The organism is Streptomyces sp. NBC_00569 (genome assembly GCF_036345255.1).
Taxonomy (GTDB): Bacteria; Actinomycetota; Actinomycetes; order Streptomycetales; family Streptomycetaceae; genus Streptomyces.
In genome coordinates this window covers 6,754,591-6,810,324 of the sequence record NZ_CP107783.1, presented here as the reverse complement: position 1 = coordinate 6,810,324, position 55,734 = coordinate 6,754,591, and the positions used below count along the sequence as shown (strand labels likewise).

54 protein-coding genes and 1 tRNA gene (2 of these 55 cut by a window edge) are annotated in these 55,734 nt (G+C 70.4%); 33 read left to right on the top strand and 22 right to left on the bottom strand.

The window, feature by feature from the left end:
• Positions 1–270 carry the 5' portion of a DinB family protein gene (locus OHO83_RS30595; RefSeq protein WP_405601336.1) on the bottom strand. It extends 315 nt beyond the left edge of the window, so only the first 270 of its 585 coding nucleotides appear in the window; the start codon lies at positions 268–270; the stop codon falls past the left edge of the window.
• An 86-nt stretch (positions 271–356) separates the two neighbouring features.
• On the opposite strand from OHO83_RS30595, the gene OHO83_RS30590 reads away from it, so the two are divergent.
• The gene (locus OHO83_RS30590; RefSeq protein WP_329435428.1) at positions 357–863 is read left to right on the top strand and encodes a GNAT family N-acetyltransferase; all 507 of its coding nucleotides are present in this window, start codon (positions 357–359) and stop codon (positions 861–863) included.
• Positions 864–869: 6 nt separating this feature from the next.
• On the opposite strand, the gene OHO83_RS30585 is transcribed toward OHO83_RS30590, so the two are convergent.
• From OHO83_RS30585 to OHO83_RS30575, 3 genes are all read right to left on the bottom strand, one after another.
• Complete coding sequence (locus tag OHO83_RS30585) at positions 870–2,840, bottom strand: MDR family MFS transporter (protein ID WP_266676313.1); 1,971 nt, start codon at positions 2,838–2,840, stop codon at positions 870–872.
• 852 nt (positions 2,841–3,692) lie between these two features.
• Positions 3,693–4,364, bottom strand: a complete 672-nt coding sequence (locus tag OHO83_RS30580) for an HAD-IA family hydrolase (protein WP_266676315.1) — start codon at positions 4,362–4,364, stop codon at positions 3,693–3,695.
• Positions 4,365–4,498: 134 nt separating this feature from the next.
• Positions 4,499–5,077, bottom strand: coding sequence for a TMEM165/GDT1 family protein (locus OHO83_RS30575; protein WP_266670086.1), 579 nt, complete (start codon positions 5,075–5,077; stop codon positions 4,499–4,501).
• A gap of 473 nt (positions 5,078–5,550) precedes the next feature.
• On the opposite strand from OHO83_RS30575, the gene OHO83_RS30570 reads away from it, so the two are divergent.
• The 5 genes from OHO83_RS30570 to OHO83_RS30550 all read left to right on the top strand — a co-directional run bounded on the left by OHO83_RS30570 (position 5,551) and on the right by OHO83_RS30550 (position 12,227).
• Positions 5,551–6,198 carry an HNH endonuclease family protein gene (locus tag OHO83_RS30570; RefSeq protein ID WP_266670088.1) on the top strand — a complete coding sequence of 216 codons (648 nt, stop codon included), beginning with the start codon at positions 5,551–5,553 and terminating at the stop codon, positions 6,196–6,198.
• A 96-nt stretch (positions 6,199–6,294) separates the two neighbouring features.
• Entirely contained in the window at positions 6,295–7,971 is a 1,677-nt protein-coding gene (locus tag OHO83_RS30565) for an alkaline phosphatase D family protein (protein WP_266670090.1), read from the top strand.
• A 122-nt stretch (positions 7,972–8,093) separates the two neighbouring features.
• Positions 8,094–10,055, top strand: a complete 1,962-nt coding sequence (locus OHO83_RS30560; protein ID WP_405638370.1) for an FAD/NAD(P)-binding protein — start codon at positions 8,094–8,096, stop codon at positions 10,053–10,055.
• A gap of 58 nt (positions 10,056–10,113) precedes the next feature.
• Entirely contained in the window at positions 10,114–10,578 is a 465-nt protein-coding gene (locus OHO83_RS30555) for a DoxX family protein (protein WP_266670094.1), read from the top strand.
• 1,022 nt (positions 10,579–11,600) lie between these two features.
• Positions 11,601–12,227 carry a DedA family protein gene (locus tag OHO83_RS30550; protein WP_266670096.1) on the top strand — a complete coding sequence of 209 codons (627 nt, stop codon included), beginning with the start codon at positions 11,601–11,603 and terminating at the stop codon, positions 12,225–12,227.
• Positions 12,228–12,262: 35 nt separating this feature from the next.
• On the opposite strand, the gene OHO83_RS30545 is transcribed toward OHO83_RS30550, so the two are convergent.
• On the bottom strand, positions 12,263–12,505 hold the full coding sequence (locus OHO83_RS30545) for a DUF2277 domain-containing protein (protein ID WP_330280027.1): 243 nt from the start codon (positions 12,503–12,505) through the stop codon (positions 12,263–12,265).
• A gap of 130 nt (positions 12,506–12,635) precedes the next feature.
• On the opposite strand from OHO83_RS30545, the gene OHO83_RS30540 reads away from it, so the two are divergent.
• Positions 12,636–12,980, top strand: a complete 345-nt coding sequence (locus tag OHO83_RS30540; protein WP_266670100.1) for a hypothetical protein — start codon at positions 12,636–12,638, stop codon at positions 12,978–12,980.
• Between the two features lie 51 nt (positions 12,981–13,031).
• Here the strand turns inward: OHO83_RS30540 and OHO83_RS30535 are convergent, their stop codons facing one another.
• Positions 13,032–13,196, bottom strand: a complete 165-nt coding sequence (locus OHO83_RS30535; RefSeq protein ID WP_266670102.1) for a hypothetical protein — start codon at positions 13,194–13,196, stop codon at positions 13,032–13,034.
• 217 nt (positions 13,197–13,413) lie between these two features.
• On the opposite strand from OHO83_RS30535, the gene OHO83_RS30530 reads away from it, so the two are divergent.
• From OHO83_RS30530 to OHO83_RS30520, 3 genes are all read left to right on the top strand, one after another.
• Entirely contained in the window at positions 13,414–14,052 is a 639-nt protein-coding gene (locus OHO83_RS30530) for a hypothetical protein (protein WP_330280026.1), read from the top strand.
• Positions 14,053–14,680: 628 nt separating this feature from the next.
• A complete protein-coding gene (locus OHO83_RS30525) occupies positions 14,681–14,995 on the top strand; it encodes a hypothetical protein (protein WP_330280025.1) in 315 nt (104 codons plus the stop codon).
• Positions 14,996–15,601: 606 nt separating this feature from the next.
• Positions 15,602–15,763: a hypothetical protein gene (locus OHO83_RS30520; RefSeq protein ID WP_266670108.1), complete on the top strand. Its 162-nt coding sequence runs from the start codon at positions 15,602–15,604 to the stop codon at positions 15,761–15,763.
• Positions 15,764–16,185: 422 nt separating this feature from the next.
• Here OHO83_RS30520 and OHO83_RS30515 read toward each other — a convergent pair whose 3' ends face one another.
• A complete protein-coding gene (locus tag OHO83_RS30515; protein WP_330280024.1) occupies positions 16,186–16,983 on the bottom strand; it encodes a maleylpyruvate isomerase family mycothiol-dependent enzyme in 798 nt (265 codons plus the stop codon).
• A 97-nt stretch (positions 16,984–17,080) separates the two neighbouring features.
• Here OHO83_RS30515 and OHO83_RS30510 point away from each other — a divergent pair, with 97 nt between their 5' ends.
• Positions 17,081–17,479 carry a tyrosine-type recombinase/integrase gene (locus tag OHO83_RS30510; RefSeq protein WP_330280023.1) on the top strand — a complete coding sequence of 133 codons (399 nt, stop codon included), beginning with the start codon at positions 17,081–17,083 and terminating at the stop codon, positions 17,477–17,479.
• 92 nt (positions 17,480–17,571) lie between these two features.
• On the opposite strand, the gene OHO83_RS30505 is transcribed toward OHO83_RS30510, so the two are convergent.
• A tRNA-Val gene (locus OHO83_RS30505) sits at positions 17,572–17,646 on the bottom strand.
• A gap of 215 nt (positions 17,647–17,861) precedes the next feature.
• Between OHO83_RS30505 and OHO83_RS30500 the strand changes: the two genes are divergently transcribed.
• The 7 genes from OHO83_RS30500 to OHO83_RS30470 all read left to right on the top strand — a co-directional run bounded on the left by OHO83_RS30500 (position 17,862) and on the right by OHO83_RS30470 (position 24,006).
• A complete protein-coding gene (locus OHO83_RS30500; protein ID WP_266670150.1) occupies positions 17,862–19,202 on the top strand; it encodes a hypothetical protein in 1,341 nt (446 codons plus the stop codon).
• A gap of 180 nt (positions 19,203–19,382) precedes the next feature.
• Complete coding sequence (locus OHO83_RS30495) at positions 19,383–20,033, top strand: DUF4383 domain-containing protein (protein WP_266670152.1); 651 nt, start codon at positions 19,383–19,385, stop codon at positions 20,031–20,033.
• A gap of 36 nt (positions 20,034–20,069) precedes the next feature.
• The gene (locus OHO83_RS30490; protein ID WP_329435415.1) at positions 20,070–20,846 is read left to right on the top strand and encodes a FadR/GntR family transcriptional regulator; all 777 of its coding nucleotides are present in this window, start codon (positions 20,070–20,072) and stop codon (positions 20,844–20,846) included.
• 47 nt (positions 20,847–20,893) lie between these two features.
• Positions 20,894–22,039 (top strand): galactonate dehydratase, encoded by a 1,146-nt coding sequence (gene dgoD / locus OHO83_RS30485; protein WP_266670155.1) that lies wholly within the window; start codon positions 20,894–20,896, stop codon positions 22,037–22,039.
• A 79-nt stretch (positions 22,040–22,118) separates the two neighbouring features.
• Complete coding sequence (locus tag OHO83_RS30480; protein ID WP_266670157.1) at positions 22,119–22,739, top strand: bifunctional 4-hydroxy-2-oxoglutarate aldolase/2-dehydro-3-deoxy-phosphogluconate aldolase; 621 nt, start codon at positions 22,119–22,121, stop codon at positions 22,737–22,739.
• Positions 22,736–23,752, top strand: coding sequence for a sugar kinase (locus tag OHO83_RS30475; protein WP_266670159.1), 1,017 nt, complete (start codon positions 22,736–22,738; stop codon positions 23,750–23,752). Before OHO83_RS30480 ends, OHO83_RS30475 begins: the two co-directional genes overlap by 4 nt.
• Before the next feature lie 32 nt (positions 23,753–23,784).
• Entirely contained in the window at positions 23,785–24,006 is a 222-nt protein-coding gene (locus OHO83_RS30470) for an FmdB family zinc ribbon protein (RefSeq protein WP_266670161.1), read from the top strand.
• Positions 24,007–24,121: 115 nt separating this feature from the next.
• On the opposite strand, the gene OHO83_RS30465 is transcribed toward OHO83_RS30470, so the two are convergent.
• The 3 genes from OHO83_RS30465 to OHO83_RS30455 form a co-directional block, all read right to left on the bottom strand.
• Complete coding sequence (locus tag OHO83_RS30465) at positions 24,122–24,874, bottom strand: HAD family hydrolase (protein ID WP_389567543.1); 753 nt, start codon at positions 24,872–24,874, stop codon at positions 24,122–24,124.
• A gap of 77 nt (positions 24,875–24,951) precedes the next feature.
• Complete coding sequence (locus tag OHO83_RS30460; RefSeq protein WP_266670165.1) at positions 24,952–27,477, bottom strand: phosphoribosyltransferase; 2,526 nt, start codon at positions 27,475–27,477, stop codon at positions 24,952–24,954.
• Between the two features lie 26 nt (positions 27,478–27,503).
• The gene (locus OHO83_RS30455; protein ID WP_266670167.1) at positions 27,504–28,670 is read right to left on the bottom strand and encodes an HpcH/HpaI aldolase/citrate lyase family protein; all 1,167 of its coding nucleotides are present in this window, start codon (positions 28,668–28,670) and stop codon (positions 27,504–27,506) included.
• 187 nt (positions 28,671–28,857) lie between these two features.
• Between OHO83_RS30455 and OHO83_RS30450 the strand changes: the two genes are divergently transcribed.
• Positions 28,858–29,790 (top strand): TerD family protein, encoded by a 933-nt coding sequence (locus OHO83_RS30450; RefSeq protein ID WP_330280022.1) that lies wholly within the window; start codon positions 28,858–28,860, stop codon positions 29,788–29,790.
• Between the two features lie 99 nt (positions 29,791–29,889).
• Here the strand turns inward: OHO83_RS30450 and OHO83_RS30445 are convergent, their stop codons facing one another.
• The 6 genes from OHO83_RS30445 to OHO83_RS30420 all read right to left on the bottom strand — a co-directional run bounded on the left by OHO83_RS30445 (position 29,890) and on the right by OHO83_RS30420 (position 34,448).
• Positions 29,890–30,630, bottom strand: coding sequence for a TerD family protein (locus OHO83_RS30445; protein ID WP_100591942.1), 741 nt, complete (start codon positions 30,628–30,630; stop codon positions 29,890–29,892).
• A gap of 99 nt (positions 30,631–30,729) precedes the next feature.
• Positions 30,730–31,878 carry a DUF475 domain-containing protein gene (locus OHO83_RS30440; protein ID WP_330280021.1) on the bottom strand — a complete coding sequence of 383 codons (1,149 nt, stop codon included), beginning with the start codon at positions 31,876–31,878 and terminating at the stop codon, positions 30,730–30,732.
• Positions 31,879–31,951: 73 nt separating this feature from the next.
• Positions 31,952–32,527 carry a TerD family protein gene (locus OHO83_RS30435; RefSeq protein WP_100591940.1) on the bottom strand — a complete coding sequence of 192 codons (576 nt, stop codon included), beginning with the start codon at positions 32,525–32,527 and terminating at the stop codon, positions 31,952–31,954.
• 98 nt (positions 32,528–32,625) lie between these two features.
• On the bottom strand, positions 32,626–33,201 hold the full coding sequence (locus tag OHO83_RS30430; RefSeq protein WP_116502287.1) for a TerD family protein: 576 nt from the start codon (positions 33,199–33,201) through the stop codon (positions 32,626–32,628).
• Between the two features lie 180 nt (positions 33,202–33,381).
• Positions 33,382–33,840 (bottom strand): peroxiredoxin, encoded by a 459-nt coding sequence (locus OHO83_RS30425; protein ID WP_100591938.1) that lies wholly within the window; start codon positions 33,838–33,840, stop codon positions 33,382–33,384.
• A gap of 170 nt (positions 33,841–34,010) precedes the next feature.
• Entirely contained in the window at positions 34,011–34,448 is a 438-nt protein-coding gene (locus tag OHO83_RS30420; RefSeq protein ID WP_100591937.1) for a DUF3052 domain-containing protein, read from the bottom strand.
• A 437-nt stretch (positions 34,449–34,885) separates the two neighbouring features.
• Between OHO83_RS30420 and aceE the strand changes: the two genes are divergently transcribed.
• Positions 34,886–37,633, top strand: a complete 2,748-nt coding sequence (aceE, locus tag OHO83_RS30415) for a pyruvate dehydrogenase (acetyl-transferring), homodimeric type (RefSeq protein ID WP_266670175.1) — start codon at positions 34,886–34,888, stop codon at positions 37,631–37,633.
• A 79-nt stretch (positions 37,634–37,712) separates the two neighbouring features.
• On the opposite strand, the gene OHO83_RS30410 is transcribed toward aceE, so the two are convergent.
• Together OHO83_RS30410 and OHO83_RS30405 are read right to left on the bottom strand one after the other, a co-directional pair.
• A complete protein-coding gene (locus OHO83_RS30410; RefSeq protein ID WP_266670177.1) occupies positions 37,713–38,084 on the bottom strand; it encodes a peptidase inhibitor family I36 protein in 372 nt (123 codons plus the stop codon).
• Between the two features lie 272 nt (positions 38,085–38,356).
• On the bottom strand, positions 38,357–39,967 hold the full coding sequence (locus OHO83_RS30405; protein ID WP_266670180.1) for an MFS transporter: 1,611 nt from the start codon (positions 39,965–39,967) through the stop codon (positions 38,357–38,359).
• 115 nt (positions 39,968–40,082) lie between these two features.
• On the opposite strand from OHO83_RS30405, the gene OHO83_RS30400 reads away from it, so the two are divergent.
• The 7 genes from OHO83_RS30400 (at position 40,083) to OHO83_RS30370 (ending at position 47,797) form a co-directional block, all read left to right on the top strand.
• A complete protein-coding gene (locus OHO83_RS30400) occupies positions 40,083–40,727 on the top strand; it encodes a TetR/AcrR family transcriptional regulator (protein WP_266670182.1) in 645 nt (214 codons plus the stop codon).
• A gap of 160 nt (positions 40,728–40,887) precedes the next feature.
• Complete coding sequence (locus OHO83_RS30395) at positions 40,888–42,096, top strand: alpha/beta hydrolase (protein WP_329435399.1); 1,209 nt, start codon at positions 40,888–40,890, stop codon at positions 42,094–42,096.
• Positions 42,097–42,172: 76 nt separating this feature from the next.
• The gene (locus OHO83_RS30390; RefSeq protein ID WP_330280020.1) at positions 42,173–43,030 is read left to right on the top strand and encodes a DUF4429 domain-containing protein; all 858 of its coding nucleotides are present in this window, start codon (positions 42,173–42,175) and stop codon (positions 43,028–43,030) included.
• A 177-nt stretch (positions 43,031–43,207) separates the two neighbouring features.
• Positions 43,208–44,572: a sensor histidine kinase gene (locus OHO83_RS30385; protein WP_329435395.1), complete on the top strand. Its 1,365-nt coding sequence runs from the start codon at positions 43,208–43,210 to the stop codon at positions 44,570–44,572.
• 16 nt (positions 44,573–44,588) lie between these two features.
• Positions 44,589–45,266: a response regulator gene (locus OHO83_RS30380; protein ID WP_266670190.1), complete on the top strand. Its 678-nt coding sequence runs from the start codon at positions 44,589–44,591 to the stop codon at positions 45,264–45,266.
• A 186-nt stretch (positions 45,267–45,452) separates the two neighbouring features.
• The gene (locus OHO83_RS30375; RefSeq protein WP_266670192.1) at positions 45,453–46,583 is read left to right on the top strand and encodes an alpha/beta hydrolase; all 1,131 of its coding nucleotides are present in this window, start codon (positions 45,453–45,455) and stop codon (positions 46,581–46,583) included.
• Complete coding sequence (locus tag OHO83_RS30370; RefSeq protein WP_266670194.1) at positions 46,580–47,797, top strand: acyltransferase family protein; 1,218 nt, start codon at positions 46,580–46,582, stop codon at positions 47,795–47,797. Before OHO83_RS30375 ends, OHO83_RS30370 begins: the two co-directional genes overlap by 4 nt.
• 69 nt (positions 47,798–47,866) lie before the next feature.
• Here the strand turns inward: OHO83_RS30370 and OHO83_RS30365 are convergent, their stop codons facing one another.
• Positions 47,867–48,913, bottom strand: coding sequence for an aldo/keto reductase (locus OHO83_RS30365; protein WP_330280019.1), 1,047 nt, complete (start codon positions 48,911–48,913; stop codon positions 47,867–47,869).
• Positions 48,914–48,918: 5 nt separating this feature from the next.
• The gene (locus tag OHO83_RS30360; RefSeq protein ID WP_266670198.1) at positions 48,919–49,380 is read right to left on the bottom strand and encodes a MerR family transcriptional regulator; all 462 of its coding nucleotides are present in this window, start codon (positions 49,378–49,380) and stop codon (positions 48,919–48,921) included.
• 154 nt (positions 49,381–49,534) lie between these two features.
• On the opposite strand from OHO83_RS30360, the gene OHO83_RS30355 reads away from it, so the two are divergent.
• On the top strand, positions 49,535–50,344 hold the full coding sequence (locus OHO83_RS30355; RefSeq protein ID WP_330280018.1) for a serine hydrolase domain-containing protein: 810 nt from the start codon (positions 49,535–49,537) through the stop codon (positions 50,342–50,344).
• Positions 50,345–50,395: 51 nt separating this feature from the next.
• On the opposite strand, the gene OHO83_RS30350 is transcribed toward OHO83_RS30355, so the two are convergent.
• Positions 50,396–51,052, bottom strand: coding sequence for a pirin family protein (locus OHO83_RS30350; RefSeq protein WP_329437905.1), 657 nt, complete (start codon positions 51,050–51,052; stop codon positions 50,396–50,398).
• 97 nt (positions 51,053–51,149) lie between these two features.
• Here OHO83_RS30350 and OHO83_RS30345 point away from each other — a divergent pair, with 97 nt between their 5' ends.
• From OHO83_RS30345 to OHO83_RS30325, 5 genes are all read left to right on the top strand, one after another.
• Entirely contained in the window at positions 51,150–52,364 is a 1,215-nt protein-coding gene (locus OHO83_RS30345) for a PucR family transcriptional regulator (RefSeq protein ID WP_266670200.1), read from the top strand.
• Between the two features lie 89 nt (positions 52,365–52,453).
• Complete coding sequence (locus OHO83_RS30340; protein ID WP_227300322.1) at positions 52,454–53,392, top strand: ACP S-malonyltransferase; 939 nt, start codon at positions 52,454–52,456, stop codon at positions 53,390–53,392.
• A 17-nt stretch (positions 53,393–53,409) separates the two neighbouring features.
• The gene (locus OHO83_RS30335; RefSeq protein ID WP_266670203.1) at positions 53,410–54,441 is read left to right on the top strand and encodes a ketoacyl-ACP synthase III; all 1,032 of its coding nucleotides are present in this window, start codon (positions 53,410–53,412) and stop codon (positions 54,439–54,441) included.
• A 70-nt stretch (positions 54,442–54,511) separates the two neighbouring features.
• Complete coding sequence (locus OHO83_RS30330; protein WP_100591921.1) at positions 54,512–54,760, top strand: acyl carrier protein; 249 nt, start codon at positions 54,512–54,514, stop codon at positions 54,758–54,760.
• An 83-nt stretch (positions 54,761–54,843) separates the two neighbouring features.
• Positions 54,844–55,734, top strand: partial view of a beta-ketoacyl-[acyl-carrier-protein] synthase family protein gene (locus OHO83_RS30325; RefSeq protein ID WP_116502272.1) — the 5' portion only. 381 nt of this gene lie beyond the right edge of the window; only the first 891 of its 1,272 coding nucleotides appear in the window; its start codon is at positions 54,844–54,846; its stop codon lies beyond the right edge, outside the window.

The window sequence follows — 55,734 nt, the reverse complement described above, 5'->3', positions numbered from 1 at the left end:
GACGGTCTGATCACCCGTCAGAACGGCCTGGAACCAGAAGCGTTCGACGTCCAGCGCCAGGTGCTGGACCAGCCCCAGACACGTCCAGCCGGACGGCAGCACGGGCCGCCGCAGCACGTCGGGGCCGAGCCCTTCGATGATGCCCAGGATGTGGCGGCGCTGGCCGCGCAGGGCGTCGAGCAGCGCCTTGATCTCGCCGGTCTCGGGGCTGGTTCCGGCACCGGCCCCGTCGGGTGTCACGGGTACGTCGGTCACAGGTACGTCAGTCACAGCCAGAGAGCATGTCCGAACCCCGGGTGCCTGTACAGGGTGAAATCACTTGCGCCCGGCGCCGCCCCTTCGCCGACAATGCCCCCATGACTTCGCCGTGGACCGTCACCCCTGAGCCGTTCGACTCCGCCGTCGCCGCGGAGCTGTGGCGCGCGTACTACACGGAGGTCAGCGACCGCTGGTACCTGCTGCACGAGGGGCGCACCACCGACCCCGACGAGCTGGAGCGCGAGGTCGCCGCCGACACGGGTGCCTATCTCGCGGCGCCGGGCGGGGTGCTGCTGGTCGCGCGGTACCGGGGCGAGCCCGCCGGGACCGCGGGCGTGCGGATGATCGACGCCTCGACCGGCGAGCTGAAGCGCGTCTTCGTACGGCCCGAAATGCGCGGGAAGGGCGGCGGCTCCGTACTGCTCGCACAGGTGGAGGGCGCCGCGCGGGATCTCGGCGCCGAGCGGGTCGTCCTCGACACCCGGGGCGACCTGGTGGAGGCCCGCATGCTGTACGCGCGGCACGGCTACGAGGAGACAGCGCCGCACAACGACGAGGAGTACGCCGAGCACTGGTTCACCAAGAAGCTCGCGCGGGACGCGTGAGCAGCGTCAGGCGCCGGCCGCCAGTCCGTCGTGCGGGCGCTCCGCGTCGGACCCGCACAGCTCCGCGTTGAGCTCCTCCACGAGTTTCGCCAGGTCCGTCGGCCGGTCCGGGCCCCACCAGTCGCCCAGCAGTTCGGCGAGCGACTCCTCGCGGGACGCGGACAGCCGGGCGGCGACCTCGCGGCCCTCGTCGGTGAGGACGAGGTCGACCCCCACGCGCGTGGCGAGGCGCCGCCCCTCCACCTGCCGGCCCGCCGCGATGATCACGGGCAGCGGTACGGCACTGTGTTCGGCGAGCGCCGACGGCTCCGCCCACCCGTAGCGCTTGATGCGCAGCAGGAGCCAGCTCGAGGCGGGCAGCAGGTCGTACCCGGCCCGTTCGGTGATCTTCTCGTAGATCTCGCGGCGCCCCTCCCGGGTGCCGAGCACCGACAGGGCCCGCGCCACCTCGTCGCGCGACGAGCGCTGTACGGGGTTACTGGCCAGGGTCTCCGTCCCGTCCGGCGCGGTGACCGAGCCGCGCAGCTTGTCCTCGCGCAGGAACCAGGCCATCACGAACGCGACGAGGGCGACCGGCGCTGCGTAGAGGAAGACGTCCGTGATGGACGACGCGAAGGCGTGCAGGACCGGTCCGCGTACAGCGGGCGGCAGTCCGCCGATGCCTCTCGGGTCCGACTGGAGCGCGTTCACATCGACGCCCGGGGGCAGACTGCGGCCGGCGAGGGCGTCCGTGAGTTTGTCGCCGAGGCGGCTCGCGAAGATCGTGCCGAAGATCGCGACGCCGAAGGAGGCGCCGATGGAGCGGAAGAACGTCGCACCGGAGGTGGCGACGCCCAGGTCCTCGTACGAGACGGCGTTCTGCACGATCAGGACGAGGACCTGCATGACGAGTCCGAGGCCCAGGCCGAAGACGAAGAAGTAGGCGCTCATCTCGCCGGTCGAGCTGTTCTCGTCGAGCTGGTGCAGGAGGAGCAGGCCGATGGCGGTGACGCCGGTGCCGACGATGGGGAAGATCTTCCAGCGGCCTGTGCGGCTGACGATCTGGCCGGACGCCGTCGAGGAGAGCAGCAGTCCGATGACCATCGGCAGCATGTGCACGCCCGACATCGTCGGCGAGATGCCCTGGACGACCTGGAGGAACGTCGGCAGATACGTCATCGCGCCGAACATGGCGAAGCCGACGACGAAGCTGATCACCGCGGAGAGCGTGAACGTACGGATGCGGAACAGCTTCAGCGGCAGGACCGGCTCGGCGGCCCGCCGCTCCACCTGGATGAACACGACCGCGAGGACGACGCCGAGTACCGCGAGGCCGATGATCTGCGCCGAGCCCCAGTCCCAGGTCGTCCCGCCGAGCGAGGCGACGAGGACCAGGCAGGTCGCCACGGAGGCGATCAGGAACGTGCCGAGGTAGTCGATCGTGTGCCTGGCGGAGCGTACGGGGATGTGGAGCGTGGTCGCGATGACGGCGAGCGCGACGACGCCGATCGGCAGGTTGACGTAGAAGACCCAGCGCCAGCTGAGGTGTTCGGTGAACAGCCCGCCGAGCAGCGGGCCCAGCACGCTCGTCGCGCCGAAGACCGCGCCGAACAGACCCTGGTACCTGCCCCGGTCACGCGGCGGCACGATGTCGCCGACGATGGCCATGGACAGGACCATCAGGCCGCCGCCGCCCACTCCCTGGAGTGCGCGGAAGCCGATCAGCTGCGGCATGTTCTGCGCCATTCCGCACAGTGCCGAGCTGACCAGGAAGATCACGATGGCGATCTGGAAGAGCTTCTTGCGGCCGTACTGGTCGCCGAGCTTGCCCCACAGGGGCGTGGCGGCCGTCGACGCCAGCAGGTACGCGGTCACGACCCAGGACAGGTGTTCAAGGCCGCCGAGGTCGCTCACGATGGTCGGCAGCGCCGTCGAGACGATCGTCTGGTCGAGCGCCGCGAGGAGCATGCCGAGCAGCAGCGCACCGATCGAGACCATCACACTGCGGGGCGCGTGGCCGCCGCCGATCGTGGATCCGGTCCGGTCAACGCCTGGGCCTGCCGTCAGGTCCGTACGGGGAAGGCCCCCGCTAGCGTCCTGGGTCATGGACACCTCCTGAGACGCCACGCCGGACACGGCCGGCGAGGGCTCTGCCGTCTACCAGAATGGTAGGTACGTCCCGGTTTGGCCTGTTGAGGCCGGGAACTCAGGAGGGATACGACGGCACGGACCCAGGGGAGGGTGCGGCGCGAGCCCGGTGAACGGTGCGGCGCAGGCTCGGTGAACCATGCGGCGCAGGCTCGGCGAACCATGCGGCGCAGGCCCGGCGGACGGTGTGGCGCGAGCCCGGCGAACGATGCGGCGCAGGCTCGGCGAACCATGCGGCGCAGGCCCGGCGGACGGTGTGGCGCGAGCCCGGCGAACGATGCGGCGCAGGCTCGGCGAACCATGCGGCGCAGGCCCAGCGGACGGTGTGGCGCGAGCCCGGCGAACGATGCGGCGCGAGCCCGGCGAACGATGCGGCGCGAGCCCGGCGAACGATGCGGCGTGAGCCCGGCGAACGATGCGGCGTGAGCCCGGCGAACGATGTGGCGCAGGCCCGGCGAACAAAGCGGCGCAGGCCCGGCGAACAGCGTGGCGCGAGCCCGGCGAACAAAGCGGCGCAGGCCCGGCGAACAGCGTGGCGCGAGCCCGGCGAACAAAGCGGCGCGAGCCCGGCGAACGATGTGGCGCAGGCCCGGCGAACAAAGCGGCGCAGGCCCGGCGAACGGCGTGGCGCGAGCCCGGCGATACAGGCCCGCGGGACCCGCCGATTCAGGGGTGCGGGACTCGCCTGTAGAGGGGTGCGGGTCAGCCGATGTGCAGCAGGATCTCGCCGGCGGCGCCCGCCTCGACCCGTACCTGCGTCAGGTCGTCCACGACCACCGTGGGGCCGTGCGCGCCCGCGCGGGGGCCGACGCCGACGACGCGCATCCCGGCGGCGCGGCCGGCCGCGATCCCGGCCCCCGAGTCCTCGAAGACGACGCAGTCCGCGGGGTCGATGCCGAGCTCGGCGGCACCCTTGAGGAACCCCTCGGGGTCGGGCTTGCTGGCGCCGACGCTCTCGGCGGTGATGCGCAGGTCCGGCTGGGTGAGGCCGGCGGCGGCCATGCGGCGGGTGGACAGGGCCACGTCGGCCGAGGTCACCAGGGCGTGCGCGAGGCCGCCGTCACGCAGGGAGGCCATGAACGCGGCGGCACCCGGCACGGGGACGACGCCGTCGATGTCGGCGGTCTCCTCGGCGAGCATGCGCGCGTTCTCGGCGTGGTTCTCGGCCATGGGGCGGTCGGGCAGGAGGAGCGCCATGGACGCGTAGCCCTGGCGGCCGTGGACGACCTTCATGACCTCGACGGCGTCGAGCCCGTGGAGGGCCGCCCAGCGCTGCCAGCAGCGTTCGACCACCGCGTCGGAGTTGACCAGCGTGCCGTCCATGTCGAGCAGAAGGGCGCGGGCGGACAGAACAGTGGTGGCCGTCATCGGCAGGGTCCTCCAGGCGTAGGAACAAGGTGACCCCGCCCACCGGTCAGGGTGAGTGGGCGGGAGCCACTTTGTTCCTCAACTGTACAAAACGGGGTGGCGTCTACGCCAGCGGCCCTGGTCAGGGCCGGATTCACGGCTTATGCCACCGCTTCGTAGAGGCTCCAGACGCCCATGCCGAGCATCAGGACCGCGGCGATCTTCGTGATGAGCGCCAGCGGGACCCGCTTCATCAGGGCCTTGCCGCCGACGATGCCGAGGCCCCCGACGGCCCACAGGGCGAGGACGGCGCCGAGGCCGACGGAGAGCGGGTCGTCGTAGCGGGCGGCGAGGTTCGCGGTCATGATCTGCGTCAGATCGCCGAACTCCGCGACCAGGATGAGCATGAAGCCCGCGCCGGAGACCTTCCAGAAGCTCTGGTCCTTGGGCTTGCGGACCTCTTCCTCCTCCTCGTCCTTCTTCAGCAGGAGGACGGCCGCGCCGCCGAGGAACAGCACACCGGTCAGTGCGTGCACAAGCTGCTGCGGCAGCAGGGTCAGTATGCTGCCCGCCGCGACGGCGAGCGCGACATGGACGGCGAAGGCGGCGGCGACACCGGCGAAGACGTACGAGGCGCGGTAGCGGGTGCCGAGGACGAGTCCGGCGAGTGCGGTCTTGTCGGGGAGTTCGGCAAGGAAGACGATGCCGAAGACAACCGCCATCACGCTGATGCTGATCAAGATTCCTCAATCGGTCGGGCTGCCCCGCCGAGAGTTCCGTAAGTCCTGTACGACACCTCGGCACGGCAGCGCTCAGGTGCGCACACAGGTGTGCACGCAGGTGAATCACTGCTTTGCCGAAGGTCTCGCTGGCCGGACCGGGTGTACGGGTCCTGCCTCCGGGCGCCGGCTCAGAACGAGCTGAGCAGTATGTCGACGGTCCGGCGAAGAGCTACTCCCCTTCTGCGCCGCCTATCGTACGCGAACTGCTGAGCGAATCGGCATGACCCGCGTCACGCCCGGACGCGCCACCCCGGTACCACCGGTCCGCACCCCGAAGTCCCGCCCGCTCCCCCACAAGTCACGTCCGCCCCCTTGATGTGTACGCGTCGTTGACGCGACCCTGTCACTCGGCGCACATCTCCCGGAAACCCCGGGGCGCCAGCATGGCCGGGCCCGCTCGGCCAACTTCCCCCCACTTCAAGGGAGTTCACATGCGCATGTTCTACGCGCGTCGACGCGCCGCCGCACTCGGCGCCGCCACCGCCGTCGTCTCCGCCCTCACCCTGCTGAACGGCCCGGCCGCGCAGGCCGCTCCCCCCACCCCGGTCAGCGGGGCCACCGCCCGCACGTACCTCTCCGAGCTCACGGTCAAGGCCGAGGGCTCCTCCGACGGCTACAGCCGCGACCTCTTCCCGCACTGGATCACCCAGTCCGGCGCCTGCAACACCCGCGAGGTCGTGCTCAAGCGCGACGGCACGAACGTCTCGCAGGACTCCAGCTGCGCGGCCACGTCCGGCAGTTGGTACTCGGAGTACGACGGCGCGACCTGGAGCGCGGCGGCCGACGTCGACATCGACCACATCGTCCCGCTCTCCGAAGCCTGGAAGTCCGGCGCCAACGCCTGGACGACCGCACAGCGACAGGGCTTCGCCAACGACCTCACGCGACCCCAGCTCATCGCCGTCACGGACAACGTCAACCAGTCCAAGGGCGACCAGGACCCGGCCAAGTGGATGCCGTCGCGCGCCGCGTACAAGTGCACCTATGTCCGCATGTGGGTGCAGGTGAAGCACTACTACAACCTCACGGTGGACTCGGCCGAGAAGAGCGCCCTGACGTCGTATCTCAGCGGCTGCTGAACTCTCGTGCCGCGGATCTGAATCCCGTCCCGCAGGAACCTCGCCGCCGACCCCTGTCGTTCCGTACCGTACGGGGCGACTGAGGAGGCTGATCACGTGGCACGGCTGCGACTTGGACCGCTGCTGAGATACGTGGACGAGTCGTCGGCGACCGTCTGGGTCGAGGCGAGCCGTCCGTGCACCGCCGAAGTGCGCTGCGCGGACGGCTCGTCAGGCCGTGCCCGCACGTTCCAGATCTGCGGCCACCACTACGCGCTGGTCCCGGTGACGGGCCTCACGCCGGGCAGCGCCACGGCCTACGAGGTGCTGCTCGACGGCGCCCCGGTCTGGCCGCTCGCCGACTCGCCCTTTCCACCGAGCACGATCCGCACGCCCGCGTACGACGACGCGGCCCGCCCCGTCCGTATCGCGTTCGGCTCGTGCCGGTGGGCCGCGGGGCCCGCCGACGGCCACGATCCCGTCGGCCCCGACGCCCTGGACACGCTGGCCGGCGAGCTCGCCTCCGCACCTGATGCCGAGCGCCCCGACGTCCTGCTCCTGCTCGGCGACCAGGTCTACGCGGACGAGACCTCACCGGCCACCCGCCGCTATCTCGCCGCCCGCCGCGACCTGCGCGACGCCCCCGGCAACCAGGTCGCGGACTACGAGGAGTACACCCGGCTCTACTACGAGTCCTGGCTCGACCCCGAAGTGCGCTGGCTGCTGTCCACGGTCCCCAGCTGCATGATCTTCGACGACCACGACGTCATAGACGACTGGAACACCAGCGCCTCCTGGCTCGCGGAGATACGGGCCACCGACTGGTGGAACGAGCGGATACTCAGCGGCCTCATGTCGTACTGGGTTCATCAGCACCTGGGCAATCTGGCGCCCGCCGAACTGGCCGCCGACCCCGTGTACGCGACGGTGTGCGCGGACCCCGACGGGACGGACGCGCTCAGGGAGTTCGCCGCCCGCGCCGACGCCGACGCGACCTCCGTCCGCTGGAGCTACCGGCGCGACTTCGGCCGCGTACGGCTCCTGATGGTCGACACGCGAGCCGCCCGCGTCCTGGCCGAGACGGACCGGTCGATGCTCGACCCGTCGGAGGCGGCGTGGCTGCGGGAGCAGGCGCTGGAGGGGACGGGGGCGTCACCGGGCGGCACCTCAGGGGCGTACGACCACCTCCTCATCGGGACCTCGCTGCCCTGGCTGCTGCCGCATCTCGTGCACGACGCCGAGGGATGGAACGCCGCCCTGTGCCGGGGTGAGCGCGGTGCGCGCTGGGCCCGGCTCGGCGAAAAGCTGCGCAGGCGGGCCGACTTGGAGCACTGGGCCGCATTCCCCACGTCGTTCGACGCGCTGACGGCGCTGATCGCCGAGGCGGGCGGCGGCGAGGGCGCACCGGCGACGGTGTGCGTACTCTCCGGCGACGTCCACCACGCGTACGTGGCCGAACCCGCCTGGCCCGACGGCGCGGCGGCCCCGGTCGCGCGCGTCCTCCAGCTGACCTGCTCACCGGTGCACAACTCGATCCCCGGCTCGATAAAGGTCGGATTCCGCTTCGGCTGGAGCCGCTTCGGCCGTGCCCTCGGACGTCGCCTCGCCCGACACGGCCGCCTCGCCGCTCCCCCGGTCTCCTGGCGCAAGACGGGCGGCCCCTGGTTCGGCAACCAGCTGATGACACTGACCCTGCGCGGGCGCGCGGCCCGGCTCCGCCTCCAGCAGGCGCAGGCGGCGCCGGGCGGGAGGTCTCGACTGCGGGAGGCGACGGACGCCGTACTGAGTGAATGACCGTACTGAGTGAATGACGTGAATGACCGTGCGTGACCAGGGCTGTCGCCCACGGGGCCACCCGGTGAAGATACGGCGCACACCCGGACTCCGCTCTTCCCCTGACAGGGCGACCCGGCATGATGAGCGGACGTTCCGCTCCCAGCAGCCCCACATGCCCCTGGAGTCCCTCTTTGTCCGCAGTGTGCTCGGCGCCGGCCGCAGCGATAGTCGGCGCGGGCCCGCGCGGCACCAGCGTCCTCGAACGACTCTGTGCCTCCGCCGTCGAGCTGCTGCCGCCCGGCGCCCGCCTCACCGTCCACGTCGTCGATCCGGCCCCGCCGGGAGCCGGCAGCGTCTGGCGGACCTCGCAGGCTCCCGAACTCCTGATGAACACCGTCGCCTCACAGGTCACGCTGTTCACCGACGACAGCGTGGACTGTTCGGGCCCGATACTCCGGGGGCCCAGCCTGCACGAGTGGGCCCAGCACCAGGGCCTCCCCCTCGGCCCCGACGACTACCCGACCCGCGCCCTCTACGGCCGGTACCTGGAGTGGGTGTTCGCCAAAACCGTGGGCTGCGCACCCGACGCCGTACGCGTCGAGGTCCATCGCGCGCGCGCCGTGCGCCTCGACGACGCGGACGACGGCCGCCAGACCCTCGTACTCGACAACGGGCGCGAACTGACCGGCCTGTCCGCCGTCGTCCTCGCCCAGGGACATCTGCCCACCGCCCCGAGCCCCGCCCAGACGCGCCTCACCGAGTACGCGCGGCAGCACGGCCTGCGCCACATCCAGCCCGCGAACCCGGCCGACCTGGACCTCTCCCCCATCTCCCCGGGCGAACCCGTCCTGCTGAGGGGCCTCGGCCTCAACTTCTTCGACCACATGGCGCTGCTCACCGAGGGCCGCGGCGGACGCTACCGCCGCACCTCCTCAGGGGAGTTGCGGTACAAGCCCTCGGGCCGCGAGCCGCGCCTGTACGCCGGTTCGCGCCGCGGGATCCCGTACCAGGCGCGCGGCGACAACGCCAAGGGCCCGTACGGGCGCCACGAACCCGCCGTCCTCACCCCCGAGGTCATCGCCCGCTTCCGCAAGCGCGCGGACTCCGGGGACGCTCCGGACTTCCTGGGCGAGATCTGGCCACTCGTCGCCAAGGAGGTGGAGACCGTCTATTACGAGACCCTGCTGCGCCGCGCGGGAGCGGGGGACACCGGTTTCCGCGAAGGCTTCCTCGCCGCGCCGCACCAGAGCTCCGAAGAGGCCGACGTCCTGTACGAGTTCGGGATTCCGGAGGTTCTCCGCTGGTCCTGGGACCAGGTCTCCCGGCCGCACGCGGAGCTCACCTTCGGCTCGCCCGCCGAGTGGCGTACCTGGCTCCTGACCCATCTGCGCGAGGACGTGGCGCACGCCGCGCTCGGCAACACGGACGGTCCCGTGAAGGCCGCCCTGGACGTACTGCGCGACCTGCGCAACGAACTGCGCCGGGCCGTCGACCACGGCGGGATCGGCGGTGCGTCACGCCGCGACCACCTCGACCGCTGGTACACCCCGCTCAACGCCTTCCTGTCGATCGGCCCGCCCCGGCGGCGCATCGAGGAGATGACCGCGCTCATCGAGTCCGGCGTCCTGACCGTGGTCGGGCCGCGCCTGGAGGTGCGGGCCGAGGACGGCGCGTTCGTCGCGCACTCGCCCGATGTGCCCGGATCATCCGTGAGAGCCACCACACTCGTCGAGGCGCGACTGCCGGAGACGGACGTGGCGCGCACCGGCGACCAACTGCTCGCCGGGCTCCTGAAGACGGGCCACGCCCGGCCGCACACGCTCGACGGTTACGCGACGGGCGGGGTGGACGTGACACCGCGCCCGTACCGCCTGATCGACCGTCAAGGGAGGCCGCACACACGGAGGTTCGCGGTCGGCGTGCCCACGGAGGGGGTGCACTGGGTGACCGCGGCGGGGGCCCGGCCGGGGGTCGATTCGGTGACCCTCTCGGACGCGGACGCGGTCGCGCGAGCGGCTCTGCGGACGGCTTCCGGGGAGCGCGCGAAACCCGGCACGGAGCAGCATTCCTGGCCAAATGTTGAACTTGCAAGCGTTGATTAGGGTCCCCTAACCTATGGCCTCCATCGGTTCGTCCCCAACCGACACAAGGAGTCCCCCCATGACTGGACGTCTCAACAGCGCCCAGCCCTACGCCCTCGGCCTGTTCCGCATCATCGTGGGCCTGCTCTTCGCCTGCCACGGCGCCGCCTCGCTCTTCGGCGTCCTCGGCGGAGCGATGGGCGGCGGCACCGTCCCCACCGGCACCTGGCCCGGCTGGTACGCGGCCGTCATCCAGCTCGTCGGCGGCACCCTCGTCACTCTCGGCCTCGGCACCCGCGCCGCGGCCTTCATAGCCTCCGGTTCGATGGCCTACGCGTACTTCAAGGTCCACCAGCCGGAGGCCCTGTGGCCGCTCCAGAACGGCGGCGAACCGTCCGCGATGTTCTGCTGGGCCATGCTGCTCCTGGTCTTCACCGGCTCCGGCGCGCTCGGCCTCGACCGGCTCTTCACCGCCCGCGGCGCGAGCACGGGGCGCCCGGCCGCCTCGGCGTCCGCCGGGGAGCGGGAGCCCGCCGCGGCCTGATGCCGTGACCGCTCGACGGGGGTACCGGTGCGCACCGCGCGCCGGCACCCCCACCCCGCCCGCCGCTCAACTCCCGTGTTGAACCGGCGACTTGACCCCCATCGACTCGTCCGGCACCCGCCCGAACGGCATCGGCTCGACCGACACCCGCCCGAATGCCGCCGGTTCGAACGCCGCCGCTTCGAACGGCACCGTGAAGCACGCGATCCCGGGCGCCCGCTCCGCCCGGCCTCCTGCGCAACACGACGGACCACGCCTCGCCAGGCCTGAACTCCCAGCTCTGCCGCGCGGTCGCCGCCCCGGCACCGTGCGCGTCCGTGGTGAACCCGAGCCAGACCTCGTTCTCCGGGTTCGCATGGGCCGGGCCCGTCGACGGCTGCACCGGATCCTCGCGGCGCCGGTAAGTGCCCGCCCACCACGGCCGGATCCCGCCGCACTCCCCCTGCTGCACATGCGCGCCGCACGCCCGCCCCGCGGCCGGCCCCTCGCCCCGCACACTCACGCTCACGCGACCGCGCCCGCCTCGCCGAACGACCTCGATCCGCGCCCCGGCGGGCACCAGCTTCATGTCGTACGTCAGCGCGGGCGACACCGCGAAGGCGTTCCGAGGCGAGAACCGCGGCGCCTCGCGCACCCCCTGCCCACGCAGACCCACCGCCGCGCCGCCGGCCCTCCCGCCGCCCGCTGCCCCGCCGCCCGCCGCCGCCGCCGCGAGCACGGTCGCCGCCACGGCTCCCGCCACGATTCCTGCCGCCATCGTCCGTTGCTCCAGCTTTCGCTCACCCGCTCCGGGCCGGCTCTCCCGCCCCGCCGTTCGTACGGGGTCACCTGGGCGTAGCGCGCATGCGACGCGGCACCCGGGTGAACGTGACCTGGAGAACACCTGATCCCCTGGCGACCCTCCAGCCACAACCGAGGCGTACGCTGTACAGCTGTCATCAGCCGCCCCTGCCGCTCCCCGCGACACCGCGGCGTCAGTCGCCGACCGGGGAATGCACGAACACGGATCACGGGGAGTCGCGGTGCTGGAGAGTGTGGGGTCGCTGACCGGCGGTCCGTGGATCTACGCGGTGGTGGCCCTCTCCGTACTGCTCGACGTGTTCCTGCCCGTCCTGCCGAGCGGCGTACTGATCATCACCGCGGCCACCGCCGCGGCGGCCGGCACGGGGGCGGCGGCCGGGCAGGTGACGCACGAGGTGCCGTCCATCCTGGCGCTGACCCTCTCGGCGGCCACAGCCTCGGTACTGGGCGACCTGGTCGCGTACCGCATCGCCTGGCGCGGCGGCGAACGTCTCGACCGCGCGATCGCCCGCTCCCGCCGCCTGACCAGCGCGCAGGAACGTCTCGGCGGGGCGCTGGCGCGCTCCAGCGGCGGCATCCTCGTGGTCATCGCCCGCTTCGCCCCGGCGGGCCGCTCGATCGTTTCGTTCGCGGCGGGCACGGCGCATCGCCGGGTCCGCGAGTTCCTGCCGTGGTCCGCCCTCGCGGGCGTGGCCTGGGCGGGCTACAGCGTGGCCCTCGGCTACTTCGGCGGCCAGTGGCTCGGCGCGAGCTGGCTGGCCACGGGGGTGTCACTGCTCGCACTGTGCGCGGCGGGCTCGGGGGCCGCGTTCCTCATGCGGCGACCGGCAGCGGAACGGGTGAGCTGACCCGCCCAGGCCCACGCCGGGACCCGACTCGCCCCCTAGGCGGCGGACTCCGGGGCCAACTGGCGTCCCTGGCCACGGATTTCGAGCCCTTCGAGCAGCTCGGCGGTCGCCTGGGCGACGATGTCCACGGCCCGGTCGAACACCTCCTTGTTGTGCGCGGCGGGCGCCCGGAAGCCGGACACCTTGCGCACGTACTGCAGGGCTGCGGCCCGGATCTCCTCCTCGGTGGCCTCTTCGGGGAGAACGGGCGGGCGAAGGGTCTTGATGCTGCGGCACATGCCTCCAGTCTCGCGCGCTCCGCCACCCTCGCGCACGCCTTCAGAAAGAACGTACGTTCGAAACACACGTACGACTGAACGCGCCCCTCATCGCTCGCATCAAGAAATCGAACAGGCGTAGCATTGCCGCGTGGCAGCGACCTATGACTTCCCGAGTGACCTCCTGGCGGGCCAGGAGGAGCTGCACCAGGTCAGGGCGGAGCTCCTGACCCTCCTGAAGCGGCTTCCCTGGTCGGTGGACCCTCTCGACGGGTTCAGCGACGACCATGGCTGGCGCAAGCGTGAGCGCCCCGCATCCCCCGGCTGGACCCCGGACGAGCAGGCCGAGGTCGAAAAGCTCCGCCAGCGGGAGCGCGAGCTGGCGGTCTTCGTGACGTGCCATCGCTACTGGAGGGACATATCGGGCCCGGACACCGTGGACGCCCGCATGCGCCTCAAGCGGGCCCACGAGGCGGACATCCCCACCCCGGAGTAACCGAACCCGGCCGACCCCCTCGGACGGGGCGGCACACAAACGGGGTGACGCTCAAGCGGCGTCACGCATGGCGGCGGCCCACTCCACCACGAGCGCGTCGTACTCCACCCGCTCTTCCGCGCTCAACCGCCCCCCGGCTCGCAGCCAAAGGGCACGTATCTGCTCGTTCACCTCGGCGGCAGGCCGCACGGTCGCGGGTTCGGAAGTCGTGGCCATAACGTGAAGCCTACGTCCATGCACGTGAAGGCTGCGTGAAACTGCCACGGAGTGACGGAAGTTACGACGTCGAGTACGCCGTGCGCCGACAGTGCGCCCACCCCGCACGGACATTCCACTCCCCCCTGGGCTCACATAACGGAGGACTCCTTCACGTTCTCTTCACATGACGCATAATGCCCTTTCTGTACACGCACCACCCCAGGGGGACTACGACATGGGCACGCGCACGACCGTCGCCGCACTCGCCGGCACCGCACTTCTCGCGCTCACGGGCTGCGGAGCTTCGACGGTCAGCGACAAACCGGCAGCACCTCGGACCACGCCCGGAACGCCCACCCCGGCCACGACCGCCACCCCGGGCAGGGTCACCGCCACCGAGACGGCGAACCTGCCGAACATGACCGGCAAGGGCCTCCAGTACGCCCAGGACCAGGCACAGGCCGCGGGTTTCTACGGACTCACGTCCCACGACACCCTCGGCCGGGGCCGCATGCAGGCGTTCGACCGCAACTGGAAGGTGTGCTCGCAGAGCCCGGCGGCCGGGAAACACACCACGGACACCAAGATCGACTTCGCCGCGGTCAAGCTGGAGGAGGAATGCCCGTCGAAGGACGCGGGCACGCCGCGGGCGGCTGGGGCCACGATGCCCGACTTCAAGGGCAAGCCGGTGAAGGCGGCCCGCGAGGCCCTCGGCAGCGGCTACAGCATCACCGTGAACGACGCGACCGGACAGAACCGCATCGTGTTCATGGAGTCCAACTGGCAGGTCTGCACCCAGAACCCGACACCGGGCACCGAACTCGACGGCCAACCGATGAAGTTCAACGCGGTGAAGTTCAACGAGCCCTGCTGACCCGGCCCCTGACTGCGGTGCGGGGCTCCTTCTTCAGGGTCCCGCCAGATGGGCGCGGACGGTTGCGAGCCGCCGGCATCCGGCTTGCACGTGTGCGATCCACCGGCTCCCTGCCGCGCTCCACCCGCGCGCACTCGGGCCGTTCGCGACCGCCGAACGCTGTGGTTGTCCCTGGTCGTTGATGTCGACGCCGGATGTCAGCGGGACAGCTCCGGCATGGGGCAGACCTCCGACAGCTCATCCGGTCGGTCGGCCCGTCTCCACCGCACAGGGCGACTGGCCGCCCATACTCCATGCGGGTGGTGCGGGCTCCGGGGCGTCACCGTCGAAGAGGGTCGGCGTGCGGGGAGACATCACGGCTCGGGCCTGACCGCAGACCGCTGACCTGCGGAATTGAGCAGCCTTCCGCCCGACGTGCTGGGGAGGGTATGTGCTACTAACGTGATGTATGTGAGAGTCGCAACCGGGGCACGCCGCGGGCAGCAAGATTCCGGAAGGACCGGAACCGACGAGCGGCGAGACGTGCGCCCGCTTCGAGCTGTGACCTCTGCGAATCACACCGCATGTCTTGCATGCGCTGTGCCCACCCGCCTTCGATCTTCGGTGGCGGAAGGAAAGGTAGAGACTCATGCGAGCACCTCATATCAAGCGTTCCTTCGCTGTAGCCGCCGCCGGCATGATGCTGGCTGGTGGCGCCGCCGTTGGTGCCGCAGGGGCGGCTTCGGCGGCCCCTGCCCACGCGACCTCCGCGGCCAGCCCCTCCCACAACCGGTGCGGCTGGTGGGATGACTGCGGCGGGTACGGCTACGGCTACGACAGCGGGTACGGATACGGGTACGACAACGGGTACGGATACGGCTACGACAACGGGTACGGCTACGACAACGGGTACGGCTACGGCGGCATAGCCATTGTCGTGGTGGGCGGCTACGGCGGCTACTGAGCCGACTCAGGTGAGGTGAACTAACTACCGCATCAGACATCGTCCGCCCTGTGGAAAACCATGGATCGGCTGCTCGGGAGGCGGTTCGATCGTGAGTGACCCTGGGCGTCGATGTCAGCCCCGGATGTCAAAGGCCCCCAGCCGTGAACGGCCGGGGGCCTTTTCCCAGTTGGGCGCGGACGGTTTCGAACCCGCCGACATCTGCCTTGCAAGGGCGCACGCGATCGGTGGCCAACTCGTCCTGGAGTGTCTTGCCTCCGGTACATAAGCCTGGCGAGGCGCCCAAGGAGAACAAGGAAGCGCTCTGGCGTGTGCATGCCGTCGCGAGTGATGGCTGTGGGTGAAACGCCATGCCTACGCCATGCCGTCGGTGGACTCGCTCTCTCGGGCAAGTCGCGTACGCCTGTCACCGTCGGGTGCCCACGTCGCCCTCTGTAAGCGGTCAAGGTCCCTCGGGACCCGCGTCCTATTCGTTGCGTCTAGATGCAGCGGCCGGGACGTGGGTAACGCCGTGGGAGTCCTCCTACGAATCGCGACCTTGCGCGTTCGGTCTGGTCTCTGACCGGCTCAGCGACTATCGCCATGTTCACCAGAGCCTTCACTGGAGTGGGAATCTGGATAACCGGCGTACTCGTCTTCCTCGCCCTGCTCGGCGCTCCGGTGTTCGCCGTGGAGGCCTCGGTGCTCCTGTTCACAGGTGGCACAGAGCAGCGCAGGAGTGGGGTGCGAACCCTCCTCGGTCATCTGCCGTTCCTGCGGCACCGGTAGCGCCTCACCGGTCTGTAGAACGCGAACTCTCGCCGAGGAGTCTTGAAAACCGTCGTGGCGCGAGTCGCCGTGGGTTCAAATCCCACACCCACTGCGCAGATAGAGGGTCCCTGACCAGCAACATCGGTCAGGGGCCTTCGTCGTGCACGTTGCCTGTTGACTGCCGTGAGTCCCCGTGAGTTCCCGGCTCATCGGGCACGTACGGGGCACGGTCGCACACAGGCTCTAAGGTCGGCCCGCATCCCCACCAGGTCGATCACGGGGGTCTGTCAACGTCGGCCAACGGCCCTTGCGCCTTGGCCGATCGTTCACTGAGGTCCGGCGCTGACCGCTGCGGTTCGTGCTTGTTGGTGTCAGCCGCTGGTGTCAGACGCCGCATGCAGTCCTGGCAAGGCTTCCTTCGCCGCTCTACAGCACCCGTCCTACTCCTCCGGCTCCCACGCGCGGAGCAGGTCGAACAAACCTAGGTCTCCCTCGATCTGCAGGGAGTCCGCCGGGATACGGTCGTACACGAAAAGAACCAGCTCACTGGCCGTGCCGCGAACGGAGACGCCGGCCGCGTCCGGGCCCTCGTCGGCAGCGGCGACAGGCGTCGTGCCGGGCGCGGAGATACGGGTGGAGCGTGCGCCGTCGCCGTCGACCGTGAGGCGCCAGGAGTAGCCCTCGGTGGCGTGGAAGTCGAAGGCAGTGGGCTTGTGCGGCCAGGCACTCGGCGTTGCGACACAGGTGAACAGGAACTCCTCGACACCGTCGAGTGCCACCTCATCCGGCAGCGGCTCCGGGGCACCCACAGTGACCTGGGCGTCGTAGGTGTGCACCGCCATCTGCTGGAGCTGGTGCCGGGCGACGGCGCCACAGGTCTCGGGCGACTGGGACGCACCCCACCACGTCCAGCAACCGCGATCCGGGCCGGCCTCCCGCAGTGCGTCCAGCAACTCCTGCGTCGACGCGGCCAACCAGGCCGGCACGGCCTCGCGCTCCCGAGGCGCAGCCGGGGCGCCCTCTGGTACGGACTTGGCCGGAGCAGGCCCTGCGGCGACGGTGGCGGCCCAGGCGCGGCGCCCCTCGCCGATGTGCTGCGCCAGATCGAACAGCGTCCACTCGGGGCAGGTCGGCACCTGTACGTCGAGGCTGGGCGCGGAGGCGACCGCAGCGCGGAAGGCGCTCGACCGTTCGTCGATCAGTCGCAACAGAGCGGGGAACGTAAGTGTCGTTGTCACACGGACTCTCTATCACCGTGTTCCGACAATCGGACAGTGATTTTCACAGCCGAGGCGGCGAGCGCGCGGCACGGGCCGGGCGCCCTCAGATGACGCCGTGTCCACGGCTGCCGTCGCCTTCCCGGCCTCCCTCGCCGAGGAGTTGGCGCATCACCTGGCCGAGTACGCCGATGCCGGCCGAACCGGGCTCGTCTTCGTCGGGGCGCGCGGTGGTGTCCTGCGCCGGAACAACTTCCGGCGGATCTGGCTCCGCGCGCTCGCCGCGACCGGCCTGGGTGACGTCCACTTCCACGATCTCCGGCACACCGGCAACACCCTCGCCGCGACGGGCGGCGCCTCCACCCGCGAGTTGATGCACCGCATGGGGCACTCGTCCGTGCGGGCAGCGCTGATCCATCAGCACCTCGTCAACGGCCGCGCTCACGTGATCGCCGGCTACGTGGACGGTCAGATCAGGAAGGTGAAGCGGCCTCCGCACGGCCCATCTGGCACGTAGGTGGCACGGGGCCGAATAGTCGCCGAGAAAGACTAAGGCCCAGGTTCCCGGATTCATACCGGTTGACCTGGGCCTTGCTCGTGTCCCGAGACTGGTGGGCGCGGACGGTTTCGAACCGCCGACATCTGCCTTGTAAGGGCAGCGCTCTACCACTGAGCTACGCGCCCGGGATGATTCGACAGCCTACCTTGCCCGTGGTGGTACCTCGCAAACCCGTATCGTCCGGCAAAGTCCCAGGGCCCAGAGCGAACTATCCGGCCCGTGTGTTCGTCATTAACCGGTGGGAGAATGACAGCGGGCAGGGCGGATGAGTGCACGGGCGAGGGCAGCACGGGAGAGGGTAGTGACGGCGACACCACCGATGCGGCCGTATGCGTCGTCCATGCGACCGCGCGCCGCGCTTCGCGATCTGCTCGGGCTCGTCCTGCTTCCGCTGCCGCTCATCGCCGTAGCCGTCGCTGCGGCGCCGGCCGCGTTCGCCGGGGGCGGTACCCGGCGCTGGTTCGGGCGTGGGGAGAGCCAGCGGGCTGAGGCGCAGGCCGCCAAGGACGCCGCCGCGGCCGCGTTCTACGAACTCGACACCGCCCAGCGCGATCTGCGGATCTCCATCGAGACCATCACGGCCGTCGACGACTCGCCCGCCGCGCGCCGCACCGTTTCCGACTTCGAGTCTCTCGGCCGGCGGATCGACGAGGCCAGCCTGCAGTACATCACCGCCGTGGACGCCCACGACCTCGACCGGGACGACCTGGAGGCGTCGGTCGCCACGCGGGCGCGCGCCGAGCTGAGCCGCGCCAAGGACGAGCTGACCAAGGTGAAGCTCGACCTCGACCGGTTCTCGCAGGGCCTCGGGCCGTTGCTCGGGAAGGCCGAGACGCAGCTGGCTCGACTGGCCCCCGCCGTCGAGCGGGCGCGGCAGGCGCTCCTCGCGGCGAGCAACTCCCTGGACGCGGTGCGCGGCGCCGGGCTCAAGGCCGACGATCTCGCCGCCCGCCTCGCCGCCCTCGGGCCCGAGCTCACCCGGCTCAACCAGGGCGCGGGCCGGCACGGCGTGCCGGAGACCCTGGAGCGCGCCGAGCGGGTCGCCCGGGATGCCGAGGCCGTGCGGGCCGAGGCCCAGCGGCTGCCGGAGCGCGCCGCCGAGATCGACCGCCGCCTCGTGTCGCTGCGCACGCGCGCGCAGGCCCTGACCACGCGGGCCGGGCAGGTCGAGCCCATCCTGAGCGAGCTGCGCAGACGGTTCACGGCCCCCTGCTGGCAGGACCTCCAGCATGTGCCGGAGCGCGCCGCGGAGAACGTACGGCAGGCGGAGCTGAAGCTCGGCGAGGCGCGTGCGGCGCGGGACGAGCAGCGGTGGCCGGACGCGACGTCGCGCCTGTCGACGGTCCGGGCCCTGCTGAACACGACGGACGAGGACGTGTCCGCCGCGTCCGACCGGCTGCAGCGGCTGAACGCCGTGGCGAAGGATCCGCAGCAGGAGATCGACCGGACCCGGTTCGCCATCCGGGACGCCCAGCGACTCGCCATGTCGGGGCGCAGCACGCCCGAGCCGCGGCACGCCCGCCCCCTCGACGACTCCGTGGGCCGCCTCGACCGCGCCGTCGCCGCTCTTGAGGGGCACCACCCCGATTACTGGCACTTCCTCACGGAGACGGAGGCCGTCCGGCAGACGGTCGCCCGCGTCGTCGCCCAGATCAGGGAGGAGCGGGGGGCCCACTCCTGAGCGGTCCTCTCGCCGGGGCTGCCCGTCCTGAGCCGCTCGTGAGCTGTTTCTCCTGAGCCGACTCCTCCAGAGCCGCCCCTTCAGAGCCGCCCGCCCCTTGCCCGACCCCGAGCCATCCCTGCTGGCGCCCTCAGGGCTACGGGCGGATCCTTGTGTTACGTACGTGCAAGGGAGGCGTTCATGGCCACGCATGTACCCGGGATCCGCCCATCACGGTTCCGGCACCAGCGCGTCGTCCTCGACGATCATCTGCCCGTCGACCATGGGCTCAGCAAGGTCTACCGGATAGGCGCCGGCCTGATGGGGCTCGTGCTGGTCGCCTTCGGCGTTCTGGGGCTCATCGATCACATCGGGTTCTTCGACACCGGCGGTGACAAGGTCGCCGGCCTGAACACCAACGGCGCCCTCAGTGTCCTGTCGATCTTCGTCGGTCTGATCCTGTTCGCGGGCATGCTCATCGGCCGGAACGTCGCCTCGACGATCAACATGACCTTCGGGATCCTGTTCATCCTCAGCGGCTTCGTGAACCTCGCCCTGCTCCAGACCGACTACAACTTCCTCGCGTTCCAGATCCAGAACGTGCTGTTCAGCTTCGTGGTCGGCGTGATGCTCATGGCCTTCGGGATGTACGGCCGCGTCAGCGGGACGCTGCCGCACGACAACCCGTACTGGCGTGCGCGCCACCCGGAAGCCGCCGCCCGCGAGGACCGCGCCCACGCCGCCCGGCAGCCGCGCCCCACCCCCGAGGTCACCAGAGCCGCCCGGGCCACCGAGTTCTCCGGCGCCGGCGGAATCACAAAGATCACCGATGGCCCGGGCCGCCGAGAATAATTGATAAATAACCGGATCACGTGCGAGGCTGCCCCCATGACGCGCAAGGACACGGGCAGCCCGCGCACGGACGGCCCGGCCCTCGGCGGTACGCCGGGGGTCTCGTACACCGGACGCGGCGTCCACCGGATCGCCGTGGAAGCGCTCGCACGGCGGATCTTCGACGGGACGTACGCGGAGGGGGACCTCCTCGACCTGCCGGGACTCATGGCCGAACTGGACGTCAGCCAGACCGTGCTGCGCGAGGCGATCAAGGTGCTGACCACCAAGGGCCTGCTCGACGCCCGGCAGAAGCGGGGGACCTTCGTACGCCCGCGTGACGACTGGAACCTCCTCGACAGCGACGTACTGCGCTGGACGATCGACTCCGGCGCCCCCGGCGCCTTCTTCGCCGATCTCCTTGAACTCCGCCGCGCTGTCGAGCCCGCCGCGGCCGCGCTCGCCGCGCTGCATCGCACGGACGCGGATCTCGCCGCCCTCGACGCCGCGCTGAGCGCGATGGCCGCCGCCGAGCAGACGTCCGTCATGACCGACGCCGTCATGACCGAAGGCGACCCCGTTCTCGCCGTGCGCGCCGACGCGTCCTTCCATACGGCGCTCCTCACCGCCTCCGGCAACCCCTTCTTCGCGCAGATGCGGCGGGTCATCATTCCGGCGCTCGTCGTACGGGACCGGCTCGTGCACGCCGGACGGCACGAGCACCCGCTGCCCACCCACGCCCGGGTCGCCGAACGCGTGCGCGCGCGGGACCAGGACGGCGCCTTCGCGGCGATGCTCGACGTGATCGAACTGTCCCGGCGCGGACACCCCTGACACCGGCCCTGCCCCCACCTCCGTAACACCCCGAGAGGAACCCGTACGTGAAGATCGCCCGCATCGAGACCTTCCTCGCCCCGCCCCGCTGGATGTTCGTCCGGGTGGAGACCGACGAAGGAGTCGTCGGCTGGGGTGAGCCCGTCGTCGAGGGGCGCGCGGAGCCGGTGCGGGCCGCCGTCGAGGTCCTCGCCGAACACCTGGTCGGCCAGGACCCGCTGCGCATCGAGGACCACTGGCAGGTCATGACCAAGGGCGGCTTCTACCGCGGCGGGCCGGTCCTGTCGTCCGCCGTCGCCGGGCTCGACCAGGCGCTGTGGGACATCAAGGGCAAGGCGTACGGGCAGCCGGTGCACCAGTTGCTCGGCGGGCCGGTGCGCGAGCGGATCCGCGCGTACGCCTGGGTGGGCGGTGATGAGCCGAGCGAGGTCAGGGACGCCGTGAGCGCCCAGGCCGAGGCCGGGTTCACGGCGGTGAAGATGAACGCCGTCGGGCGCATGACGCCGCTCGCCACGCGCGAGGAGGTCCGCGCGTGCCTGTTGCGCGCGGAGACGGCCCGTGAAGTCCTCGGCGACGAAAGGGACTTCGCGCTCGACTTCCACGGCCGCGTCTCCCCCGCGAACGCCCGCCGGCTGCTCCCGCTGCTCGCCGAGTACGCGCCCCTGTTCGTCGAGGAGCCCGTCCTCTCCGAGCACATGCACGCCGTCCCCGACCTGGTGAACGCCTCCAACATCCCGATCGCGCTCGGTGAACGGCTCTTCACCCGACGGGAGTTCCTCGCCCCGCTCGAGGCCGGCGTCGCCGTGGTGCAGCCCGACATCTCGCACGCGGGCGGCATCTCCGAGCTGCGCCGCATCGCCGCGCTCGCCGAGATGTACGGGGCCCACATCGCGCCGCACTGCCCGCTCGGCCCCGTGGCCCTCGCCGCGAGCCTCCAAGTCGCCTTCACCACACCGAACTTCCTGATTCAGGAGCAGTCGATCGGCATCCACTACAACAAGGACGCCGAACTCCTCGACTACGTCGCCGACCGCGAGCCGTTCCGCTTCGTCGGGGGATCGCTGCTGCGCACCGAACGGCCCGGCCTCGGCGTGGACATCGACGAGGCGGCCGTACGCGCCGCCGACGCCAAGGGGCACGCCTGGCGCAACCCCGTGTGGCGGTACGAGGACGGCTCGTTCGCCGAATGGTGACCCGAGCCGAGTGCCCAACCTGTATAAAACGCCCTTGAACGCCCCGAACACCCCTTGAAAGGAACCGAGGAAGAGCACCATGGACTTCACTACCGCACTGCGCACCGATCGCCTCGTGGCGATCGTCCGGGGAAGCGATCCCGACGCGTCGTTCCGTACGGTCATGGCCCTGGCCGAGGCCGGGATCCCACTGGTGGAGGTGTCGCTCAGTGGCCGTGACGCCCTCATGGTGATCCGCAGGGCGCGGGACGAGCTCGGCGACGACGTCTGGCTGGGCGCGGGCACGGTCCTGACCGCCGAGGACGCCCGCGAAGCGGCCGCGGCCGGGGCGAACCTCATCGTGACGCCAGGGCTCGGCCCCGGGGTCGACGAGTCCCTGCGACAGGGCCTGCCCGTGCTCGCCGGGGTGCTCACCCCGACCGACGTCATCGCGGCCGAGGCGTCCGGGGCGACGGCCCTGAAGATCTTCCCGGCGTCGGCGATGGGCGGCCCGTCGTATCTGAAGGCGCTGCGGGGACCGTTCCCCCGGACTCCGTTCGTGCCGGTGGGCGGGGTCGACGCGGCGGCGGCGACCGCCTATCTGGAGAGTGGCGCCATCGCGGTCGGGGTCGGCTCGCCGCTCATCGGCGACGCGGCGGACGGCGGGGATCTGGGTCAGCTGCGCAAGCGGGCGGCCGAGTTCAAGGCGGTGTGCGGATGACGGCGCCGGGACCGACTCCGGGGCCGAGCCCCTTCCCGGCCGCCTCCCCCATCACGTCCCCCGCCGACTCCCCCGTCGACGTGCTCACCTTCGGCGAGACCATGGTCGCGCTGCGCGGCCACGGTCCGTTCAAGCTGGGCGGCTCGATGGACCTGTCCGTCGCCGGCGCCGAGTCGAACGTCGCGATCGGGCTCACCCGGCTCGGCCACAGCGTCCGCTGGGCGGGCGCGGTCGGCGCCGACGAGGCGGGCGAACTGGTCCTGCGCACGCTGCGCGCCGAGGGCGTCGACACGTCCTGCGCCACCCGTGACACCGGCGCCCCTACGGGCCTGATCCTGTTCGAGCCGCGGCTGCCCGAGGTGACGCGGGTCCAGTACTACCGTGCGGGCTCTGCGGGTTCGCGGCTCGACGCCGACCGCGTCGAGCGGGCCTTCGCGGCCGGTCCGCCGCCCCGCGTCCTGCATCTGACGGGGATCACGCCCGCGCTCGGCACCTCCGCGCGCGACGCGTGCCGACGCGCCCTGCGGCTCGCCCGCGAGCACGGCGTTCCGGTCAGCCTGGACGCCAACTATCGTTCCCGGCTGTGGAGTTCGGAGGACGCCACCGCCGAACTGCGCGACTGGATCCCGTACGTGGACGTCCTCATCGCCTCCGACGACGAGCTGCCGCTGTGCGCGCCGCCCGGGCCGGACGCGGTCAAGGCCCTGCTCGATCTCGGGGTGCGCGAGGTCGTCGTCAAGCTCGGCGCCGACGGGGCGGTCGCCCACTCGGCCGACGGTGAGCTACGTGTCCCGGCCCGGCCGGTGCGCGCGGTGGACGCCGTCGGAGCCGGTGACGCCTTCGTCGCCGGCTATCTCTCCGCGCTCCTCGACGGCGAGGACGTCGCCGCGCGCCTCGACCGGGCCGTGACGACGGGCGCCTTCGCCGTCGCGCAGCCAGGCGACTGGGAGGGAGCCCCCACACGGGCGGAACTCGGGCTGCTCGGGGCGGGCCGGGGGACGGTCGTGCGCTGACGTCCGCCGGGCGCGGCCGCTAATCTGTGCCCATGCCACGCTACGAGTACCGCTGCCGGACCTGCGGCGACACGTTCGAACTGAGCCGCCCCATGGCCGAGTCCTCGGCCCCCGCGGACTGCCCCGCGGGCCACGACGACACGGTGAAGCTGCTGTCGACGGTCGCCGTGGGCGGCACCGCATCGAGCTCCGCCCCGGCCCGCCCCGCGGGCGGCGGAGGCGGGGGCTGCTGCGGCGGCGGCTGCTGCGGGTGACCTCCGGCAGGTGAATGCGCGCAGGGCGAGCGCATGAGGGCCTGCCCCGTGCATACGGGTGCGGCCCGACCCGTACATGACGGTGGGGCCTGACCCGTACGGCGTGCGATGGCCCCTACGGGGACGGGCGGGGATTGCGGACCTGCCCGATCAGCTCCCGCAGGATCGTCTCGCCCGCCGCGACACCCCGGTCCTCCAGGGCCGTGACGTGCCGCGCCGTCCAGCCCACGTCCGCGAGCTCGCCGTGGCCGGGGCGCCAGGCGTGGTCGGCCGCGAGGAGCAGGTCCGCGTCCAGCAGGGAGTCGCCGGCCGCCAGCGTGCGGTCGGCGCCCGAGCGGCGGGCCACCTCACGCATGGCCGCACTCTTGGTGAGCGGCTTCGGGACGGCGTAGATCTTGCGGCCCTGGAGGGAGACCGTCCAGCCGCGGCTCTCCGCCCACACGGCGAGTTCCTTGACCCAGCCCTCCGGGAGCAGGGACCGCTCGACCACGAGATACGCGAAGAGGTCCTCGGCGACGCGCTCCTTCAGGAGCCACGCCGGGTCGGCCGTCCGCACCAGATGCGCCCGCACCTCGTCGAGCGGCGCGCACTCGGCGGCGAGCCGTTCGTCCACAGCGGCACGCCAGTCCGGGTCGGACACCCCGTCCACCAGCAGGTGACCGCCGTTGGCGCAGATCGCGAACTGCGGTGCGGGGCCCGGGAGATGGATGCGTCCGTACTGCTCCCGGGTGCGGGTCGTCGTCGGGACGAAGAGTGCGCTGCGGCCGAGTTCGACGAGCAGCGCGGCCGCGTCCTCGGTGACGTAGGAGAGGGGCTTGCCCTCGTAGACCTCGACGCACAGCAGGCGTGGCGCCTGGGCGTCGGGCATGGTCAGGCCGAGGGCCGCGGCGGAGTAGATCAGGGTGCGGTCGAGGTCGCTGGCGACCAGGGTGACGGGCGTCGCGCTCACTTCGCGCCCACCGCCTTGCCGTCCGCACCGGTGGCGCCCCGCGTGTACTTCGGGTGGATCAACCCGACGCAGGTGTAAGGGAGTTCGGCGACCTCCTCGACGGGCACCCCGCGCTGCTCGGCCAGCAGGCGTACGTGGTCGAGGTCCGCGCCGGCGCCCGTGCGGGCGAGTATCTTCCACGGGACGCGGCGCAGCAGCACGCGGGTCGTCTCGCCGACGCCGGGCTTCACGAGGTTCACGTCGTGGATCTCGTACTCCTCGCTGATCCGCTCGACGGCCGCCCAGCCCTCCCAGGTGGGCGCGCGGTCGGCGGAGAGCATCTCCTTGACCTGGGCGTCCACGGCGTCGGCGACCTCGTCGAAGCGGGCCTCGATCGTGTCGAGGAAGTGCGTGGAGACGTCCGCCCCGGCGAGCTCGCGGTAGAACTTTCCGCCGTGGAAGTCGTTCGGCCCGACGAGGTCGGCACGCAGCACCGTACGCGATATCAGACCGGAGACCGTCGAGTTGAGGCACGCGGACGGGATGAGGAAGTCCTCACGGGTGCCGTAGGTGCGCACGCAGGAACCCGGGTCGGCGAGTACCGCGATCTCGGGGTCGAAGCCGGGGCCTCCCTCATTTTGCTGATGGGCCTTGAGCGCGTCGGCCAGTTCGCGGGTGATCGCGCCCTTGCCGGTCCAGCCGTCGACGAAGACGACGTCGGCCGGGTCGTGGTGGGCGGCGAGCCAGCGCAGCGCGTTCGCGTCGATGCCGCGGCCGCGCACGATCGAGACGGCGTAGTGCGGCAGGTCGAGGCCGCGCCGCGCCTGCGCCCACCGGCGCATCAGCACACCGACGGGCGTCCCGGCGCGCGCGAGCGAGACGAGTACGGGGCGCGGGGACCGCTCCGCGAGCACGGTCTCGGTCACGACGCCGACGGCCTGCGCGATCCGCGCGGCGGACACCTCCAGGGCGGACTGGAACAGCGCCTGGTACTCGGCGCTCGGCTGGTACTCGACGGGCAGCGACTCGGCGTAGTGCGCGCCACCGCCCTGTATCGCCTCCTCGCGCTCCTCGGTCGGTGCCTCCAGCTCGACGTCCGAGAGGTCCTGGAGCAGCCAGCCGACCTCGTCGGGCGCGTACGAGGAGAAGGCGGGGCCGCGCAGGGGCTCGGGGAGCGTGGGGGACACGAGGCGCCTTTCGGGGACGGCCTTTACGGGGGTGGCCCCCTCGGAGGCAGCCCTTCCGGGGACGTCCCTGTCAGGGACAGCCCTGTCAGGGACGTACGAGGGCACGACGGCGAGCAGCACGCGCGGGGCGTGTTCGGCGAGGCGCGCCAGCAGGCCGTCGGGGGCGTGCAGTTGAGGTGTGTCCGCGGTGGAGTCGACGACGGCGACGATCGCGTCGAAGTCACCGCCCGCGACGTTGTACGCGTACCGCTCGCCCGGCCCGTCGTCCGGGTCGTCGTGGGCGGGGAAGACGAGACGGGTGCGGATCGCGTAGCCGGGGTCGTCGACGGCGAGGACCGGCGAACGCGTCGTGGTGGAGTAGCGCACCTGCGCCTGCGTGCCCTTCTCGACCTCGCGGGCCAGGGCGAGCGGCGCGTACATCAGCTCCTCGAAGCCGAGGACGAGTACGCGGCGGGCGTTCCCCAGGGGGGCGGCGAGGCGGGCGGCCATGGCGGGCAGCGCCGCTTCGAGCGCCGCGCGGTGCTCCGGCGTGAAGCCGTGCCGGCCCCCGTCGGGCACGGACGCGGGCCAGCCGAGGTCCACACGCGTCACGCTGCCAGGCTCGCTGCGCGGCTCTGTGCGCGCCGTCGGGGCCCCGGCGAGGGACTCGTGGCGGGCGACCAGGGCCTGGCCCTTGGCGAGGACGTCGTCGGGGAGCTTGACGGTGCCGGAGGCGGACGCGACCAGGTCGACGCGGGCGCCGATCTCATCGGCGAAGTCGGCCAGGCGGTCCCGGTCGTCGGGCGAGCGCATGTCGACGAGGGCGACGATGACGTAGTGCTCGCGCGGGTAGCGCTCGTGCAGGGCGCGGATCGTGTTCAGGACCGTATTGCCCGTGGAGAACTCGTCGTCCACGAGGACGAGCGCCCCGTCGCCCGCGAGGAGGCGGGGGTCCTCGGGCAACAGCAGATGCGAGGTGGCGTGCGAGTGGGACTCCTCGAAGCCGCCCGCGCGCGCCACCCCGTCGACGGGGCGCCGCGTCGAGTGCAGATAGGGCGCGAGGCCCAGGCCGTCGGCCACGGAGTGCCCGAGGCCCGTCGCCGTCTCGGCGTATCCGAGCACGACGGCCCGCCGCGCCGCGTCGTCGCCGAGCAGCTCGCGCACCCGCAGACCGAGGTCGTGCCCGGCGCGCCAGACCACGTCCGGCGACTGCGGCACGTGCTTGCCCAGGACGTTCGACACGAGCAGATGGGCCCGTTTGGGATTGCGGCGCAGGGCGAGGCCCAGCATCCCGGATATCTCCTCGTCACCGACGAGCTCGACTCCGAGCCGCTGTGCGACCCATGTCCCCGACCAGACCACTTCGCCCCTTTTCATTGCTTTCATCATGACTCGCGCGCTCGTCACGCGGGCAGGCCGGCGTTGAGCAGCTCCACGAAGCCGACATCCTCATGGGCGACGCCGAAGACCTCCGCCCGCTGGAGAGTCCGCTCGGCCCAGGCCCGGTGCGGCTTCACTTCATTCATCTTGTTCGTGTAAGCGGATCTGAGGACCCCGCCACCGCCCCGCTCGGGCCGCAGGATGTCCTGGGCGTCCCCGTACTCCTCGTGACTGACCACGGACAGCGCGTGCACGGGCATCACGTGCGAGGGGTGGATGCAGGTCTTGCCGAGCAGGCCGTTGGCCCGGTCCAGCTCGATCTCGCGCAGCAGGCCGTCCATGTCGTGCTCGATGAGCGCCTGACGCAGCTCGACGGCCCGGCCCTCCAGGAAGGGGCTGCGGCGCAGCTGCGGCTTGAACATCCGCTCCTGATGCCGGAAATACTCCCAGACGGGGCCGGTCACGGTGAATCCGGTGCCGTCGGCGCGGCCGAGCAGATTGACCACGTCCCCGATCACGGAGGCCACGATCTGGACGTCGTACGCGGTCATGTCCGGCGGCCTGCGCAGCCCGTACGCGGAGCAGAAGTCGGTCACGCCGAGGCGCAGAGCCAGGACACGGTCGCGGTACTTGTCGACGGTGCGGGCGATCCCGGCGAGGGTGTCACCCCGCGTCTCCAGATGCAGGAGCTCGGGCGACTCCAGGACGGGCATCGCGAAGAGGCGCCGCCCGGTGGCCGCCTCCGCGGCGGAGAGCGCCTCCAGGAACGACGCACCCCGCTCCTCGGTGAATTTCGGCAGCACGAATCCGGACAGCAGCCGCACGGCCGGGCCGAGGCGGCGCGCGAGGTCGGTGATCTGCCCGGCGGCGCGGACGCGGATGAACAGCAGCGGAGGCTGCGCGCCCGGCCGGTCCGCGAGGTCGGTGAACTGCCTGACCAGGTTCTCCTCGGCGTCCGCGACCTCGGCGTCGTCGATCGAGTCCTCCAGGCACAGCACCATCGAGACGACGCCCCGGCCCGCCTGCTTGAGGACGTCGTCGGCGAGGCGCGGCCGCGTGGCCGGGCTGTAGAGCGTGGCCCCGAGGGCAGCCGCGAGCATGCGGGGCGACGAGTCCGCGGTGAAGTCACCGGGCTCCCGGTGGAACAGGCGCTGTCGCACCTCAGGGGCGATATGCCCGAAATGACGCATGAGATTCCCCCGTCGTGCCGCTCAGGCCCGAATTTAAGTGGCCGGTAATAGTACGTAGGGACCCATGTCAAGGGTTCCCATCGTGCATGAAATTCAGGTAACCCACCCATGTCGAGTATGTCGCTCGGCCCCGCCATCTCGTGCCCCCGCGTTGTCCTGGCCAGGACAGGGAAGGCAGGATGACCGCATGACGCACGCGATGCTGAAGGGGTCGAACGTCCCTCTCGAAGCCACGGCGGTCCGCGCCGTGCTGCGCTGGGCCGGCGGCCAGGGCGTGCCCGACGTCGACGCCTCGGCCCTGCTCCTCGGCCCTGACGGTCGCGTACGGTCCGACGAGGACTTCGTCTTCTACAACCAGCCCCGGCACCCCTCGGGCAAGGTCTGGCGGCTCGGCAAGAAGCGGGTCACCGACGGAGTCACCGACACGATCCAGTCGGACCTGGCCGGCCTCGGCCCGGAGGTCGGCCGCGTCCTCCTCGTGGCCTCGGCGGACGACGTCCCCTTCGACCGCGTACCCGCCCTGCGGATCCTCCTGTACGACGCCGCGGCCGCCGACGGCGAGCCCCTGGCCCACTTCGACGTGAAGCCGGAGACGGGCGCCGAGACGGCACTGATCTGCGGCGAGCTGTACCGGCGCGGTGAGGGCTGGAAGTTCCGGGCCCTGGGCGAGGGCTACTCGAACGGCCTGGTCGGTCTGGCCACGGACTTCGGCATCTCGGTGGACGAGTCGGAGCCGGCGGCGGATCTTCCGTCGTCCCCGCCAGGCCCGATGCCGGCAGCCGAACCGTCGTTCCCGCCCCCGGCCCCCGACACCTCGTTCACGGGATCGGCGTCGGGGTCGGGGTCGGGGTCGGGCTGGGGATCCGGGTCGGGTTCGGGTTACGGGTATCCGCAGGCGCCGGCGCCGCAGCCCCTCGCCGCGTCGCTCCCCGAGAGCGCACCCCAGCCCGTCTCCCAGCCGTCGTACGGGTATCCGCCGGCGGCGCCCACGCAGCCCGCGCCGCTCGCCATGCCGGTACCGACGACGCAGCCCGCGTACGGCTACCCGCAGCCGGTGCAGCCGCTGCCCGACCCGAACTTCGCCCTGCCTCCGCAGGGCCCTCAGTTCATCTCCCGCTGAGTCCGCGACCGGCCCCGGGCGGCTTCGGGGCCGGACAGGGTCGGCCAGGGCCAGACAGGGGCCCGGACAGGGCGGCGAGGCAGAGGTCGCGGGTCGGGCCTAGCGCTCCCCGACCTTGGACTTGTACCCCCGGCCCCACTGAAGTCCCCACCCGTACAGCCGGTCCAGCTCGGCCTGGAACCCGTACACGAACTTCACCTCGCGTCGCACGATCAGCTCGCCCTTGACGTTCTCGATCGTGACGACGGCGCAGGAGCGAGCCTGCGGGGCGCGCTCGTCGAGGCTGATCTCGACGCGTGGTCCGTTGCTCGGGTAGAGCGTGACGTGGGCGTGCGTACGGTCGAACGCTGGTGTCTGGTCGTAGATGTAGACGAAGACAAGCAGGCGCTTGATGGACTCGCGGTGATCGAGATTGACGTAGATCGTCTCACCCGACGCCGATCCGAACCGGTCGTCCCCGCTGAGCTTCACGTACGGCGGCGCGTTGAGCGCGCCGAAGAAGCTGCCGAGCGGCTGCACCACGCCCTTCTCCCCGTCGGTCAGCTCGTAGAGACAGCCGAGGTCAAGGTCCACATTGACCATGCTCTGCGTATGGGCCTGCACCACATCGGGCTTGAACAGCTTGAACGGGTGCCTCAGCAGGCTCTCGCGCTCGGGGCCGCCGATGTCCGAGGTCCGCATCCGCCAGGACAGGTTGATGCGCAGATTTCCGGTGGCCGCCCCCTGCTTGGTGAGCGAGACGACCGGGTGCCGCTTGGTGAGTTCGATGGAGTTCGATGCGGCGCTGCCCGACTCGAAGTCCGCCGCACGCCCCCGCCACAGTCCGTCCCAGAAGGACATTTCGCCCCCAAGTGCCCATGTTTCATGGTCCAGTTACGCCGACGGGGCGGCCGGTGAGGAGTTCTCCTCGCAGACCGCCCCGCTCACAGCGTTCCAGGATCAGAGCCCGGACGAAACCTCAGTCTTCTCGTCCGGGGCCGTCGCTTTTCCCTCGGCGGCCGCGAGCTTCTTGTTGCGGCGGACGGAGGAGAGGAACGACCAGGCGATCAGGACGACGCCGACGAGGCCGGTGATGACCTCGTTGATCTCGTACTGGATCGTGACCAGAAGGATCACGGCAAGGGCGCCGATCGCGTAGTGCGCGCCGTGCTCCAGGTACACGTAGTCGTCCAGGGTGCCCTGGCGGACCAGGTAGACCGTGAGCGAACGGACGTACATGGCGCCGATACCGAGGCCGAGCGCCATCAGGACGATGTCGTTGGTGATGGCGAAGGCGCCGATGACACCGTCGAAGGAGAACGACGCGTCCAGGACCTCGAGGTACAGGAACATGAAGAACGCGGCCTTGCCCGCCAGGACGACGGCCGTGGTCTTCTTGCCGGCCCGCTTGGCCTCTTCCTCAGCCTCGTGCTCGCGCTCCTCCTCTTCCTCGAGACGGTTCTCGAAGAAGCCCGAGAGGCCGCCGACGATCAAGTACGTGATCAGGCCGGCGACGCCGGAGAGCAGAACGGTCGCCGCCTTGTCGACGTGCACACCGCCGTGCTGGTGGGCGTGCGTCGCGACGGTCACCGAGGCGATCAGCAGCGCGATGAGGGCGACACAGACCGAGAGCATGTCGACCTTGCCGAGCTTGGCCAGCGGCCGCTCGATCCAGCGCAGCCACTGGATGTCGCGCTCCTCGAAGACGAAGTCGAGGAAGATCATCAGCAGGAACATGCCACCGAAGGCGGCGATCGAGGGATGCGCGTCCGTGACCAGCTGCTGGTAACGGTCGGGCTGGTTGAACGCGAGGTCCACCGCCTCGATGGGACCGAGCTTCGCGCTGATCGCGACGATGACGACGGGGAAGACCAGCCGCATGCCGAAGACGGCGATCAGCACACCGACCGTGAGGAAGATCTTCTGCCAGAAGGCATTCATCTTCTTCAGGATTCCGGCGTTGACCACCGCGTTGTCGAAGGACAGCGAGATCTCGAGGACGGCAAGGATCGCGACGACCCCGAATGCTGTCCATCCGTCGTAGAACACCGCCGCGACCAGGCCGAGCGCAGTAATTGCGAACGACCAGCCGAAGGTTTTCAAAACCACTGGCTACCCCATCAAGTGAGTACGGGTCTCCCCCGCGCCGGTAGGACGGGGCTCCCCCGCTCCGCGCACGGCTTTACGAAACATTGACCCCGAAGTCTAGAGCGATGCCTCGAAGGCCCGACGCGTACCCCTGCCCGACGGCGCGGAACTTCCATTCGCCGCCGTACCGGTACACCTCGCCGAAGATCATCGCGGTCTCTGTGGACGCGTCCTCGCTCAGGTCGTAGCGGGCGAGTTCCTGACCGTCCGCCTGATTGACCACGCGAATGAACGCGTTGCTGACCTGGCCGAACGTCTGTCCTCGGTTGTCCGCGTCATGGATCGAGACCGGGAAGACGATCTTGTCGCAGAACGCCGGCACCTTGGACAGGTCGATCAGAATCGACTCGTCGTCGCCCTCACCCTCACCGGTGAGGTTGTCACCGGTGTGCTCGACGGAGCCGTCCGGGCTGGTGAGCTGGTTGTAGAAGATGAACCACTCGTCGCCGAGCACCCGGCCGTCCTTGCACAGCAGCGCGCTGGCGTCGAGGTCGAAGTCGGCTCCGGTGGTGGAACGCGCGTCCCAGCCGAGTCCGATCAGCACCTGCGTGAGGTTCGGTGCGGCCTTGGAGAGGGAGACATTGCCCCCCTTGGCGAGCGTGACACCCATGATCGTGGTCCTCCCCGGTGTGATGTCGCTTGAGTTGTCGAGCGCGTCCGGCGCCGCACTCGCGTGCGGCGCCGGACGGTCATGCGGTCGTGCTCGGCTCAGACGTTGACGCCGAAGTCCTGCGCGATGCCGCGCAGACCCGAGGCGTAGCCCTGGCCGATGGCGCGGAACTTCCACTCCGCGCCGTTGCGGTACAGCTCGCCGAAGACCATGGCGGTCTCCGTCGAGGCGTCCTCGGAGAGGTCGTACCGGGCGATCTCCGCCCCGCCCGCCTGGTTCACGACGCGGATGAACGCGTTGCGCACCTGGCCGAACGACTGCTGGCGGTTCTCGGCGTCGTAGATGGAGACCGGGAACACGATCTTGTCCACATCGGCCGGGACGCCGGCGAGGTTGACCTTGAGCTGCTCGTCGTCACCCTCGCCTTCACCCGTGGTGTTGTCGCCGGTGTGCTCGACCGAGCCGTCCGGGCTCTTCAGGTTGTTGAAGAACACGAAGTTGGCGTCACTGCTGACCTTGCCCTCCGCGTTCGTCAGGATGGCGCTGGCGTCAAGGTCGAAGTCCGTACCGGTGGTGGTACGGACGTCCCACCCGAGGCCGATGATGACCGCGGTCAGGCCAGGAGCCTCCTTGGTCAGCGATACGTTGCCGCCCTTGCTGAGGCTGACTCCCACGAGTCCTCCCATTGGTGTCGGGGGCGGGGAGCCCCGTCGTGCGTTGGTATCGGATCAACGTCTGGATCCTAGTGACCGGTTCCCGGCAGCCACAGGTTCCGCACCCGAAGAATCCCAGGGTGTCATCCCCGGGACATCCCCGAGAGATGCGCGACACACACCGCTGTGACCCCTGAGGGGTCAGAGGGTGTCGATCGCCTTGACGTATTCGTTGAGGTCGCGGGCGTCCGGCAGGCCGTTGACGACGGTCCAGCGGACCACGCCCTCCTTGTCGATGATGAAGGTGCCGCGCACCGCGCAGCCCTTCTCCTCGTCGAAGACGCCGTACGCGCGCGAGGCCTCGCCGTGCGGCCAGAAGTCCGACAGGAGCGGGTACTCGAGGCCTTCCTGCTCGGCGAAGACACGCAGGCTGAACGGCGAGTCGTTCGATACGGCGAGCAGCTGGACGTCGTCGTTGACGAACTTCGGCAGCTCGTCACGCAGGGCGCACAGCTCGCCGGTGCAGACGCCGGTGAAGGCGAACGGGTAGAAGAGCAGCACCACGTTCTTCTCACCCCGGAAGTCCGAGAGCCGCACGGTCTCGCCGTGCTGCGTCTTGAGCTCGAAATCCGGAGCCTTCGTGCCGACCTCGATCGTCATGGTCAAGCTTTCCTTCCGTGGAGCCGTTCGGGTGAGGCCCAGCCTAGGCGCCGAGGACGCTGCTCCCGCGTGGGGCCCCGCGTGTCGCCGGGCGCAAGCGTGCGGCCCCCGTCGACGCGTCATGGCGTCGGCGGGGGCCGCACGGAGTGTCTGCTGGGGTCTTTCGTCGGCTAGCGCTTCTTGGCGGCCGCCTTCGGCGTGACGAGGCGGCTGCCCGCCCAGTCCTTGCCCGCGTTGATGCTCTTGGTCTGCGAGAGACCCGCGGTCTGCGCGGCTTCGTTGATGTCGCTCGGCTCGACATAGCCGTCGCGGCCGGTCTTCGGGGTCAGCAGCCAGACAGGGGCACCGTCGTCGACCAGCTGGCTGGCGTCTACCAACGCGTCCGTCAGATCGCCGTCGTCCTCGCGGAACCACAGCACCACCGCGTCAGCGACGTCGTCGTAGTCCTCGTCGACGAGCTCGCTGCCGATGACTTCCTCAATGGACTCGCGGAGCTCCTGGTCGACGTCGTCGTCGAAGCCGATCTCCTGGACCACCTGCTCGGGCTGGAAACCCAGCCTCGCGGCAGGGTTGGTCCGCTCCTCCGCGTGGTCCGCGGTCGCGCTCACGGATTGCCTCCTGATCATGTTTACGAAGTTGTCTGCTGCTTCGCGCGTGCGCGAAGCGTTGGCCGTAGTCCACACGGGCGGGGCGGATCGCGCAAGTACCCGGCCCCCGAGACCGCCGAAACGGTGACGTTCCAGGCGGTCTCACCGCATCTTCAGTCAAGGATCCCCGCAGGCCGGTGATGTATGCCACACCGTTCTGCCGGATTTGCCCACCCTGTGGATGACGGTTGTCCACCTCGGCCGAACGGCCTCACGAAACTGGTGAACCACATGAGCGTATCGTTGCGATTTGGCCGCACCCGTCCGGGGAACCCTGGGGAATCACTCCGATTACCCCGCGGTAGAGGTGACGATTGTGCCCCCGAGGTACACGATGGGGAGCGGCGCAGCCGCATTGCACCCCAATTGCACATCTCGACCGACAGTGAAGGAACAGCGTGGTTTCCGGATCCGATCGCAATCCGATCATCATTGGCGGCCTCCCCAGCCAGGTCCCGGACTTCGATCCCGAAGAGACCCAGGAATGGCTCGACTCCCTCGACGCAGCCGTTGACGAGCGCGGGCGGGAGCGGGCCCGCTACCTGATGCTCCGGCTGATCGAGCGCGCCCGCGAGAAGCGTGTGGCCGTGCCCGAGATGCGCAGCACGGACTACATCAACACGATCGCGACCAAGGACGAGCCCTTCTTCCCCGGCAACGAGGAGATCGAGCGCAAGGTCCTGAACGCGACCCGCTGGAACGCCGCGGTGATGGTCTCCCGCGCCCAGCGCCCCGGGATCGGGGTAGGCGGCCACATCGCCACCTTCGCCTCCTCCGCCTCGCTCTACGACGTGGGCTTCAACCACTTCTTCCGCGGCAAGGACGACGGCAAGGGCGGCGACCAGATCTTCTTCCAGGGCCACGCGTCGCCGGGCATCTACGCCCGCGCGTATCTCCTGGACCGCCTGACCGAGGGCCAGCTCGACTCCTTCCGCCAGGAGAAGTCGAAGGCCCCGTACGGCCTGTCGTCGTACCCGCACCCCCGGCTGATGCCGGACTTCTGGGAGTTCCCCACCGTCTCCATGGGCCTCGGCCCGCTGGGCGCGATCTTCCAGGCGCGGATGAACCGCTACATGCAGGCCCGCGACATCGCCGACACCTCCGCGTCGCACGTCTGGGCGTTCCTCGGCGACGGCGAGATGGACGAGCCCGAGTCGCTCGGCCAGCTGTCGATCGCGGCCCGTGAGGGCCTCGACAACCTGACCTTCGTGGTCAACTGCAACCTGCAGCGCCTCGACGGACCCGTGCGCGGGAACGGCAAGATCATCCAGGAGCTGGAGTCGCAGTTCCGCGGCGCCGGCTGGAACGTCATCAAGCTGGTCTGGGACCGCAGTTGGGACCCGCTGCTCGCGCAGGACCGCGACGGCGTCCTGGTGAACAAGCTGAACACCACGCCCGACGGCCAGTTCCAGACGTATGCCACCGAGCCCGGCTCGTACATCCGTGACCACTTCTTCGGTGACGACCACCGGCTGCGCGCGATGGTCGAGAACATGACCGACGACCAGATCCTGCACCTGGGGCGCGGCGGGCACGACCACAAGAAGATCTTCGCGGCCTTCCAGGCGGCCAAGCAGCACAAGGGCCAGCCGACGGTCATCCTGGCGCAGACGGTCAAGGGCTGGACCCTCGGCCCCAACTTCGAGGGCCGCAACGCGACCCACCAGATGAAGAAGCTGACGGTCGACGACCTCAAGGGCTTCCGGGACCGGCTGCACCTGCCGATCACCGACAAGCAGCTCGAGGGCGGCGCCCCGCCGTACTACCACCCGGGCCGTGACTCGGAGGAGATCCAGTACATGCACGACCGCCGGCACGGGCTCGGCGGCTATGTGCCGACCCGCGTCGTGCGGTCCAAGCCGCTGGCTCTCCCCGACGACAAGACGTACGCGAGTGTGAAGAAGGGCTCCGGCCAGCAGTCGATCGCCACCACCATGGCGTTCGTCCGGCTGCTCAAGGACCTGATGCGGGACAAGGAGATCGGCCGCCGCTTCGTGCTGATCGCGCCGGACGAGTACCGCACGTTCGGCATGGACTCGTTCTTCCCGAGCGCGAAGATCTACAACCCGCTCGGCCAGCAGTACGAGTCCGTGGACCGCGAGCTGCTGCTCGCGTACAAGGAGTCGCCGACGGGCCAGATGCTGCACGACGGCATCTCCGAGGCGGGCTGCACGGCCTCGCTGATCGCCGCGGGGTCGGCGTACGCGACGCATGGCGAGCCGCTGATCCCGGTCTATGTCTTCTACTCGATGTTCGGTTTCCAGCGCACCGGCGACCAGTTCTGGCAGATGGCCGACCAGCTGGCGCGCGGTTTCGTGCTGGGGGCGACCGCCGGACGGACGACCCTGACCGGTGAGGGTCTGCAGCACGCGGACGGTCACTCGCAGCTGCTCGCCTCGACCAACCCGGCCTGTGTCGCCTACGACCCGGCCTTCGGCTTCGAGATCGCGCACATCGTGCAGGACGGTCTGCAGCGGATGTACGGCGCCACCGCCGAGCACCCGCACGGCGAGGACATCTTCTACTACCTCACCGTCTACAACGAGCCGCTGCAGCACCCGGCCGAGCCCGCCGATGTCGACGTGGAGGGCATCCTCAAGGGCATCCACCGCTTCAGCCCGGGTACTTCGGGCACCATCCCGGCGCAGATCCTCGCCTCGGGTATCGCGGTGCCGTGGGCCCTGGAGGCGCAGCAGATCCTCGCCACGGAGTGGAACGTCAAGGCGGACGTCTGGTCGGCGACCTCCTGGAACGAACTGCGCCGCGAGGCCGTCGACGTGGAACGGCACAATCTGCTGCACCCCGACGAGGACCAGCGCGTCCCCTATGTCACGCAGAAGCTGTCCGGCTCGGAGGGTCCGTTCGTCGCGGTCTCCGACTGGATGCGGTCCGTGCCCGACCAGATCTCCCGCTGGGTACCGGGCACGTACCAGTCGCTCGGCGCGGACGGCTTCGGCTTCGCGGACACGCGCGGCGCTGCCCGGCGCTTCTTCCACATCGACGCCCAGTCGATCGTGGTGGGTGTCCTCACGGAGCTGGCCCGGGACGGCAAGGTCGACCGCTCGGTCCTGAAGCAGGCGATCGACCGCTACCAGCTCCTCGACGTCACGGCGGCCGACCCCGGCGCTGCGGGCGGCGACGCGTAGGGACCAGGTCCCGACTGTCGTAGAGGTACGAGGTGCGGTGCGGCCACGGGGGCCGCATCGCACCTCGCTCTCTTTCATCTCAGCGCTCCCAGACCTTGAACGCCCGTACCCGGTAAGGGGACTGGGGTGCCCATGTGCCGCTGCCGGGATAGGTCTGGAACTCTCCCGTCTCGGCGCACTCGGCGGACTGGTAGGCCGTGACCGGCCGTCCGGTGCGGTTGGCGAGAGCCTGCGCGCTGCCCCCCTCCGGCAGCGCGACGCAGCTCTCGATGTCGATCCCGGACAGCTCGTATGCCTGCCGGTGCCCCTTGAACTCCGGCTTCTCCCACAGACACAGCTCCCCCGCCGCGCAGTTCCCCGATGTCGGCGGGGCGGCGGCGCCCGCATGAACCGGCGTCAGCACGACGGCCGCCAGCGCGGCCGCGACCGTCAGCGGAAGCGTCGTACCCATCGCGGCGCGCATCCTCGTACTCATATCGATCAACCCCCGTGTCGTGCCGGTCACTTGTCTGCACTCTGAACCGGTGGGCGATCGGGCGGGAAGAGCTGACGGAGCAGATCACCCGGATAAGCGAAATGCCCCCAGGATTTCCCTGAGGGCACTTCCGGGTGCGTGCGGGGGTGGTTCGGGGTGATCTGCGGGTTTCCTCCGAGGGGCTGTCTTCCCGATGGCTGCCGCCCCCGACGAGGCCGTCCTCCGAGAGGCGCTTCCCCCGATGCGCGCTAGATGTGTGCGGCCCCCGCGCCCGCCTCCGCGTTCGCCCCACGCTTGGTCAGCAGCGCGACGAAGATCGCCACGACGGCGACGCCCGCGGCGACCAGGCAGGCCAGGCTCATGCCGGAGATGAAGGTGTCGTGCGCGACCGAGGTGATCTTCTCGGCGAGCACGGCAGGGGTGCCCTTCGGGACCGGGCCCACGCCGACCTGGACCGCCTCGGACGCCTGGTCCAGCTGAGCGGGCGTGAGCGGCGGGAGCTTGGCGTCGGTCCAGTTGCCCGCGAGGTCGTTGTCCACCTTCGAGGCCATCACGGCGCCGAGCACGGCGGTGCCGAGACTTCCGCCGATCTGCATGGCGGCCTGCTGGAGGCCGCCGGCGACACCGGAGAGCTCCATCGGGGCGTTGCCCACGATGACCTCGGTGGCGCCCACCATGACGGGAGCGAGGCCCAGGCCGAGGAGGGCGAACCACAGCGACATGATGCCGCTGCCCGTGCCCGACTCCAGCGTGGACATGCCGTACATGGCGACGGCGGTGAGCAGCATGCCGCCGGCGAGCGGGATACGCGGACCCACCTTCGTGATCATCGCGCCCGCCAGCGGAGAGCCCACGATCATCATTCCGGTCAGCGGCAGGAGGTGCAGACCGGAGTCGACAGGGCTCATGCCGTGCACGTTCTGCAGGTAGAAGGTGACGAAGAAGAGCCCGCCCATGAAGGCGATGGCCATGAGCACCATCAGGACCACACCGGCCGACAGCGGCACCGACCGGAACAGGGCCAGCGGGATCAGCGGCTCCTTGACGCGCGTCTCCCAGATCGCGAAGAGCGCGAAGCACAGCACGGAGGCCGCCAGGAACGTCCAGGTCAGGCCGTCGCCCCAACCCCACGTGGGGGCCTTGATGAGCGCCCAGACCAGGCAGAACATCGCGCCGGAGAGCAACACGATGCCGAGGATGTCGAAGGATCGCGGCGCGTTCTCGGCGCGGTGGTCCTTGAGGATCAGGAGTCCGAGGACGAGGGCGATGACGCCGACCGGGACGTTGATGAAGAAGACGGACTGCCAGCTGACGTGCTGGACGAGCAGCCCACCGAGGATCGGGCCGCCCGCGGTCGAGGCGCCGATCACCATGCCCCAGATGCCGATCGCCATGTTCAGCTTCTCGGCGGGGAAGGTGGCCCGCAGGAGGCCCAGCGCGGCTGGCATGAGCAGCGCGCCGAACAGGCCCTGGAACACCCGGAAGGTGACCACCAGGGCGATGCTGTCCGACAGGCCGATGGCCCCCGAGGCCGCGGCGAATCCGATCACGCCGATGAGGAACGTCTGCCGATGGCCGAACCGGTCGCCGAGCTTGCCGGCAGTGATCAGCGTGACCGCGAGGGCGAGGAAGTAGCCGTTGGTGATCCACTGGACGTCGGCGAAGCTCGCGCCGAGGTCCTTCTGGATGGCCGGGTTGGCGATGGCCACGATGGTGCCGTCGAGGGCGACCATCATCACGCCGATCGCGACGGAGAACAGCGTCAGCCAGGGGTGGCCGCGAAGCCCCTTGGCCGGGGCCGGAACGGACACGGGCTCCGGAGCCTTGTCCGCCTTGTCGACGGTGGTCTGACTAGTCATGCATCCGAGGCTAATGACAGTGACTGACAGTTGACAAACGGATTCACAAGTCGGTAACTGTCACATTGCTCACAGGTAAGCTGAGCTGGGCAAACAGACGCAAAGAGGGGCGCGAGTGAAGACGCGGGAAGCGCATTCAGGACTACGGGAACGCAAGAAGCAGCGCACCCGCGACGCCCTGCTGCGCTCCGCACTGGAACTCTTCACCACAAAGGGGTACGACCGCACGACGGTTGACGAAATCGCGGAGGCCGTCGACGTCTCGCAGCGCACCTTCTTCCGGTACTTCACCAGCAAGGAGGAGACCGCGTTCGCGGTCCAGGACATGGTGGAGTCCCGCTTCGTCACCCTCCTGCGCGAACGCCCCGCGGCCGACAGCCCGTTCGAGGCCCTGCGCGGAGCCGTGCTCGACGCCTGGGACACCCTCGGCGAGCCCATCGAGGAGGTCGTTCCGGTCGAACTCCACATGCGCACCTACCAGATGATCGAATCCACCCCCTCCCTGATCGCCGTCCACCTGCGCCGCTCCACGGAACTGGAGGAGGAGATCGCGCGGGTGATCGCCGAGCGTGAGGGCGTCGACGTGGAGGCGGATCCGCGCCCCCGCGTGACAGTGGCCGCGTTCAGTGGCGTGATGCGCATGGCCGGGCGGCTGTGGGGCGCCGGTGAGGACATCAGCGTCGCGTCGATCCGCGAGGTCACGGAGTCGTATCTCGACCAGCTGGGGCCGGTGTTGGCAGGGAAGTGGCGCACGGAGTGACCGACCGTGCACTCCCGTGCGCGAGGGGCGAAATCGGCACCTACAGAGCGTGATGACACCACCTGAGCTAGGTCCGTTTTGCCCCAATTGACCCACCAGAAACGTGATCTGCCTCACCGATTTCGCGGGTTGGTCTGCGGTTCTCCTAGGGTGTCCCGCAGTGACTTCCTTCGACTCATCCCCGCAACTCAGCGTCTGGCGCGCACTGCTCGCTCTGGCCGTCGTGTTCGTCATGCTGGCGACCACCGGCTGGACCGCCGTGCGCCACAAGGGCGTCACCTCGCCGGTCAACGCCGCCATCACGGCGTGGGAACACGGCCAGCTCAACGGGCGCGCCCTGCCGGACCCGGACGGCTCTCCCGCCCGCCTCGCGCAGTTCTTCGCCTCACTCACCAGCCAGCAGAGCACCCGGCTCGTCACCCACTACCCGCTCGCTGTCGGGAACATGAACGGCGCGCCGGTGGAACTGCGCTACCGCGCCAACCGCATCGCCCTCGACCAGGCACGCAAGGTGGCGCGGAAGAGCACGCACGACAACCGGCTCTCCACCGCGGGACAGCGCGACGCCGGCCAGCGCATGAACCGGTACGCGTCGCTGATGAACCCCGACCGCAAGATCCTTGCCTTCGATCCCCTGGGCACCGGCCGCGTCGCCGAGGTCTTCGGGGACCTCGACAAGGCCCAGCGCGTCTCGATCGTGGTTCCCGGGGTCGACACCAACCTCCTCACGTTCCAGCGGACCTTCCGCAAGTACTCGGCGCCCGTCGGCATGGCGCGCTCCCTGTACGACGCGGAGCGCGCCGCCGGACCGGGCACACGGACCGCTGTGATCGCCTGGGCCGACTACACGACGCCCGCGGGTCTCGGCGTCGACGCGGCCACCGCGATGCGCGCGGAAGAGGGCGCCACCCGGCTCAACGCCCTGGTGCGCGCCCTGCCCGGTCGCTCCCCCGTGGCCCTGTACTGCCACAGTTACGGCTCCGTGGTGTGTGGTGTCGCCGCACACAAGCTGCCGTCCCGGGTGAGCGACATAGCGGTCGCCGGCAGCCCCGGCATGCGCGCCGGGAAGGCCTCGAAACTGGGTACCCACGCGCGCGTGTGGGCGATGCGGGACAGCGACGACTGGATTCAGGACGTGCCGTACCTGGAGGTCGGCGGGATCGGCCACGGCGCCGACCCCGTCTCCCGGGGATTCGGCGCCCGGGTCCTGTCAGCAGCCGGCGCGCATGGACACACCGGCTACTTCGAGCCCGGTACGGAGAGTCTCAGCAACTTCGCCGACATCGGGGTCGGCTCGTACCGCACCCTGCGCTGCGCGAGCGGGCATGACACCTGTCGTGACGGATCTTCCGGCGCCGCGTCTGCCTGACGCGCGTAGAAATCGGTGAAACAGGGGCACGACGCAACAGGGGACGGAGGCGCGCGTGCCGCATACGATGAGCCGCATGGGTGACGTACTGGCCGGATTTCATGCCGCCTGGGAGTTCGAGTCCGACTCCGTGCTCATCCGCTTCGAACGGGGAATCCGCACGCCGAAGCTGCTGAATGCACTCGGTGAGCGCCGCATCCCCTATGAGGCGATCGCGGCGGTGACACTCACTCCCGGCAAGCGCGGGACCGTCGTCCTGCGCGCCGTGCCGAGACCGGGCGCCGATCCGCTGATGGACGCAGCCGCGGGACAGCTCAAGGAGGGGTGCGACCCCTACCGGCTCGTCCTGCCCGGCGAGCGCCAGACACTCGCCGAGTACTACGCGGACGAGCTGCGCGGCGTGCTGACCCCGGCCGGCGGCGCGCCGTCGGCCCGCTACCTGGTGGCGGCACCCGAGGCGCCGCTGCACTTCAAGGCCTACGACGGCAAGGCCTCCTTCGACGGCAAGTCCGTGGCCTTCCGATGGTTCTGGACCGGGGCGTCGTCCGCGAAGTGGAAGGCCGGCGACAAGAGCTTTCCCGTCTCGGATCTGAGCGGCGTCGAATGGCGCTCGCCCGAGGTCTTCGAGGGCCATCTGCGACTCTTGCGCCGCGACACGTCCGAGCAGCCCGCCCAGGCCGACCAGGACCCGGCCGCCGTGATCTTCGGCCTCGGGTACGGGCCCGTGCACGAGTCGCTGCCCTTCGCCGCGTCCATCCTCGCCGCGGTACGGGCCGAGGGCTCGGCCGTGCCGGCGTCCGGCGCCTCCCCCGCCCGGCGTGACCCCGCGGACATCGCCGACCGCATCCGTCACCTGGGCGAGCTGCACCAGGCCGGCCTCGTCACCGACGCCGAGTTCTCGACGAAGAAGGCCGAGCTGCTGGCGGAACTGTAGGGCGGCCTCGTGGCGCGCCCCGGCACGGCGTGCGGCCCCGGGTGTGGCCGGTCGCAGGTGGCCTCGACGAGGTCGGTGCTCCGTCGACGGCCCCTCATGTCATACCTGGGTACGGGGTCGGGTGAGCTCCTCGGTATGACGGCGCCGCGGGTGGTTGTTGCCTACGCTGAGCAGGCCATGAGCACCACATCGACTGCACCCGACCAGGAGCCCCGCCCGCCGGACGGCAAGGCCGCACCGCCGGGGGGCCTGCGCCGCGTGTTCGCCACCGTCCTCGGCGGGCTGCGGGCGGCCGGGGCATCGCTCGCCGCTCCCACGGGACCGGCCGAGCCTCTGCTCGGCCGGTCGTCAAGGCGTTGGGTGCGGCTGGTCCCTTATGTGATCGCGTTGGGATTCGTCGCCACACTGATCCCGGTCACCACTCAGGTCCTGTCGAACGACTACGGGGTCCCCGGTGGTCTCGCCGGCGCCCTGGCGGTCGCACAGGCTGCTCCCCTCATGCTCGCCGTCAGTCGGCCGCTGCTCGCGTGGGGCATCGTGATCGCCGCGGACATCGTCGGAGCGATCGTCATCCAGGGTTCGGCCTCCCATCACGCCGCGCCCTGGACCCCCATGGTCATCGTGGGATATCTGGCCCTGTGCTTCGCCCTGTCCCTGCGGGAGGGCAGACGCACGGTCCTGGGGGTCTGGCTGGTCACGGTGCTGTCCGGACTCGTCCTCGACATGTTCCGCCCCTCGGACAGCCAGGCCACGAGCGTGCTGATGATCGTGCTGAGCGGCGGGGTGCTGCTGTTCGGGGCGTTGCTGCGCGAGCGCGGGGAAGCGCAGCGCAGGCTCGTCGAGCAGGAGACGATCAATGAGGCCGAGCGTTCCCGGCGCACCCTTCTTGAGGAACGTGCTCGTATTGCACGGGAGTTGCACGACGTCGTGGCTCATCACATGTCGGTGATCACGGTGCAGGCGGACTCCGCTCCGTACCGGCTCCAGGGCCTGACGCCCGAGGCGTGCGAGGAGTTCGGCTCGATAGCGGCGGGAGCCAGGGAGTCACTCGGTGAGATGCGGCGGCTCCTCGCGGTGCTGCGCAGCGAGGACGCGTCGGGTGGTGAACGTGCGCCCCAGCCGGGCCTCGGCCGACTTCAGCAACTGGTGGAGGCCACGGTGCGGGGCGGTGTCCCGGCGGAGTTGTCGATGCCTGAGCTGACCCTGGTCGGGGAGCTGACCGATGTACCGCCCGCGGTGGACCTGTCGGCATACCGCATCGTGCAGGAGGCCCTGGCCAATGTCGTGCGGCACGCTCCGGGTGCCCGCACGCAGATCTCCGTCTCCAAAGACGAGGACGCCCTGCTGGTGATCGTGGTCAACGGCCCGGCGGGCGAGCACGCGTCGCCCGTGGAGACGACCGGCACGGGACACGGTCTCGTAGGGATGCACGAGCGCGTACGGTTGGTCGGCGGCACGCTCGACGTGGGCCCGCTGCCCGGGGGAGGCTTCCGCGTCGCGGCCCGGCTCCCGCTGACCGAGTCCGACTCCCCCTCGTCGTAAAGGAATTCGGCACCGCATGACCATCCGCGTGATCATCGTCGACGACCAGGCCATGGTGCGAGCGGGGTTCGCCGCGCTGCTGGCCGCGCAGAGCGACATCGACGTCGTGGGCGAGGCTCCGGACGGCAAGCAGGGTGTCGAGATCAGCCGGACCACACATCCCGATGTCGTCCTCATGGACGTGCGGATGCCCGAGATGGACGGGATCGCCGCGACCCGCGCGCTCCTCGACCCTCCACCGGGCGTGATCCACCGCCCCAAGGTCCTGATGCTCACCACGTTCGACGTGGACGACTATGTGTACGAGGCACTGCGCGCGGGCGCTTCGGGATTCCTCCTCAAGGACGCCCCACCGGCCGATCTCATCGCGGCGGTGCGTGTGGTGGCCGCCGGGGAGGCGCTGCTCGCCCCGACGGTCACGCGTCGGCTCATCGAGGACATCGCGAGGCAGCGCCCCTCCGGCCGCAGGGACCGCTCGCCGGAGCTGAACTGTCTGACGCCACGCGAGACCGAGGTCCTCGAACTCATCGCCCGGGGCCTGTCCAATCAGGAGATCGCGGAGAAGCTGGTGCTCGCGGAGCAGACCGTGAAGACCCATATCGGCCGCGTGCTGGCGAAGTTGGGGCTGCGAGACCGGGCGCAAGCCGTGATTTTCGCCTACGAGACCGGCCTCGTCACGCCCGGCGACCAATAGGCCCGGGCTCCGGTATCACCCGCCGCGCCCAGGTCAGCGCGGGTCTTCGCGGCGCACCCCCTACCTGAGTAGCACCTCCGAATACCCGGGTATCACCCGAGAGTTGGCTCCCCGGTGTGACGTGGAGCCGGGCGTCGTCTCCTTACCTTCCCCTCGTCACGCCACCGGACGGAGGGGAGACGGGCGATGCGCCTGCGCTCATGGAAACAACGCGGCCGTAGGACTCTGGTCGCCGCCGCGCTCACGACGACTGTCGTGGCGGGCACGACGGGCTGGGCCGTCGGCAGCGAGCAGAGCCCCCTCACCGGGCCGCCGCCCGGCGCGGCATCGTGGCGTGCGGACCATGCGCTCGGTGGCGGGCTGCCCGATCCGGGGACCGCGAAGCCGGTCCGGGTGACAGCGTTCTTCCGCGGGTTGGACGCCGCCGAGCGACAGCAGCTGGTCGAGCGGCATCCGACGGTGGTCGGCAATCTGGACGGCGCTCCGGCGGACCTTCGCTACGAGGCCAACACCCGTGCGCTGAAAGCCGAGCGCGACCGAGTCCGGGTGCGTGCGCGCGACGCGTCGCTCACGTCCCAGGACCGTGCGCAGGCCCGCTTCCTCGTCACGCGATACACCGAACTTCTCGAGCCCGGGCGACAGATACTGGCCTTCGACCCGAGAGGTCGCGGTCAAGTGGCCGAGGTGTTCGGGGACTTGGCGGTCGCCGGCCATGTTTCCGTCGTCGTGCCCGGCTCGGACATCGACCTGAGCTCCTTCGACCGGGCCAAGGATCCGTACGGCACCCCGGCGGGGATGGCCCGCTCGCTGCACGAGGCGTCGGGCGGCCGCACCGCGGTCGTGGCGTGGGTGGGGTACACGACGCCTGTCGGCCTGGGCCCCGACGCCGCCACCGGCCGGCTCGCCGAGGCGGGCGCACCGAGGCTGACCCGCTTCGTCCAGGGCCTGACGGCCTCGGGCGCGCCGCGTCCCGCAGTGTTCTGCCACAGCTACGGATCGGTGGTCTGTGGACTCTCCGCCGCCCGGCTGCCCGCGTCCGACCTCGTGGTGCTCGGCTCCCCGGGTCTGCGCGCGGACACGGTGGCCGATCTGCGCACCAAGGCCCGCGTCTGGGCCGCGCGGGACGACAGCGACTGGATCGGCCGCGTGCCGAACGTCGAGCTGTTCGGGCTGGGCCACGGCACCGACCCCACCGACGCCTCCTTCGGCGCCCGCCGTATTCCGGCCCACCACGCCGAGGGCCACACCGGCTACTTCGCGCCCGGCACGGACTCGCTGCGCGCCTTCACCCGCATCGCCACCGGAGCCACGTCATGAGTATCACGACCCTGCGCAGGACCGCGTCCGCCATCGACGCGAAGACACCGGCCCACCGGGACCGGGCGATCGACGGACTGCGCGCGCTCGCGCTGCTCGCCGTACCCATGGGCCACTGGCTCCTCGGCGGCTTCTCCCTCGACGGCGAGGGCGCGCTGCACAATGCGAGCCCGCTGTCCTCCTTCGGATTCCTCGCCCCGATCAGCTGGGTGCTGCAGATGCTCGGCGTCTTCTTCCTGGTGGGGGGCTACGCATCTGTTCTGTCGTACCGGCGGACACTGGAGGCGGGCGGGTCGACGAGTGCCTGGCTGCGTGGCCGGCTGGCTCGCCTGGGCCGCCCGGTCCTCGGGGTGACGGCGGTATGCGCCGCGCTGATCCCCGCGTTGTACGCGCTCGGGGTGCCGGAGAAGACCCTCCACACAGGATCGACGCTGGTGATACAGCCACTGTGGTTCGTGGGCGTCTACACGGTGATCACCGCGCTCACGCCCTACTGCGTACGCGCCGCCCGCACACTGGGGGCGTGGGCGGCGGCACCGCTGCTCGGGTCCGTAGCCGTGATCGACTTCCTGCGCTACGGACCGTACGCGGACGCCATGCCGTCCTGGCTGAGCCTGCTCAATCTGCTCCCCGGCTGGATGTTCGCCTACCAACTGGGCGTCTGCTGGGGCGAGAAGAGGATCGGCAGGCGTGGCGCGTGGGCGCTGCTGATCGGTGGCGCCGCCCTGTTCGCGACGCTGCTCCTCGCGTTCCACTACCCGGAGTCGATGGTGGGCGTGCCGGGCGAAGCGCGGACGAACTCCCATCCGCCGTCCTTGCTGGTGCTCGCGCTGGCGGCCGCGCAGAGCGGTGCGGCGATGCTCCTGCGGGACCGGATCGGCAGACTGCTGCGGCGGCCCGCGCTGTGGGCGCCGGTCGTCGTCATCAACCTCTCGGCGATGACGATCCTTTGCTGGCATCAGACGGCGCTGCTGACAGCGGCGATACCCGGTTCCTTCGCCGGCACGATACCGGGGCTGACGACGAGTCCGGACTCGCTGGGCTGGATTGCGGCGAGGATCGCGTGGCTTCCGGTCCTCGCGGCGCTGCTCGTGCTGATCGGCAGGTACACGCGGGGCTTCGAGGCTCCTTGGAAGGGGGCCACGCATGTGCGGCGGGCGATGGCCGGGCTGCTCGCAGCGGGGTTCGCCGTGTTCGCCCTGGGGCTCGCGTGAGGTGCCGGCCGGTCGCCGCCGGGGCAGGAGATGCCCCCGGCGACGGACCAGGCAGATGACCTCGGGGTGTTACTCGCGCCCCGCCGAGGTGAAGGTCATGTCGGCGTAGCGGTTGCCCGCAACCTGGGAGGCGATGGGGGCGACCAGGGCGAGTTCCTCGTCGGTGAGGGTGATGCGGGTGGCCGCGGCGTTCTCCTCGATGCGGCTGCGCTTGCGGGTGCCGGGGATCGGGACGACGGGGAGCCCGAAAGCCTGCGACTGCTGCTGCACCCAGGCCAGGGCGATCTGGCCGAGGGAGGCACCATGGGCCTCGGCGACCTGGCGCACCGGCTCGAGCAGAGCCGCGTTGGCGGCGGCGTTGTCGCCGGTGAAGCGGGGCTGCTGGCGGCGGAAGTCGTCGGGATCGAGCTCCTTGTCGGCGCTGACGAAGGAGCCGGTGAGGAAGCCGCGCCCGAGCGGCGAGTACGGCACGAGGGCCACGCCGAGTTCGGCGGCGGTCGGCACGACCTCCTTCTCGATGTCGCGGCTGAACAGCGACCACTCGGACTGGAGGGCGGCGATCGGGTGGACTGCCTGGGCGGCGCGCAGTTCTCCGCCGGTGACCTCGCTGAGGCCGAGATGCTTGACCTTGCCGGCGGCGACGAGTTCGGCCATCACGCCGACGGTCTCCTCGATCGGCACGGTCACGTCGCGGCGGTGCATGTAGTAGAGGTCGATGGTGTCGACGCCGAGACGCTGGAGGCTGGCGTCGATGCAGGCGCGGATGTACGCGGGATCGTTGTTGATGATGCGCTTCGTGGGGTCGCTCGGGTCCACGCCCAGGGCGAACTTGGTGGCCAGCACCACCTCGTCACGGTGCGCCTTGAGGAAGGGAGCAAGGAACTTCTCGTTCTCGCCGGCGGCGTAGGCGTCGGCGGTGTCGTACAAGGTGACGCCGAGTTCCAGGCCCCGCTCCAGGGTGGCCCGCGCCTCGTCGGCGTCCGTCGGACCGTAGGCCCAGCTCATGCCCATGCAGCCGAGGCCCTGCGCGCCCACCAAGGGCCCGTTGTTTCCCAACTCCACAGTGGAAATCCGCTGCGGCTCCCCCGTGTGCTGCGTCTGCTCCGTGCTGCTCATGCGGTTCAGGCCCTCTCCGACGCCCGCCGGGCGCCCGCATAGAAGTCGATCTTCAAATCGAGTACGGACAAGGTGTCCTGGAGTTCGGCGATCCGGGACAGCACGTCCCTGCGCGTCGATTCGAGAAGCTCGCGGCGTTCCTCGAACGTGTCCTCGCCGACCCGCACGAGTTCGGCGTAGCGCACCATGTGTGCCACCGGCATCCCAGTCAGCCGCAGCTTGCCGACGAAGGCGAGCCAGTCGAGATCGCGGTTGCTGTAGCGGCGCTGGCCCGTGTGCGAGCGGTCGATGTGGGGCATGAGCCCGATCCGCTCGTACCAGCGCAGTGTGTGGGCGGTCAGTCCAGTGAAGGCCACGACCTCGCTGATCGTGTAGTGGTCCTGGCCGTCCGGGCGCGGGTGAGCGGTGGGGCCCGATGCGCAGACATCGGCCTTGCCGGGTGCGGGGGTGGTCTCCATCACCGTCATGCCCCCACGCTAGAACGTTGAAGTGCACTCCAAGCAAGCACATCGGGGAGGAATTCCGGACGGCGTCCACGGATGTGATTCCGCCCGGGCGACGGTTCGGCCCGGCCCGTGGGCGTAGGCGGGTGTTCTCGCGGGGCCCGTTAGGCTCGTGGCCATGCAGAGCCTTGCGATGATCGAGAACTGGCCGGTACCGACCGCCGCCGCAGCCGTCGTCCGCGCGGACGGCACAGTCCTCGGGGCGCACGGCCCGACGGCCCATCGTTTCCCGCTGGCCTCGGTCACCAAGCCGCTCGCCGCCTACGCGGCCCTCGTCGCCTACGAAGAGGGCGCGATCGAGTTCGACGACCCGGCCGGACCGGAGGGTTCCACGGTGCGTCACCTCCTCGCGCACACCTCCGGTCTCGCTTTCGACGAGCACCGGGCGACATCGGCGCCCGGCACACGACGGCTGTACTCGAATGCGGGGTTCGAGGTGCTCGGGGACCACATCGCGAAGGCGACGGAGATCCCGTTCGCGGAGTATCTCCACCAAGCGGTTCTCGAGCCCCTGGGGATGAGCTCGACCACCCTCGAGGGCTCGCCCGCCAAGGACGGGGTGTCGACGGTGGACGACCTGGCACGGTTCGCAGCCGAGGTGCAGGCTCCCCGGCTGCTCGATCCGCGTACCGTCGCCGAGACGATGACCGTGCAGTACCCGGGCCTCAAGGGCGTACTGCCGGGGTACGGGCACCAGAATCCGAACGACTGGGGCCTCGGGTTCGAGATCAGGGACTCCAAGTCGCCGCACTGGACGGGCAGTTCGTCGTCGCCGCGGACGTTCGGGCACTTCGGGCAGTCGGGCACGTTCCTGTGGGTCGACCCCGACGCGGGTGTCGCGTGTGTGGCGCTGACCGATCGGGCCTTCGGACCATGGGCGGCCGAGGTCTGGCCCCCCTTCACGGACGCGGTGCTCGCCGAGGTGTGAGGGCGTGATGGATGCCACCTGAGGGGCGCGCGGCCGTTCGCAAGGGAGACCTCAGCGGGCGGCCATCTCCCACAGCAGCAGTTCCGCCGGTCCTGACGCCACGGCCTCGAGACCGGATTCCCCGGCGATCCTGACCGAGTCGCCCGGCCCCAACTCCTCGCCACCGAGCACCACTTCACCGTGGACGACATGGACGTACACCTGGGCCGCGTCCGGGACGGCTGCTCGCTCTCCCGGTCCGAGGCGGCGCACATGCAGCAGGGAGCCGGCCTCGGGCACGTCGTAGGGGGTGGAGTCGGCGATGCCGTGCACGACCTCGTAGACCGGGTCGCCGCCCGGCTCCAGAGGAGCGAGCCACATCTGGACGAAGACCAGCGGGTCGGGGCCGTCGTTGCGCTCGACATGGCGCACTCCGCCGCCCGCGCTGAGGCGCTGCACATCGCCGGGTGCGACCACGGACTCGTGTCCCGTCGAATCGCGGTGGGTGAGCCGGCCCGAGACGACCCAGGTGACGATCTCGGTGTGGCTGTGCGGGTGCTCGTCGAAGCCGGCGCCCGGCGCGAGGCGCTCCTCGTTGCAGGCCAGGATCGATCCGAAGCGCAGATTGTCGGGGTCGTAGTGGGGCCCGAAGGAGAAGGCGTGGAACGACTCGATTCCGGCGTCCGGCTCGCCGCCGGGGTACCGGTCGCCGGAGCGACGTACATCCATCACGCCGTACACGGTAGACCCCCGGACGGGGACGTCCGCGCGGCCACCTTGCACCCTCCACGCCGCTGAGCCGTCCCGATAAGGCAGTCTTGTCCCCGTGCCCGAACCCTCAGCGAACGAAGCCCCGGACCATCGCGACCACCGTGCGAACCCCCACCCGCACTCCGCGACCCTGAAGCGCCTGGAGAAGTCGTCCGGGAGCCTCGCCGCGCAGGCCATCACGCGCATGGACGAGACGCTGCCGTGGTACCGGGCGATGCCACCGGAGAACCGCTCCTGGATCGGGCTGGTCGCTCAGGCCGGTATCGCGGCCTTCACCGAGTGGTTCCGGCACCCGGACGCCCCGCAGGCGATCTCGACCGACGTGTTCGGCACCGCTCCGCGCGAGCTGACCCGGGCCATCACACTGCGCCAGACCGTGGAGATGGTCCGCACGACCATCGAGGTCATGGAATCCGCGATCGACGAGGTGGCGGCGCCCGGCGACGAGTCGATCCTGCGTGAGGCGCTGCTCGTCTACGCACGGGAGATCGCATTCGCGACCGCCCAGGTCTACGCGCAGGCGGCTGAGGCGCGGGGCGCGTGGGACGCCCGCCTGGAGTCCCTGGTGGTCAACGCGGTTCTCTCCGGCGAGGCCGACGAGGGTGCCGTCAGCAGGGCCGCGGCGCTCGGGTGGAACTCGCCGGAGCACGTGTGTGTGGTGCTCGGCACCGCTCCCGAAGGGGACAGCGAGCTGACGGTCGAGGCGATCCGGCGGGCCGCCCGGCACGCCAAGCTCCAGGTCCTGACCGGGGTGCTCGGGGACCGTCTCGTCGTCATCGCGGGTGGCAACAACAATCCGCTCCAGGTCGCGAAGTCGCTGATCGGCCCGTATGCGGCGGGTCCTGTGGTGGCCGGTCCCGTGGTGCCTGACCTGCTCGCCGCCACCAGGTCGGCGCAGGCCGCGGCCGCGGGACTCAAGGCGTGCGGGGCGTGGCAGGACGCTCCGCGCCCCGTTCTGGCGGATGATCTCCTTCCGGAGCGGGCGATCGCGAGCGACCCTGCCGCGCGCGAGCAGTTGGTGGAGGAGATCTACAGACCGCTCGAGGAGGCCGGCTCGGCTCTTCTGGAGACGCTCAGCGTCTATCTGGAACAGGCGAGCAGCCTTGAGGGAGCGGCCCGGATGCTCTTCGTCCACCCGAACACCGTCCGCTACCGGCTTCGACGTGTGACGGACGTCACCGGCTGGTCACCCTCCGATGTCAGGTCGGCGTTCACGCTGAGGATCGCGCTGATCCTGGGGCGCCTCGCTGACGCAGATCCTCAGTCGTAGCCTTTTGTCGGGGGCCTACAATTCCCCCTTCGGTTCTTCGTCCCTGTCCCCACGGGCGGCCGTGGCCGTCCACAAGAGAGAGTGTGAGAGTGCTCGTACTCGTCGCTCCCGGCCAAGGCGCTCAGACGCCCGGCTTCCTGACTCCCTGGCTCGACCTCCCCGGTGCCGCAGACCGCGTCGCCGCGTGGTCGGACGCCATCGGGCTCGACCTTGCCCACTACGGCACGCAGGCCGACGCGGACGCGATCCGTGACACGGCCGTCGCTCAGCCTCTGCTCGTCGCGGCCGGACTCCTGTCGGCCGCCGCACTCGGCGACATCGCTCCTGACGCCGTCGCGGGCCACAGCGTCGGCGAGATCACCGCGGCGGCCTTCGCCGGGGTTCTCGACGACACCGCCGCCCTCCAGCTCGTGCGCAAGCGCGGCCTGGCCATGGCCGATGCGGCCGCCGTGACCAAGACCGGTATGTCCGCCCTGCTCGGCGGCGACCCGGAGGTCACCGTCGCGCACCTGGAAAAGCTGGGTCTGACCCCGGCGAACGTGAACGGCGCCGGCCAGATCGTGGCCGCGGGCACCCTTGAGGAGCTCGCCGCGCTCGAGGCCGACAAGCCCGAGGGCGTACGCCGGGTCGTGCCGCTGACGGTGGCCGGCGCGTTCCACACCCGCCACATGGCTCCCGCGGTGGCGAAGCTGGAAGAGGCCGCCCAGGCCCTGACGCCCGCCGACCCCACGGTCGCGTACGTGTCGAACAAGGACGGCCGGACGGTCGCCACCGGTGCCGAGGTCGTCTCGCGCCTGGTCGGCCAGGTGGCCAACCCGGTCCGCTGGGACCTGTGCATGGAGACCTTCAAGGAGCTCGGCGTGACCGCGCTCGTCGAGGTGTGCCCGGGCGGCACCCTCACCGGTCTCGCCAAGCGCGCCCTGCCGGGTGTGAAGACCCTCGCCCTCAAGACCCCCGACGACCTCGACGCAGCCCGCGCCCTGATCGCCGAGCACTCCTCCGCCGCGGCGGACACGCAGACGGCCTGACAAGGAGCCCCGAGAGCATGTCGAAGATCAAGCCCAGTCAGGGCGCCCCGTACGCGCGCATCATGGGCGTCGGCGGTTACCGGCCGACGCGGGTCGTGCCGAACGAGGTGATCCTCGAGAAGATCGACTCGTCCGACGAGTGGATTCGCTCCCGTTCGGGCATCGCGACGCGCCACTGGGCCTCCGACTCGGAGACCGTGGCCGCGATGTCGATCGAGGCTTCCGGCAAGGCCATCGCGGACGCCGGGATCAGCGCGGAGCAGATCGGCGCCGTGGTCGTGTCGACCGTGTCGCACTTCAAGCAGACCCCGGCCATCGCCACCGAGATCGCGGACAAGCTCGGCACCGGCAAGGCGGCCGCGTTCGACATCTCCGCCGGGTGCGCGGGCTTCGGCTACGGCCTGACCCTCGCCAAGGGCATGGTCGTCGAGGGCAGCGCCGAGTACGTACTGGTGATCGGCGTGGAGCGGCTGAGCGACCTGACCGACCTGGAGGACCGCGCGACGGCCTTCCTGTTCGGTGACGGCGCCGGCGCCGTCGTCGTGGGCCCCTCGCCGGAGCCGCACATCGGCCCCACCGTCTGGGGTTCCGAGGGCGACAAGTCCGAGACGATCAAGCAGACCGTGCCGTGGGACGAGTTCCGCGTCGGTGATGTGTCGAAGCTGCCGCTCGACAGCAAGGGCGAGATCAAGTTCCCTGCGATCACGCAGGAGGGCCAGGCGGTGTTCCGCTGGGCCGTGTTCGAGATGGCGAAGGTCGCCCAGCAGGCGCTGGACGCGGCCGGGATCAGCGCGGACGACCTGGACGTCTTCATTCCGCACCAGGCAAACATGCGGATCATCGACTCGATGGTGAAGACTCTGAAACTGCCGGAGCATGTCACGGTCGCCCGTGACATCGAGACCACCGGCAACACCTCGGCCGCCTCGATTCCGCTCGCGATGGAGCGGCTTCTGGCGACCGGGAAGGCGAAGAGCGGCGACACCGCCCTCGTCATCGGCTTCGGGGCGGGTCTCGTCTACGCCGCCACGGTCGTTACCCTCCCCTAGGCAGACCGTCCGGATCACTCCGGGCGGAAACGCCGCCACACCCTCTGGATACATAAGAAGGAGCGCCAACATGGCCGCCACTCAGGAAGAGATCGTCGCCGGTCTCGCGGAGATCGTGAACGAGATCGCCGGCATCCCGGTCGAGGACGTCCAGCTGGACAAGTCCTTCACCGACGACCTGGACGTCGACTCGCTGTCCATGGTCGAGGTCGTCGTCGCCGCCGAAGAGCGCTTCGACGTCAAGATCCCGGACGACGACGTCAAGAACCTCAAGACCGTCGGTGACGCCACCGACTACATCGTCAAGCACCAGGCCTGATCAACAGCTCGCCTAGTGCTGCCGCTCCGCCACCCGGCGGTGGCGCCGCTGAATCCCTCGCATCCGTTGGAGAAAGAATTCCTGTGAGCCCGACCAATCGCACCGTGGTCGTCACCGGTATCGGCGCAACCACACCGCTGGGTGGCGACGCGACGTCCACCTGGGAGGGTCTGGTCGCCGGTCGTTCCGGTGTCCGTCCCCTCGAACAGGAGTGGGCCGCCGACCAGGCGGTCCGCATCGCGGCGCAGATCGCCGTGGAACCGAGCGAGATCATCCCGCGCCCGCAGGCCCGTCGCCTGGACCGCTCGGCGCAGTTCGCGCTGATCGCGGCCAAGGAGGCCTGGGCCGACGCCGGTTACACCGACAAGGCCGGTGAGGACCCCGCCGTCGCCCCCGACCGGCTCGGCGCGGTCATCGCCTCCGGCATCGGCGGCGTGACGACGCTCCTCGACCAGTACGACGTGCTGAAGGAGAAGGGCGTACGCCGCGTCTCCCCGCACACCGTCCCGATGCTCATGCCGAACGGCCCCTCGGCCAACGTCGGCCTGGCCGTGAACGCCCGCGCGGGTGTGCACACCCCGGTCTCCGCCTGCGCGTCCGGCGCCGAGGCCATCGGCTACGCGATCGAGATGATCCGCACGGGCCGTGCGGACGTCGTGGTCGCCGGTGGCACCGAGGCCGCCATCCACCCGCTGCCCATCGCCGCCTTCGGCAACATGATGGCGATGTCCAAGAACAACGACGACCCGCAGGGCGCCTCGCGTCCCTACGACGTCGGCCGGGACGGCTTCGTCCTCGGTGAGGGCGCCGGTGTCCTGGTCCTCGAGTCCGCCGAGCACGCCGCCAAGCGCGGCGCCCGCGTCTACGCGGAGGCGGTCGGCCAGGGCATCTCCGCCGACAGCCACGACATCGTCCAGCCCGAGCCGGGTGGCCGCGGCATCTCGCAGGCCCTGCAGAACCTGCTCGACAACACC

What these genes read in the sequence shown, in the direction of transcription:
- OHO83_RS30410 (WP_266670177.1), bottom strand. Translation starts at nt 38,084, where the DNA reads ATGGGTACGACGCTTCCGCTGACGGTCGCGGCCGCGCTGGCGGCCGTC.
- OHO83_RS30500 (WP_266670150.1), top strand. Translation starts at nt 17,862, where the DNA reads ATGCGACCGCGCGCCGCGCTTCGCGATCTGCTCGGGCTCGTCCTGCTT.
- OHO83_RS30350 (WP_329437905.1), bottom strand. Translation starts at nt 51,052, where the DNA reads ATGGATGTACGTCGCTCCGGCGACCGGTACCCCGGCGGCGAGCCGGAC.
- OHO83_RS30470 (WP_266670161.1), top strand. Translation starts at nt 23,785, where the DNA reads ATGCCACGCTACGAGTACCGCTGCCGGACCTGCGGCGACACGTTCGAA.
- OHO83_RS30475 (WP_266670159.1), top strand. Translation starts at nt 22,736, where the DNA reads ATGACGGCGCCGGGACCGACTCCGGGGCCGAGCCCCTTCCCGGCCGCC.
- OHO83_RS30495 (WP_266670152.1), top strand. Translation starts at nt 19,383, where the DNA reads ATGGCCACGCATGTACCCGGGATCCGCCCATCACGGTTCCGGCACCAG.
- OHO83_RS30555 (WP_266670094.1), top strand. Translation starts at nt 10,114, where the DNA reads ATGACTGGACGTCTCAACAGCGCCCAGCCCTACGCCCTCGGCCTGTTC.
- OHO83_RS30435 (WP_100591940.1), bottom strand. Translation starts at nt 32,527, where the DNA reads ATGGGTGTCACGCTCGCCAAGGGGGGCAATGTCTCCCTCTCCAAGGCC.
- OHO83_RS30365 (WP_330280019.1), bottom strand. Translation starts at nt 48,913, where the DNA reads ATGAGCAGCACGGAGCAGACGCAGCACACGGGGGAGCCGCAGCGGATT.
- OHO83_RS30560 (WP_405638370.1), top strand. Translation starts at nt 8,094, where the DNA reads ATGAGCGGACGTTCCGCTCCCAGCAGCCCCACATGCCCCTGGAGTCCC.
- OHO83_RS30405 (WP_266670180.1), bottom strand. Translation starts at nt 39,967, where the DNA reads ATGACTAGTCAGACCACCGTCGACAAGGCGGACAAGGCTCCGGAGCCC.
- OHO83_RS30425 (WP_100591938.1), bottom strand. Translation starts at nt 33,840, where the DNA reads ATGACGATCGAGGTCGGCACGAAGGCTCCGGATTTCGAGCTCAAGACG.
- OHO83_RS30370 (WP_266670194.1), top strand. Translation starts at nt 46,580, where the DNA reads ATGAGTATCACGACCCTGCGCAGGACCGCGTCCGCCATCGACGCGAAG.
- OHO83_RS30465 (WP_389567543.1), bottom strand. Translation starts at nt 24,874, where the DNA reads ATGCCCGACGCCCAGGCGCCACGCCTGCTGTGCGTCGAGGTCTACGAG.
- OHO83_RS30480 (WP_266670157.1), top strand. Translation starts at nt 22,119, where the DNA reads ATGGACTTCACTACCGCACTGCGCACCGATCGCCTCGTGGCGATCGTC.
- OHO83_RS30360 (WP_266670198.1), bottom strand. Translation starts at nt 49,380, where the DNA reads ATGACGGTGATGGAGACCACCCCCGCACCCGGCAAGGCCGATGTCTGC.
- OHO83_RS30530 (WP_330280026.1), top strand. Translation starts at nt 13,414, where the DNA reads ATGGGCACGCGCACGACCGTCGCCGCACTCGCCGGCACCGCACTTCTC.
- OHO83_RS30590 (WP_329435428.1), top strand. Translation starts at nt 357, where the DNA reads ATGACTTCGCCGTGGACCGTCACCCCTGAGCCGTTCGACTCCGCCGTC.
- OHO83_RS30460 (WP_266670165.1), bottom strand. Translation starts at nt 27,477, where the DNA reads ATGAAAAGGGGCGAAGTGGTCTGGTCGGGGACATGGGTCGCACAGCGG.
- OHO83_RS30330 (WP_100591921.1), top strand. Translation starts at nt 54,512, where the DNA reads ATGGCCGCCACTCAGGAAGAGATCGTCGCCGGTCTCGCGGAGATCGTG.
- OHO83_RS30375 (WP_266670192.1), top strand. Translation starts at nt 45,453, where the DNA reads ATGCGCCTGCGCTCATGGAAACAACGCGGCCGTAGGACTCTGGTCGCC.
- OHO83_RS30490 (WP_329435415.1), top strand. Translation starts at nt 20,070, where the DNA reads ATGACGCGCAAGGACACGGGCAGCCCGCGCACGGACGGCCCGGCCCTC.
- OHO83_RS30335 (WP_266670203.1), top strand. Translation starts at nt 53,410, where the DNA reads ATGTCGAAGATCAAGCCCAGTCAGGGCGCCCCGTACGCGCGCATCATG.
- OHO83_RS30585 (WP_266676313.1), bottom strand. Translation starts at nt 2,840, where the DNA reads ATGGTCTCGATCGGTGCGCTGCTGCTCGGCATGCTCCTCGCGGCGCTC.
- OHO83_RS30455 (WP_266670167.1), bottom strand. Translation starts at nt 28,670, where the DNA reads ATGCGTCATTTCGGGCATATCGCCCCTGAGGTGCGACAGCGCCTGTTC.
- OHO83_RS30445 (WP_100591942.1), bottom strand. Translation starts at nt 30,630, where the DNA reads ATGTCCTTCTGGGACGGACTGTGGCGGGGGCGTGCGGCGGACTTCGAG.
- OHO83_RS30355 (WP_330280018.1), top strand. Translation starts at nt 49,535, where the DNA reads ATGCAGAGCCTTGCGATGATCGAGAACTGGCCGGTACCGACCGCCGCC.
- OHO83_RS30570 (WP_266670088.1), top strand. Translation starts at nt 5,551, where the DNA reads ATGCGCATGTTCTACGCGCGTCGACGCGCCGCCGCACTCGGCGCCGCC.
- OHO83_RS30450 (WP_330280022.1), top strand. Translation starts at nt 28,858, where the DNA reads ATGACGCACGCGATGCTGAAGGGGTCGAACGTCCCTCTCGAAGCCACG.
- OHO83_RS30380 (WP_266670190.1), top strand. Translation starts at nt 44,589, where the DNA reads ATGACCATCCGCGTGATCATCGTCGACGACCAGGCCATGGTGCGAGCG.
- OHO83_RS30525 (WP_330280025.1), top strand. Translation starts at nt 14,681, where the DNA reads ATGCGAGCACCTCATATCAAGCGTTCCTTCGCTGTAGCCGCCGCCGGC.
- OHO83_RS30545 (WP_330280027.1), bottom strand. Translation starts at nt 12,505, where the DNA reads ATGTGCCGCAGCATCAAGACCCTTCGCCCGCCCGTTCTCCCCGAAGAG.
- OHO83_RS30385 (WP_329435395.1), top strand. Translation starts at nt 43,208, where the DNA reads ATGAGCACCACATCGACTGCACCCGACCAGGAGCCCCGCCCGCCGGAC.
- OHO83_RS30390 (WP_330280020.1), top strand. Translation starts at nt 42,173, where the DNA reads ATGGGTGACGTACTGGCCGGATTTCATGCCGCCTGGGAGTTCGAGTCC.
- OHO83_RS30535 (WP_266670102.1), bottom strand. Translation starts at nt 13,196, where the DNA reads ATGGCCACGACTTCCGAACCCGCGACCGTGCGGCCTGCCGCCGAGGTG.